58 protein-coding genes, 1 tRNA gene and 1 pseudogene (1 of these 60 running past the window's edge) are annotated in these 57671 nt (G+C 68.4%); 18 read left to right on the top strand and 42 right to left on the bottom strand.

Annotation, left to right across the window (positions count from 1 at the left end; all coding sequences use genetic code 11):
- The 6 genes from murJ to trxA form a co-directional block, all read left to right on the top strand.
- A partial coding sequence (murJ, locus tag JHN63_RS01615; protein WP_200676816.1) for a murein biosynthesis integral membrane protein MurJ occupies positions 1-1719 on the top strand: 1719 nt, incomplete at its 5' end.
- Positions 1720-1837: 118 nt separating this feature from the next.
- Complete coding sequence (locus tag JHN63_RS01620) at positions 1838-3550, top strand: protein kinase family protein (RefSeq protein ID WP_200676817.1); 1713 nt, start codon at positions 1838-1840, stop codon at positions 3548-3550.
- A gap of 1217 nt (positions 3551-4767) precedes the next feature.
- The gene (gene sigM / locus JHN63_RS01625; protein WP_200676818.1) at positions 4768-5487 is read left to right on the top strand and encodes an RNA polymerase sigma factor SigM; all 720 of its coding nucleotides are present in this window, start codon (positions 4768-4770) and stop codon (positions 5485-5487) included.
- On the top strand, positions 5484-6464 hold the full coding sequence (locus tag JHN63_RS01630) for an anti-sigma factor (RefSeq protein ID WP_200676819.1): 981 nt from the start codon (positions 5484-5486) through the stop codon (positions 6462-6464). Before sigM ends, JHN63_RS01630 begins: the two co-directional genes overlap by 4 nt.
- Positions 6465-6635: 171 nt before the next feature.
- Entirely contained in the window at positions 6636-7604 is a 969-nt protein-coding gene (gene trxB, locus JHN63_RS01635; protein WP_200676820.1) for a thioredoxin-disulfide reductase, read from the top strand.
- Positions 7605-7648: 44 nt separating this feature from the next.
- Positions 7649-7984 carry a thioredoxin gene (gene trxA, locus JHN63_RS01640; protein WP_200676821.1) on the top strand — a complete coding sequence of 112 codons (336 nt, stop codon included), beginning with the start codon at positions 7649-7651 and terminating at the stop codon, positions 7982-7984.
- 78 nt (positions 7985-8062) lie between these two features.
- Here trxA and JHN63_RS01645 read toward each other — a convergent pair whose 3' ends face one another.
- The 9 genes from JHN63_RS01645 to rpmH form a co-directional block, all read right to left on the bottom strand.
- A complete protein-coding gene (locus JHN63_RS01645; protein WP_200676822.1) occupies positions 8063-8680 on the bottom strand; it encodes a GNAT family N-acetyltransferase in 618 nt (205 codons plus the stop codon).
- Between the two features lie 330 nt (positions 8681-9010).
- Entirely contained in the window at positions 9011-10099 is a 1089-nt protein-coding gene (locus JHN63_RS01650) for a ParB/RepB/Spo0J family partition protein (protein WP_200676823.1), read from the bottom strand.
- Entirely contained in the window at positions 10096-11169 is a 1074-nt protein-coding gene (locus JHN63_RS01655) for a ParA family protein (protein ID WP_200676927.1), read from the bottom strand. Before JHN63_RS01655 ends, JHN63_RS01650 begins: the two co-directional genes overlap by 4 nt.
- Positions 11170-11509: 340 nt before the next feature.
- Positions 11510-12226 carry a 16S rRNA (guanine(527)-N(7))-methyltransferase RsmG gene (gene rsmG / locus JHN63_RS01660; RefSeq protein WP_200676824.1) on the bottom strand — a complete coding sequence of 239 codons (717 nt, stop codon included), beginning with the start codon at positions 12224-12226 and terminating at the stop codon, positions 11510-11512.
- Between the two features lie 135 nt (positions 12227-12361).
- On the bottom strand, positions 12362-12874 hold the full coding sequence (locus tag JHN63_RS01665; RefSeq protein WP_019055151.1) for a R3H domain-containing nucleic acid-binding protein: 513 nt from the start codon (positions 12872-12874) through the stop codon (positions 12362-12364).
- A 15-nt stretch (positions 12875-12889) separates the two neighbouring features.
- Positions 12890-14185: a membrane protein insertase YidC gene (gene yidC, locus JHN63_RS01670; RefSeq protein WP_200676825.1), complete on the bottom strand. Its 1296-nt coding sequence runs from the start codon at positions 14183-14185 to the stop codon at positions 12890-12892.
- A gap of 3 nt (positions 14186-14188) precedes the next feature.
- Positions 14189-14542, bottom strand: coding sequence for a membrane protein insertion efficiency factor YidD (gene yidD / locus JHN63_RS01675; protein WP_200676826.1), 354 nt, complete (start codon positions 14540-14542; stop codon positions 14189-14191).
- Complete coding sequence (gene rnpA / locus JHN63_RS01680) at positions 14539-14910, bottom strand: ribonuclease P protein component (protein ID WP_200676827.1); 372 nt, start codon at positions 14908-14910, stop codon at positions 14539-14541. The genes yidD and rnpA overlap by 4 nt, the downstream gene beginning before the upstream one ends.
- Positions 14911-14931: 21 nt before the next feature.
- Positions 14932-15069: a 50S ribosomal protein L34 gene (gene rpmH, locus JHN63_RS01685; RefSeq protein ID WP_006381191.1), complete on the bottom strand. Its 138-nt coding sequence runs from the start codon at positions 15067-15069 to the stop codon at positions 14932-14934.
- Between the two features lie 399 nt (positions 15070-15468).
- Between rpmH and dnaA the strand changes: the two genes are divergently transcribed.
- Positions 15469-17406 carry a chromosomal replication initiator protein DnaA gene (dnaA, locus tag JHN63_RS01690; protein WP_200676828.1) on the top strand — a complete coding sequence of 646 codons (1938 nt, stop codon included), beginning with the start codon at positions 15469-15471 and terminating at the stop codon, positions 17404-17406.
- Positions 17407-18013: 607 nt separating this feature from the next.
- Here dnaA and JHN63_RS54185 read toward each other — a convergent pair.
- From JHN63_RS54185 to istA, 3 genes and pseudogenes are all read right to left on the bottom strand, one after another.
- On the bottom strand, positions 18014-18199 hold the full coding sequence (locus JHN63_RS54185) for an ATP-binding protein (RefSeq protein ID WP_307781788.1): 186 nt from the start codon (positions 18197-18199) through the stop codon (positions 18014-18016).
- A gap of 67 nt (positions 18200-18266) precedes the next feature.
- A pseudogene (locus JHN63_RS01695) lies at positions 18267-18833 on the bottom strand (ATP-binding protein); the annotation flags it as partial.
- The gene (gene istA, locus JHN63_RS01700; protein ID WP_200676829.1) at positions 18833-20113 is read right to left on the bottom strand and encodes an IS21 family transposase; all 1281 of its coding nucleotides are present in this window, start codon (positions 20111-20113) and stop codon (positions 18833-18835) included. The gene istA and the pseudogene JHN63_RS01695, both read right to left, overlap by 1 nt.
- A gap of 1123 nt (positions 20114-21236) precedes the next feature.
- Here istA and dnaN point away from each other — a divergent pair.
- The 8 genes from dnaN (at position 21237) to JHN63_RS01740 (ending at position 31203) form a co-directional block, all read left to right on the top strand.
- Entirely contained in the window at positions 21237-22367 is a 1131-nt protein-coding gene (gene dnaN / locus JHN63_RS01705) for a DNA polymerase III subunit beta (RefSeq protein ID WP_200676830.1), read from the top strand.
- A 150-nt stretch (positions 22368-22517) separates the two neighbouring features.
- Positions 22518-23393 carry a phosphogluconate dehydrogenase (NAD(+)-dependent, decarboxylating) gene (gene gnd, locus JHN63_RS01710; protein ID WP_200676831.1) on the top strand — a complete coding sequence of 292 codons (876 nt, stop codon included), beginning with the start codon at positions 22518-22520 and terminating at the stop codon, positions 23391-23393.
- Positions 23394-23454: 61 nt separating this feature from the next.
- On the top strand, positions 23455-24576 hold the full coding sequence (gene recF, locus JHN63_RS01715) for a DNA replication/repair protein RecF (RefSeq protein ID WP_200676832.1): 1122 nt from the start codon (positions 23455-23457) through the stop codon (positions 24574-24576).
- On the top strand, positions 24573-25124 hold the full coding sequence (locus JHN63_RS01720) for a DUF721 domain-containing protein (RefSeq protein WP_200676833.1): 552 nt from the start codon (positions 24573-24575) through the stop codon (positions 25122-25124). Before recF ends, JHN63_RS01720 begins: the two co-directional genes overlap by 4 nt.
- A gap of 352 nt (positions 25125-25476) precedes the next feature.
- Positions 25477-27537 (top strand): DNA topoisomerase (ATP-hydrolyzing) subunit B, encoded by a 2061-nt coding sequence (gene gyrB / locus JHN63_RS01725; protein WP_200676834.1) that lies wholly within the window; start codon positions 25477-25479, stop codon positions 27535-27537.
- 42 nt (positions 27538-27579) lie between these two features.
- Positions 27580-30171 (top strand): DNA gyrase subunit A, encoded by a 2592-nt coding sequence (gyrA, locus tag JHN63_RS01730; RefSeq protein ID WP_200676835.1) that lies wholly within the window; start codon positions 27580-27582, stop codon positions 30169-30171.
- Positions 30172-30189: 18 nt separating this feature from the next.
- Positions 30190-31002, top strand: a complete 813-nt coding sequence (locus JHN63_RS01735) for a DUF3566 domain-containing protein (RefSeq protein ID WP_200676836.1) — start codon at positions 30190-30192, stop codon at positions 31000-31002.
- Between the two features lie 124 nt (positions 31003-31126).
- Positions 31127-31203 (top strand) — tRNA-Ile (locus JHN63_RS01740).
- A 266-nt stretch (positions 31204-31469) separates the two neighbouring features.
- Here JHN63_RS01740 and JHN63_RS01745 read toward each other — a convergent pair.
- The gene (locus tag JHN63_RS01745) at positions 31470-31694 is read right to left on the bottom strand and encodes a hypothetical protein (protein ID WP_200676837.1); all 225 of its coding nucleotides are present in this window, start codon (positions 31692-31694) and stop codon (positions 31470-31472) included.
- A gap of 140 nt (positions 31695-31834) precedes the next feature.
- Here JHN63_RS01745 and JHN63_RS01750 point away from each other — a divergent pair, with 140 nt between their 5' ends.
- Positions 31835-32815, top strand: a complete 981-nt coding sequence (locus tag JHN63_RS01750) for a hypothetical protein (RefSeq protein WP_200676838.1) — start codon at positions 31835-31837, stop codon at positions 32813-32815.
- Between the two features lie 380 nt (positions 32816-33195).
- Here the strand turns inward: JHN63_RS01750 and JHN63_RS01755 are convergent, their stop codons facing one another.
- The 5 genes from JHN63_RS01755 to JHN63_RS01775 are packed head-to-tail and all read right to left on the bottom strand — an operon-like array spanning position 33196 to position 35234.
- Positions 33196-33384: a hypothetical protein gene (locus JHN63_RS01755; protein ID WP_200676839.1), complete on the bottom strand. Its 189-nt coding sequence runs from the start codon at positions 33382-33384 to the stop codon at positions 33196-33198.
- Positions 33381-33848 (bottom strand): hypothetical protein, encoded by a 468-nt coding sequence (locus JHN63_RS01760; RefSeq protein WP_200676840.1) that lies wholly within the window; start codon positions 33846-33848, stop codon positions 33381-33383. Before JHN63_RS01760 ends, JHN63_RS01755 begins: the two co-directional genes overlap by 4 nt.
- Entirely contained in the window at positions 33845-34627 is a 783-nt protein-coding gene (locus JHN63_RS01765; RefSeq protein ID WP_200676841.1) for a hypothetical protein, read from the bottom strand. The genes JHN63_RS01760 and JHN63_RS01765 overlap by 4 nt, the downstream gene beginning before the upstream one ends.
- Positions 34624-35019 (bottom strand): DUF6415 family natural product biosynthesis protein, encoded by a 396-nt coding sequence (locus JHN63_RS01770; protein WP_200676842.1) that lies wholly within the window; start codon positions 35017-35019, stop codon positions 34624-34626. Before JHN63_RS01770 ends, JHN63_RS01765 begins: the two co-directional genes overlap by 4 nt.
- Complete coding sequence (locus JHN63_RS01775; protein WP_200676843.1) at positions 35016-35234, bottom strand: hypothetical protein; 219 nt, start codon at positions 35232-35234, stop codon at positions 35016-35018. Before JHN63_RS01775 ends, JHN63_RS01770 begins: the two co-directional genes overlap by 4 nt.
- A gap of 171 nt (positions 35235-35405) precedes the next feature.
- Here JHN63_RS01775 and JHN63_RS01780 point away from each other — a divergent pair, with 171 nt between their 5' ends.
- Together JHN63_RS01780 and JHN63_RS01785 are read left to right on the top strand one after the other, a co-directional pair.
- On the top strand, positions 35406-36155 hold the full coding sequence (locus JHN63_RS01780; protein WP_200676844.1) for a DUF6879 family protein: 750 nt from the start codon (positions 35406-35408) through the stop codon (positions 36153-36155).
- 10 nt (positions 36156-36165) lie between these two features.
- Positions 36166-37020, top strand: coding sequence for a helix-turn-helix transcriptional regulator (locus JHN63_RS01785; protein ID WP_200676845.1), 855 nt, complete (start codon positions 36166-36168; stop codon positions 37018-37020).
- A 51-nt stretch (positions 37021-37071) separates the two neighbouring features.
- On the opposite strand, the gene JHN63_RS01790 is transcribed toward JHN63_RS01785, so the two are convergent.
- The 24 genes from JHN63_RS01790 to JHN63_RS01905 all read right to left on the bottom strand — a co-directional run.
- Complete coding sequence (locus tag JHN63_RS01790) at positions 37072-37386, bottom strand: hypothetical protein (RefSeq protein WP_200676846.1); 315 nt, start codon at positions 37384-37386, stop codon at positions 37072-37074.
- A gap of 195 nt (positions 37387-37581) precedes the next feature.
- Positions 37582-37929 carry a hypothetical protein gene (locus JHN63_RS01795; protein WP_200676847.1) on the bottom strand — a complete coding sequence of 116 codons (348 nt, stop codon included), beginning with the start codon at positions 37927-37929 and terminating at the stop codon, positions 37582-37584.
- 27 nt (positions 37930-37956) lie between these two features.
- Positions 37957-38265, bottom strand: a complete 309-nt coding sequence (locus tag JHN63_RS01800) for a hypothetical protein (protein ID WP_200676848.1) — start codon at positions 38263-38265, stop codon at positions 37957-37959.
- A 20-nt stretch (positions 38266-38285) separates the two neighbouring features.
- Positions 38286-39104 (bottom strand): hypothetical protein, encoded by an 819-nt coding sequence (locus JHN63_RS01805; protein WP_200676849.1) that lies wholly within the window; start codon positions 39102-39104, stop codon positions 38286-38288.
- Positions 39105-39214: 110 nt separating this feature from the next.
- Positions 39215-39487, bottom strand: a complete 273-nt coding sequence (locus tag JHN63_RS01810) for a hypothetical protein (RefSeq protein ID WP_200676850.1) — start codon at positions 39485-39487, stop codon at positions 39215-39217.
- A 70-nt stretch (positions 39488-39557) separates the two neighbouring features.
- Complete coding sequence (locus JHN63_RS01815; RefSeq protein ID WP_200676851.1) at positions 39558-40874, bottom strand: CHAP domain-containing protein; 1317 nt, start codon at positions 40872-40874, stop codon at positions 39558-39560.
- 14 nt (positions 40875-40888) lie between these two features.
- Positions 40889-42325, bottom strand: a complete 1437-nt coding sequence (locus JHN63_RS01820) for a hypothetical protein (protein WP_200676852.1) — start codon at positions 42323-42325, stop codon at positions 40889-40891.
- Positions 42325-43263 (bottom strand): hypothetical protein, encoded by a 939-nt coding sequence (locus tag JHN63_RS01825; RefSeq protein ID WP_200676853.1) that lies wholly within the window; start codon positions 43261-43263, stop codon positions 42325-42327. The genes JHN63_RS01820 and JHN63_RS01825 overlap by 1 nt, the downstream gene beginning before the upstream one ends.
- Positions 43264-43273: 10 nt before the next feature.
- Positions 43274-44428, bottom strand: coding sequence for a siphovirus ReqiPepy6 Gp37-like family protein (locus JHN63_RS01830; protein ID WP_200676854.1), 1155 nt, complete (start codon positions 44426-44428; stop codon positions 43274-43276).
- Positions 44429-44431: 3 nt separating this feature from the next.
- Entirely contained in the window at positions 44432-45430 is a 999-nt protein-coding gene (locus tag JHN63_RS01835; protein ID WP_200676855.1) for a phage tail family protein, read from the bottom strand.
- Positions 45431-49888 carry a hypothetical protein gene (locus tag JHN63_RS01840; protein ID WP_200676856.1) on the bottom strand — a complete coding sequence of 1486 codons (4458 nt, stop codon included), beginning with the start codon at positions 49886-49888 and terminating at the stop codon, positions 45431-45433.
- 13 nt (positions 49889-49901) lie between these two features.
- The gene (locus JHN63_RS01845; RefSeq protein WP_200676857.1) at positions 49902-50237 is read right to left on the bottom strand and encodes a hypothetical protein; all 336 of its coding nucleotides are present in this window, start codon (positions 50235-50237) and stop codon (positions 49902-49904) included.
- Between the two features lie 80 nt (positions 50238-50317).
- Entirely contained in the window at positions 50318-50656 is a 339-nt protein-coding gene (locus JHN63_RS01850) for a hypothetical protein (RefSeq protein ID WP_200676858.1), read from the bottom strand.
- Between the two features lie 96 nt (positions 50657-50752).
- Entirely contained in the window at positions 50753-51319 is a 567-nt protein-coding gene (locus tag JHN63_RS01855) for a hypothetical protein (RefSeq protein WP_200676859.1), read from the bottom strand.
- Between the two features lie 65 nt (positions 51320-51384).
- Positions 51385-51813: a hypothetical protein gene (locus JHN63_RS01860; RefSeq protein ID WP_200676860.1), complete on the bottom strand. Its 429-nt coding sequence runs from the start codon at positions 51811-51813 to the stop codon at positions 51385-51387.
- A gap of 226 nt (positions 51814-52039) precedes the next feature.
- Entirely contained in the window at positions 52040-52429 is a 390-nt protein-coding gene (locus tag JHN63_RS01865; protein ID WP_200676861.1) for a hypothetical protein, read from the bottom strand.
- Positions 52430-52454: 25 nt separating this feature from the next.
- On the bottom strand, positions 52455-52796 hold the full coding sequence (locus JHN63_RS01870) for a hypothetical protein (RefSeq protein ID WP_200676862.1): 342 nt from the start codon (positions 52794-52796) through the stop codon (positions 52455-52457).
- On the bottom strand, positions 52793-53422 hold the full coding sequence (locus tag JHN63_RS01875) for a hypothetical protein (RefSeq protein ID WP_200676863.1): 630 nt from the start codon (positions 53420-53422) through the stop codon (positions 52793-52795). The genes JHN63_RS01870 and JHN63_RS01875 overlap by 4 nt, the downstream gene beginning before the upstream one ends.
- 16 nt (positions 53423-53438) lie before the next feature.
- Positions 53439-53822, bottom strand: coding sequence for a hypothetical protein (locus JHN63_RS01880; RefSeq protein WP_200676864.1), 384 nt, complete (start codon positions 53820-53822; stop codon positions 53439-53441).
- Between the two features lie 57 nt (positions 53823-53879).
- The gene (locus JHN63_RS01885) at positions 53880-55199 is read right to left on the bottom strand and encodes a hypothetical protein (RefSeq protein WP_200676865.1); all 1320 of its coding nucleotides are present in this window, start codon (positions 55197-55199) and stop codon (positions 53880-53882) included.
- 5 nt (positions 55200-55204) lie between these two features.
- Positions 55205-55393: a ribosomal-processing cysteine protease Prp gene (locus JHN63_RS01890; RefSeq protein WP_200676866.1), complete on the bottom strand. Its 189-nt coding sequence runs from the start codon at positions 55391-55393 to the stop codon at positions 55205-55207.
- Positions 55390-56133, bottom strand: coding sequence for a hypothetical protein (locus JHN63_RS01895; RefSeq protein WP_200676867.1), 744 nt, complete (start codon positions 56131-56133; stop codon positions 55390-55392). The genes JHN63_RS01890 and JHN63_RS01895 overlap by 4 nt, the downstream gene beginning before the upstream one ends.
- 66 nt (positions 56134-56199) lie before the next feature.
- Positions 56200-57213, bottom strand: coding sequence for a hypothetical protein (locus tag JHN63_RS01900; protein WP_307781784.1), 1014 nt, complete (start codon positions 57211-57213; stop codon positions 56200-56202).
- On the bottom strand, positions 57197-57671 hold the end of the coding sequence (locus JHN63_RS01905; protein ID WP_200676868.1) for a phage portal protein. 1028 nt of this gene lie beyond the right edge of the window; the window shows 475 of its 1503 coding nt (coding positions 1029-1503); its start codon lies off the right edge, out of view — the gene reads right to left on this strand; the stop codon is at positions 57197-57199. The genes JHN63_RS01900 and JHN63_RS01905 overlap by 17 nt, the downstream gene beginning before the upstream one ends.

The following is a 57671-nucleotide window of genomic DNA, read 5'->3' on the forward strand; positions in this document are numbered from 1 at the left end:
GCGCCGCCCTCGGGCCCGGCGCCGATGTCCGACGCCACGATGCAGCTCACTCCCACGTCGCCGGCGCCCGCGGCCGCTCCCAAGAAGGGCGGGAAGGCCACCGGCCTGCTGAAGTCGAGTGCCGTGATGGCGGCGGGCACGATGGTCTCCCGCCTGACCGGCTTCGTCCGCTCCGCGCTGATCGTCTCGGCGCTGGGTGTCGGCATGCTCGGCGACACCTTCCAGGTCGCCTACCAGCTGCCGACGATGATCTACATCCTGACCGTGGGCGGTGGTCTCAACTCCGTCTTCGTCCCGCAGCTCGTGCGTGCCATGAAGGAGGACGACGACGGCGGTGAGGCGTTCGCCAACCGGCTGCTGACCCTCGTCATGGTCGCGTTGGGGGCCCTCACCGCGCTCGCGGTCTTCGCGGCACCCCTCCTGATCCGTCTGCTGTCCGACTCGGTGGCCAACGACCCGGCGGCCAACGAGGTGGGCGTCACCTTCGTCCGCTACTTCCTGCCCTCGATCTTCTTCATGGGCGTCCACGTCGTGATGGGCCAGATCCTGAACGCGCGGGGCAAGTTCGGCGCGATGATGTGGACCCCGGTCCTCAACAACGTCGTCATCATCGTGACCCTCGGCATGTTCATCTGGGTGTACGGCACCTCCGCGAACTCCGGCATGAAGGTCACGAACATCCCGCCGGAGGGCCAGCGGCTGCTCGGCATCGGCGTGCTGCTCGGCCTGGTCGTCCAGTCGCTCGCGATGATCCCGTATCTGCGGGAGACCGGGTTCCGGCTGCGGTTGCGCTTCGACTGGCGCGGACACGGCCTCGGCAAGGCCGCGACGCTCGCCAAGTGGACCGTCCTCTTCGTCCTCGCCAACCAGGCCGGCGCGATCGTCGTGTCCCAACTGTCCACCGCCGCGGGCAAGTCCTCGCCCGTCGACGGCACGGGCTTCGCCGCCTACGCCAACGCGCAGCTCATCTGGGGCCTGCCACAGGCGATCATCACCGTCTCCCTGATGGCCGCGCTGCTGCCGCGCATCTCGCGCTCGGCGGCGGAGGGCGACGGAGGGGCCGTCCGCGACGACATCTCCCAGGGGCTGCGCACGACCGCCGTGGCGATCGTCCCGATCGCCTTCGGCCTGCTCTCGCTCGGCATCCCGATGTGCACGCTGATCTTCGGCTCCTCGGGGACCAGCGAGGCCACCAACATGGGCTTCATGCTGATGGCCTTCGCCCTCGGCCTGATCCCGTACTCGGTGCAGTACGTCGTCCTGCGCGCCTTCTACGCGTACGAGGACACCCGAACTCCCTTCTACAACACGGTCATCGTGGCTGCCGTCAACGCCGGCGCCTCAGTGGCCTGCTACTTCGTCCTCCCGGCCCGCTGGGCCGTGGTGGGCATGGCCGCCTCGTACGGTCTCGCCTACGCGATCGGTGTCGGCGTCGCCTGGAACCGGCTGCGGAAGCGGCTGAACGGCGATCTGGACGGCGCGCGTGTGCTGCGGACGTACGCTCGGCTCTGTATCGCCTCCGTGCCGGCCGCACTGCTCAGTGGTGCCGCTTGCTACGGGATCGGACATACGCTCGGCCAGGGGGTCGTCGGCTCGTTCGCCGCCCTGCTGGTGGGCGGTGCCGTACTGCTCGGAATCTTCTACGTCGCGGCCCGCCGCATGCGCATCGAGGAACTCAACTCCCTCGTGGGCATGGTGCGCGGGCGCTTGGGGCGTTGAGGCGGGGGCACACGCACAACCATCGTCCGCCGCTGTGTGTCGTGCATAGCGGCAGACTGTGGGCACAATTGGTTTCGGCGTCGAACAGCGTGCAACGGATGGGGAGGCAGGAGCGACGGTGGCGGAACGGAGCACGGCTGCCGTCGACGTGGCAGACAACAGCGGCGACAAGCCGCTGACCGCCAAGGCGGACCAGTCCACGGCCGACGGGGTGGCCCAGAACCCGGAGCGGGACACGGAGAGCGACAAGGCACAGGGGAGTGGCGGGATCGAGGAAACCGAGAAGGCCTCGCCTCCCGAACTGCACAGCGGTCACAAGCTCGCCAGACGCTATCGCCTCGAAGAGTGCGTCACCCGTCTGGACGGCTTCAGCAGTTGGCGCGCGGTGGACGAGAAACTCCGCCGTGCCGTCGGCGTCCACATCCTGCCCGCGGACCATGCGCGGGCCCGCTCGGTGCTGGCCGCGGCCCGCTCCTCGGCGCTGCTGGGTGACCCCCGCTTCGTCCAGGTCCTGGACGCCGTGGAGGAGAACGACCTCGTCTACGTCGTGCACGAATGGCTGCCCGACGCCACGGAACTGACGGCGCTTCTGGCCCCCGGCCCGCTGGAGGTGCACGACGCCTACCAGATGGTCAGTCAGATCGCCTCGGCCATGGCCGCCGCGCACCGCGAGGGCCTCGCCCATCTGCGCCTGAACCCGAACGCCGTGCTGCGCACCTCGTCCGGCCAGTGGCGCATCCGTGGCCTGGCCGTCAACGCCGCGCTGCGCGGCATCAGTTCGGACACCCCGCAGCGTACGGACACGGAGGCGATCGGCGCCCTGCTGTACGCGGCGCTCACCCAGCGCTGGCCGTACGAGAGCGACGCCTACGGCCTGTCAGGGCTGCCCAAGGGCGTCGGACTCATCGCTCCCGACCAGGTGCGCGCGGGTGTCCACCGAGGTCTGTCGGAGCTCGCCATGCGCGCGCTCGCCAACGACGGCGCCACGGCCTCCCGGCACGAATCGGCGTGCACCACCCCGGAGGAGCTGGTGAAGGCGATCGGCGAGATGCCCCGCATCCGCCCGCCGGAGCCCACGTTCACCGCGCCGCCCGAGTACCAGCGCACGACGTACCAACAGGGCACGTACGGCCGCCCGTCATCGCATCCCGGTGCCGGCCAGGCCGTGCCGACCCCGCCACCCCCGCTGCAGAGCCGCACCGGCAAGGCCCTCAAGTGGGCCGTGTCCGCGCTGCTGATCGCCGCGCTGGGCCTGGGGAGTTGGCAGCTCGCGGACGCGCTCATGGACCAGGGCAACAGCGACAACAGCAGCCCCACCGAGGGCACTCACGAGGGCACCGACAAGAAGCAGCCCGCCAAGAGCGTTCCGCTCAAGATCGATGGCGCAACCGAATTCGCGCCGAGCGGGTCAGGCATAAAGGAAGACGAAGTCTCGCTTGCCATCGACGGGAAAACGAGCACTTCCTGGATCACCCCGCAGTACAAGGGTTATCCGAATTTCGGCAACCTGCCGAATCGGAAAGACGGCAGCGGCATCATCGTGGACCTCGGGAGCGTCAAGACGGTAAAGGGCTTCGATATCACCATGTATCGAAGTGGACAGACCGTCGAAGTACTCGCGGCACCCAGTGGAGGATCATCCCCCTCGGATCTGTCCGACTTCTCCCAGCGCCTCACGCCGTTGACGACGTCGAGCAAAGAGATAAAGGGATCACTGAAGACTCCCTTGCGCACACGATACGTACTTATCCACATCACCGAACTACCCACGGACGGCTCCACAGAACTATTCCGAGGCGGCATTTCGGAGATTAGCTTCACCGGGTCCTGAGTCACGACAGGACCTGCCGGGAACGTCGGTCGACGGATTTTTTGTACGTGAGAATCTCCGTAAGCTATACGCTTCTCCTCGGCGGTCGGCTTCGCACTCTGCCATCTGGGATCGTTGTTCACCTCCCACATGTCTTTGTAGTCATGCCCAAATCCTTTCATGCATATGCTCCAATCGCCCATGGCTCTCCGGACCTCAGCGTCTCGGCTGGCCACGACGAAGGAATTCTCGTGATAGGAGAGCAGATACTGAAGAGCCGGCTTGAACCCGTCCTTGCCGAATATGTGAGAGCGCGCTCTGTCGGCGCAGCCCCCCGTTCCATCTTTGAGGGTTTTTCCAGTCTTGGCGGATCTTCCGGTATAGGCCTCGGTCTCAGCAGGTGACTGTTTGGCTTCGTCTCCTGCGTTGCCCGCTTCAGAATCATCCGGAGACTCCGGGGGGGGTGATATCCCCACTTCCGCGCCGTAGAAGTGTCGATAATTCCGTATCTTCCCCCGTTCATGGCCTGCGACGAATCGATGGGGCTTTCCTCATAGGGCCACTCGTAGCCGAGGCCCGTCATACAGTCCGCGGCGAGACGCGCCACAGCCGAGTCGTTTATGTACCGACAGTAGGGGTGGCGGTGTCTTCTTCATCGGCCTGCTTCGCATGATATGAGCAAGCCGCCAAGGACAGGGCAGGCAAGGGACACCCAGGCCCAGGCGATTGATTTTCTGGTCACATGAAGTGGTGCGAATTCATGTTGTCATTCGCACTGCGCCAATTTGTCAGAACGATGCGCGCGAAACTACCGATCTGACCACCTGCGGCAACACTGAAGCAGGGGCCGTAGTAGTTCGAGTTGTACTGGAAGAGACAGACCCTGTCGTCCGCGTTGAGGGACGTACAAGAAGTGGAAGCCTGCGCGGTAGGCGCGAGACCCAACCCTCCCGCGATCGCAGCCCCAGAACCACCAGTGCGGTCCTCTTGCGCATACATACTGGTTTCTTTGTGACACTGCGCCGACCTGTTTCCATGTTCATGATAAGTCGGATGCCGCCCCCTTAGTAATCTTTTACCGGCGACCCCATCGGAATATAATTTCTCGCATATCACCCCAAAACGGTACACATAAATCGTCCACCCCTTTCCTCGAGGGGCGTCACTGAATTCACTCGTTTACATTCGCCCAAAACTCTTATACGGTATATTCGCCGAGCGGAAGGAGGTGAGGGTGTTTGCCACTCAGCCTCGACGGTGTTCCCGATGACGAACTCCTGGCCCGACATGTCGCCGGTGACCCGGACGCCTTCGGTGAGCTCGTACGCCGACACCGGGACCGGCTTTGGGCCGTGGCCCTGCGCACGCTGGGAGACCGCGAGGAGGCCGCTGACGCGGTCCAGGACGCCCTCGTCTCCGCCTACCGGGCCGCCCACACCTTTCGCGGCCAGTCGGCCGTCACGACCTGGCTCCACCGGATCACGGTGAACGCCTGCCTGGACCGTGCCCGCAAGGCCGCCTCCAGGAAAACGTCTCCGGTCGACGACACCGAGCGCCTGGAACAACTCCTGGAACCGCACGAGTCGGCCGCGGCTCCCGCTGAGCGCAACGACCTGCACCGCCAACTGCTGGAAGCCCTGGGCACCCTTCCGCCCGACCAGCGTGCCGCTCTCGTTCTGGTGGACATGCAGGGTTACCCCGTCGCAGAAGCCGCCCGGATCCTTGATGTACCGACCGGCACGGTGAAGAGCCGCTGCGCCCGCGGAAGAGCAAGACTGCTGCCGATGCTCACCCATCTACGGCCGGAAAGAGCCGGTGACGGCAAGGAACCCGGCGCAGGACGGAACCGGGCGCAGGGGACATCCGTCCCACCGGCAGCGGGACCGCACGACACGGGTCCCAAGGATGCAGGGCCGAGCGATTCAGCTGCTGTGAAGGGCGGAGGTGGGCGAGCGTGACATCCACGACAGATACGGCCGGGCACCCGGACGTCGCAGAGATCTCCGACCTCACCGAGGGTCTCCTCCCGCCGTCCAGGACAGCGGAGGTACGACGGCATCTGGACGAGTGCGAACTCTGCGCGGACGTCCACGACTCACTCGACGAGATCCGGAGTCTGCTGGGCACCATGCCCGGGCCGCCGCGCATGCCCGCCGAGGTCGCCAGCCGGATCGACGCGGCCCTCGCCGCGGAGGCACTGCTGGGTGCCACCACTCCGGAGTCCTTGGCCGCACCGACATTGGTGACCGCGTCCCGAGCCACGACGGGCGAGAACAGCGGGGACGGGGAGCACGCCGTGGGCGATGTTTCACGTGAAACATCGCCCACGGCAGCCCGCCCCTCGGGACACGCACATGCGGCGACCGGTCCCGGACGTAGGGATCGCAAGGAACGCAGGGAGCGGAACCGCGGCGGACGTCGCGGAAGGATCGTCCTGGGAGCCGTATTCACCGCGGCCGTTCTGGGGGCCGGCTCCCTGTTCATCCAGTCGCTGGGCGACCACAACTCGTCCGACGCAGCTCACGGGAACCCGACCAGTGCTGCGGACACCTTCTCCAAGGGGAAGTTGGAGAGCCAGGTCTCGGATCTTCTCTCCTCCAAGACGGCCACAAGCCAGGGCATCAGGAGTGGGGGACCCTGGAACGCCGCGTCCGAACCCGACGGAGCGGAGTCTTCCATCAAGACTCCCAAGACCCTGATCGAGCCCTCCGGCTCCATCCCGGACTGCATCCGGCAAGGCGTGGACCGTGGCAACACGGATGTCCTCGGATTCAAGAAGGGCACCTACAACGGGGCCGCCGCCTATCTCGTGGTGCTGCCCGATGCCTCCGACAACAGCCGGGTCACGGCCTACGTCGTCGACGCGACCTGCGTGAGCCGACAGACGTCGACCCCTGGCAAGGTCCTTCTGACGCAGTCGTTCGCGCATTCCTGACTCCGGACTCCTTCCCTGCATCCCTCGTGGCGTCTTCCCACTGCGTGCCGTCTTCGTGTGCCCGGACACAGCGGGAATGCGGGCCCCGTAGGATCCGTTGGGTGGGGTGGAGGCTCTGAGAGGAGCTCCCACCGGTCGTACTGACGCAGTCCAGAGACGAGGAACCAAGCCGTGAGCGACGTCCGAAACGTGATCATCATCGGCTCCGGGCCCGCCGGCTACACGGCGGCGCTCTACACCGCGCGCGCGTCGCTGAAGCCGCTGGTGTTCGAAGGTGCCGTCACCGCCGGTGGCGCGCTGATGAACACCACCGAGGTCGAGAACTTCCCGGGCTTCCAGGACGGCATCATGGGCCCCGAGCTCATGGACAACATGCGTGCCCAGGCCGAGCGCTTCGGCGCCGAGCTGATCCCGGACGACGTGGTCTCCGTCGACCTGACCGGTGAGATCAAGACCGTCACGGACACCTCGGGCACCGTACACAAGGCGAAGGCCGTCATCGTCACCACCGGCTCGCAGCACCGCAAGCTGGGTCTGCCGAACGAGGACGCGCTCTCCGGCCGGGGAGTCTCCTGGTGCGCCACCTGTGACGGGTTCTTCTTCAAGGACCAGGACATCGCCGTCATCGGTGGTGGCGACACGGCGATGGAGGAGGCGACCTTCCTCTCCCGCTTCGCCAAGTCCGTGACGATCGTCCACCGCCGGGACAGCCTGCGTGCCTCCAAGGCGATGCAGGAGCGCGCCTTCGCCGACCCGAAGATCAAGTTCGTCTGGGACAGCGAGGTCGCCGAGATCGAAGGCGACCCGAAGCTCGCCGGGCTCAAGCTGCGCAACCTGAAGACCGGGGAACTCTCCGACCTCGCGGTAACGGGCCTGTTCATCGCGATCGGCCACGACCCCCGCACGGAGCTCTTCAAGGGCCAGCTGGACCTGGACGGCGAGGGCTACCTGAAGGTCGAGGCTCCCTCGACCCGCACCAACCTCACCGGTGTCTTCGGCGCCGGTGACGTCGTCGACCACACCTACCGCCAGGCCATCACCGCTGCCGGTACCGGCTGCTCCGCCGCTCTGGATGCCGAGCGTTTCCTCGCCGCCCTGGCGGACGAGGAGAAGGCAGAGCCCGCGAAGACCACCGTCTGACCCCCATCTCCACCCCACCGCACGATCAAGTTAAGGAGCCCGCCGTGGCCGGCACTCTGAAGAATGTGACCGACGCTTCCTTCGACGAGGACGTCCTCAAGAGCGACAAGCCCGTCCTGGTGGACTTCTGGGCTTCCTGGTGCGGCCCGTGCCGTCAGATCGCTCCGTCCCTCGAAGCCATCGCCGCCGAGCACGGCGACCAGATCGAGATCGTCAAGCTCAACATCGACGAGAACCCGGCCACGGCCGCCAGGTACGGCGTCATGTCCATCCCGACGCTGAACGTCTACCAGGGTGGCGAGGTCGCCAAGACCATCGTCGGCGCCAAGCCGAAGGCCGCGATCCTTCGCGACCTCGACGAGTTCATCGCCGCCAAGTGATGTTTCACGTGAAACCGTGAAACCCGTGTTTCACGTGAAACATGAAGGGGCCGACTCTCCGGAGTCGGCCCCTTCGCGTTAGAGCGGTCGAAGCGCTGGTTCCTTCTGTACGGCTCCCAGTAACCGGTCGAGCGCCATCTCCACGTCTTCCTTCCAGGAGAGCGTCGTGCGCAGCTCCAGCCGCAGCCGTGGATAGGCAGGATGCTGGCGAACCGTCTTGAAGCCCACGGCAAGTAGATGATCGGCAGGCAGCACGCAGGCGGCCTCTTTCCCGTGGGCATCGCCGAAGGCCTCGATCGCCTTGAAGCCCCGCCGCAGCAGATCCTTGGCGACCGTCTGCACCATGACCCGTCCCAGTCCCTGCCCCTGGTATCCCGGCATGATGAACGACGTCATCAGCTGCACCGCGTCCGGTGACACGGGGCTCGTGGAAAACGCCGTCGAGCGGGGGACATAAGCAGGGGGCGCGTAGAGGACGAAGCCCACCGGCACGTCATCGACGTAGACGACCCGCCCGCAAGAGCCCCAGTCCAGGAGGACGGCGGAGATCCAGGCTTCCTTCTCCGAGGCTGCGGTGCCCGCCTTCAGCGCGGCTTGCCCGCTGACGGGGTCCAACTCCCAGAAGACGCACGACCTACAGCGTTTGGGAATGTCCGGGAGATTGTCCAGCGTGAGCGGTACGAGCCGACGCCCCATGAAGGCTGATCCTCGCTTCCTTCGCCCGCAGCGTCGCGGGCGGCTGTCAGAGCGCTGCGTTCCCTGAGCAGACTGCCGACGAACCCGCCGACCGCCCCCAGGCCCAGACCCGCGCTCACCAGTCCGGTGCGGCTCACCGTTCGCATGGCCCCTGCCTCCCCTAAGAGGTGCTGCCAGGTGGATGCGCCATACCCGAACGCATCGTATCCATGATGAGATTCCCTCGATACCGCCAGAAAGCAAAGAGCGGGCCGCGTTCCGGTACACACCGGACACGGCCCGCTCTGCTGGTCGGACGAACAGAAACAACCATGCCGAAAGCGAGACGGCTCAGGCCTCGTCCTCCGAGTCGTCGTCCACCAGGCTCCTCTGCAGGACCGGTCCCTCGCCCGGAGCCAAGGAACCGAGGATCCGCTCAAGGTCCTCCATCGAGGCGAACTCGACAGTGATCTTGCCCTTCTTCTGGCCCAGGTCGACCTTCACCCGGGTCTCGAAGCGATCAGAGAGCCGTGTGGCGAGATCGGACAGTGCCGGGGAGACCAAGGCGCCGGCCCGAGGGCCCTTGGAGCGCTGAGCCGTCTGGGGCCGCGAGTCCATGAGGTGCACGATCTCCTCGACGGCGCGCACCGAGAGCCCCTCGGCCACGATCCGGTGAGCCAGCCGGTCCTGCTCCTCCGAGTCGTCGACGGCGAGCAGCGCCCGGGCATGACCGGCGGAGAGGACTCCGGCGGCGACACGGCGCTGGACCGACGGCGAGAGCTTCAGCAGACGCAGGGTGTTGGAGACCTGCGGACGCGAACGGCCGATGCGGTCCGCCAACTGGTCGTGCGTGCAGTTGAAGTCCTTGAGCAACTGGTCGTAGGCAGCCGCCTCTTCGAGCGGGTTCAGCTGGGCGCGGTGCAGGTTCTCCAGGAGTGCGTCCAGGAGAAGCTTCTCGTCGTCCGTGGCCCGCACGATCGCGGGGATCGCCTCCAGGCCCGCCTCACGGCAGGCCCGCCAGCGCCGCTCGCCCATGATGAGCTCGTAGCTCGTCGGAGCGATCTGCCGTACGACGACGGGCTGGAGGAGGCCGACCTCCTTGATGGAGGTGACGAGTTCCTGCAGTGCGTCCTCGTCGAACACCTCACGCGGCTGACGTGAGTTCGGTGTGATGTCGTCGAGGGGCAGCTCGGCGAAGTAGGCACCGACGGGCGGCGCCGGCATCTGCGGGACACCGTACGACGTGTCCTCTGTCTCGTAGGAGACCGGCGGCAGCGTGGTGACCTTCGCCGCGGCCACCCCTCGGTCGCCGGTGATGACCGGAACAGCCGTGGGAGACGCGGAACCCACCGCGGCCGGAGCCACCGTCTTCTCCCCGGTCGGGGCTGCGGGGATCAGTGCGCCGAGCCCACGGCCCAAACCCCTCCGTCGCTCGCTCACTGGACACCCTCCACCATGCTCTGGTCGCTCTGAGCGCCGATGTGCGCATGCGGTGCGTCGTAGCTGACGCCCACACCCTTCAGCGCGATTTCCCTTGCCGCCTCAAAGTAGGAGAGGGCACCGCTCGATCCGGGATCGTAGGTCAGTACCGTCTGCCCGTAGCTCGGTGCCTCGGAGATACGGACCGAGCGGGGAATGCTCGTCCGCAGCACCTCGTCGCCGAAGTGGCTGCGCACCTCGTCGGCGACCTGGGACGCGAGGCGTGTCCGGCCGTCGTACATGGTGAGCAGGATGGTCGACACATGCAGGTTGGGGTTGAGGTGCCCCCGTACCAGGTCGACGTTGCGAAGCAACTGTCCGAGGCCTTCCAGCGCGTAGTACTCGCACTGGATCGGGATGAGGACCTCCGCGCCGGCGACCAACGCGTTGACCGTCAGCAGGCCGAGCGAGGGTGGACAGTCGATGAGGATGTAGTCCAGCGGCTGCTCGTAGGCCTGAATCGCCCGCTGCAGTCTGCTCTCACGGGCCACCAGGGACACCAGCTCGATCTCCGCACCGGCGAGATCGATCGTGGCAGGGGCACAGAAGAGGCCCTCGACATCGGGAACCGGCTGCACGACCTCGGAGAGAGGCCGGCTGTCGACCAACACGTCGTAGATGGAAGGGACTTCCGCGTGGTGATCGATCCCCAGTGCCGTGGAGGCGTTGCCCTGTGGGTCGAGGTCGACCACCAGAACACGGGCACCGTGCAGTGCCAGCGAAGCGGCAAGATTGACGGTCGTCGTCGTCTTGCCCACCCCACCCTTCTGGTTGGCAACGACCATGATGCGGGTCTGCTCAGGACGTGGCAGGCCCTCGCCGGCACGACCTAGCGCTTCTACCGCCAGTTGGGCAGCACGACCGATGGGAGTGTCGTCCATAGGGGGCGGTGTTTCACGTGAAACGTCCTCCCCCATCGACTCGGTACGGGGACCGGGGACCGGATCGGTCATCGGTCCCGCGATGTTGGCGTCGGACCGCAAGGATTCACTCTCCTCGACTTCAGGCTCGCAATGAACAGAGCCTCCCATGTCTTCAGGGTCGTGAACCAGTGAGGCCTGTTGTTCTGTGGAGAATTCCACCTCTGTGGACAACTCCGTGACCTCTCCGAGTGATCCGAGAGGCTTCCTATCGCGGGGTTCGGCCGCGCGGCTGCGGCTGATGATGCCGTGGAGCAGTGAGCGACGTTTCACGTGAAACACGATGCACAGCAGCCGAGGCCCGAACTGTCGCGACACTCCGGCATGGATAGGTTTGGCAGCTTGTGTGGAGTAAGTTTCGTCGTCAGGACGGATCAGCGACGCACTTCACACGCTGAGACCAAGCTGCCTCGCACGCTGAGACCGACCCGCCTCAGACGCTGAGACACCCTCAACGGCGCCGCCGCGTACGCCCCGTACGAGCCGCCTTGGCCCGCTTCGCCGCGAAGCGAACCCCGCCGGGGCTCTCTCCGACCTCGACACGAACCACCGTGGACAGCGGGTCGACGATGCCTTCACCGACTTGCAGGATGGACGTCTCCACGGCTCCGAGCTTGCTCAGTACGGTCGCCGCACTCTTGAGTTCCTCCTCGGCCGTGTCCCCCTTGAGGGCGAGCATCTCGCCGTAGGGACGCAGCAACGGGATGCCCCAGGTGGCCAGTCGCTCCAGCGGAGCCACGGCCCGGGCCGTCACCACATGGACCGGCTGCAGGGTGCCCATGACCTCCTCGGCCCGTCCCCGCACCACGGTGACGTGGTCGAGGCCCAGGAGTTCGACGACCTCGGTGAGGAAGTTCGTACGGCGGAGCAGTGGTTCGAGCAGGGTGATCTTGATGTCCTCGCGGACCAGGGCCAGGGGAATGCCCGGGAGGCCGGCGCCGGAGCCGACGTCGCAGACCGTCACTCCGTCCGGCACGACCTCCGAGAGGACCGCACAGTTCAGCAGGTGCCGTTCCCACAGACGAGGCACCTCACGTGGGCCGATCAGGCCGCGCTGCACACCCGCGTCGGCGAGCAGCTCGGCGTATCGGACCGCATCCTCGAAGCGATCGCCGAACACCTCGCGCGCCTGCTCGGGCGCGGGGGGAAGCTCCGCTGCCTCCGTCACGGGGGACCGTCCTTCCGTACCGCAAGAGCGCATTGGGCGCTGACCACCAGGACCACCAGAACTACAGGACTATCAGGCTGACAAAGTTCGGCCCCGTCTGCTCAACAGACGGGGCCGGTGGAACGTCGGGACCGATCAGGCGGGAAGTACGACGACGAAGCGCTGCGGCTCCTCGCCCTCCGACTCGCTGCGCAGTCCCGCGGCCTTGACCGCGTCGTGCACGACCTTGCGCTCGAACGGGGTCATCGGGTTCAGCTTCACCGGCTCGCCGGTGTTCTTCACGTCGGCCGCGGCCTTGGCGCCCAGCTCGGAGAGCTCGGTGCGCTTCTTGGCACGGTAGCCCGCGATGTCCAGCATCAGGCGGCTGCGGTCCCCGGTCTCCCGGTGCACGGCCAGCCGGGTGAGCTCCTGGAGTGCTTCCAGCACCTCACCGTCACGGCCGACGAGCTTCTGGAGATCGCGGCCGCTGCTGTCGCTGATGATCGAGACAGCGGCGCGGTCGGCCTCGACATCCATGTCGATGTCGCCGTCGAGATCGGCGATGTCCAGCAGACCCTCGAGGTAGTCCGCCGCGATCTCGCCCTCCTGCTCCAGGCGGGACAGGGTGTCTGCACCCTCGGCAGCGGCGGAGGTGGTGCCTTCCGTCACGGGATGGACTCCTTCTTACTTCTTGGACGGGGACTTGGGCCGCTGCGGACCCTTGCGCTGTCCGGACTGGGCCTTGCTGCGGGTGCCGCCGGCGGGCTTCGGGGCGGGCTTCTTCGCGGCGGTGGCGGGCTTGGCGTCCTCGGGTTCGTCCGACTTGCTCAGCGAGGTCTTCGGCTCGTCGGCGTCGTCGGCCGCGCCCTCGGCACTGTCATCGGCCGCCTTGGCGGCGGACTGGCGCTGGGCCTTGGTCTGCCGCTTGGGCTGCTGACGCCTGGGGGCGGCCGTGGTCGGCGTACCGTCCTCGGACTCCACAGCCGTGCTCTCGCCCTTCACCACAGTGCCGTCGGCCTGGGCCACGAGGCCCACCTTGGTGAGGCTGTTGATGAACTTGCGCTCGAACTCGTTGCGGTCGCGGCCCTTGGAGACGATCGCCTTGACGATGGCCTTCTCACCCCGGCTGCGGGTCTTCTCGTGGTGCGTGACGTGCTTGGTCAGGCGCTCCAGGTAGGCGGCCTGGGCCTTGGAACCCGGCGTCGGGTTGTTGCGGATGACGTACATCTGCTGGCCCATGGTCCACACGTTGGTGGTCAGCCAGTAGACGAGGACACCGACGGGGAAGTTGATGCCGAAGATGGCGAACATGACGGGGAAGACGTACATCAGCATCTTCTGCTGCTGCATGAACGGCGTCTTCACCGTGGTGTCGACGTTCTTCGTCATCAGCTGGCGCTGCGTGTAGAACTGCGACGCCGACATCATCACGATCATGATCGCGGTGACGACCCGGACGTCGGTCAGCGTGGCGCCGAGCGCCTCGACCTTGCTGCTGCCGTCCGTGAACTTGGCGGCGAGCGGGGCACCGAAGATGTGCGCCTTACGCGCGCTGGCGAGCAGCGAGTCGTTGATGACGCCGATCGTCGAGCCCGTCGCGATGCCGTTGAGCACGTGGTACAGGGCGAAGAAGAACGGGGACTGCGCCAGGATGGGAAGGCACGAGGAGAGCGGGTTGGTACCCGACTCCTTGTACAGCTTCATCATCTCTTCGGACTGACGCTGCTTGTCGTTCTTGTAGCGTTCCTGGATCTTCTTCATCTCGGGCTGCAGGGTCTGCATGGCCCGGGTCGCCTTGATCTGCTTCACGAAGAGCGGGATCAGACAGATGCGGATCAGGATCACCAGGGACACGATGGACAGGCCCCAGGCCCAGCCCGTGTCGGGACCGAAAACCTTCCCGTACACCGAGTGGAACTGGACGATGACCCAAGAAACGGGTGTCGTGATGAAGCTGAAAAGACTGGCAATCGTGTCCACTAATCATGCTCCTTGGGCATGGGACGGTGTCTCTGCGGCCGGGCTCGAAGGACTCAGCCCTTCAGTGGCCGTTTCGGCGGCGGAGGTCCCGCCCTTGTCTGCGGGCCGTGCGCCCCGCAGCATCTCGTGCCACCTAGGACGCTTGCGCGGCGGGACATGGTCCACGCCGCCGAGCGACCACGGATTGCACCGCAGGATGCGCCAGGCCGTGAGCGCTGTGCCCTTGATCGCGCCGTGCCGGTCTATGGCCGTATAGCCGTAGTGGGAGCACGACGGGTAGTACTTGCAGACCGGCCCTAGCAAGGGACTGATCGTCCACTGGTACAGCTTGATCAGCGCCAGCAGTGGGTACTTCATCGCGCGCCCCCTCCCAGCAGCCGCTGAACGGCGGCATCCAGGTCTTGGGCCAGCTGTGCATGGTCGGCGTCGCCCGCTCCGGGCAGCGCTCGTACGACTACCAGGCTACCGGGGGGAAACAGGGCGACTCGCTCGCGCATCAGATGGCGAAGTCTGCGCTTCACCTTGTTGCGCACCACGGCGCCGCCGACAGCCTTGCTGACGACGAAACCCGCACGCGTCGGGGGAGCGCTCTCCCCTGGCGCGTGCGGGTCCGTGGCACCGCTACGAAAGTGGACGACGAGAAGCGGGCGGCCGGCCCGGCGACCCCGTCGTACCGCGGTCGCGAACTCTTCGCGCCGCCTCAGCCGATGCTCGGTAGGCAGCACGACGTCATGACCTGATCGGGATCAGGCGGACAGGCTGGCGCGACCCTTGCCACGACGGTTCGCGAGAATCGCGCGACCGGCACGGGTACGCATCCGCAGGCGGAAGCCGTGGGTCTTGGCACGACGACGGTTGTTCGGCTGGAAGGTGCGCTTGCTCACGAGGGGGCTCCAGAAATAAATCGGTGGTGGCGGGTGCCGTCCTGGCTGTCACCGTGCGCCCACGAGTAGCTCGCAGTTACGCCCGAGTGCACCGCTTCCCGATCACCTCGAAGCGATCTGTGCCCATCGGAGGCAGGCGGCAGCAGCCATCGACAACTCGACCTGGTCACGGTACGCGGGGCTACGCCATCCGGTCAAACCAGCGGTCACGAGGAGACACTATCCACAGGCTGGGGACAACAACTTGAACCGCACCCGTCGCCCTGACTACCGTGGCTGGACTCCGATTCGTTCCTTTGTCCCCCGCCCCAACACCTTTTTCCCGAGCGCCCCACCCGATGTACATCCCGTCCCGTCCGCGAACCACACGTTCGTGGGACCCGTGAGAGAGCGTGCCCTGTGGCTGACGTACCTGCCGATCTTGCCGCAGTGTGGCCACGAGTGCTGGAGCAACTTCTCGGTGAGGGGCGTGGGCAGGGTGTCGAGACCAAGGACGAGCACTGGATCCGGCGCTGCCAGCCCCTGGCACTCGTCGCCGACACAGCCTTGCTCGCCGTACCGAACGAATTTGCGAAAGGCGTCCTCGAAGGCCGCCTCGCCCCGATCGTCAGCGAGACGCTGAGCCGCGAGTGCGGCCGGCCGATCCGTATCGCGATCACCGTCGACGACTCCGCCGGCGAGCCCCCCGGCCCGCCGGCACCCCCTGCCCAGCCCCAGCGCCGCTACGAGGAACCCGAGCAGAGCCGCGACCCGTACGAGGGCGGCTACGGCCGGCACCGCGCCGAGCCGCTCCCCGGCGGCCCGGGCGACCAACTGCCCACCGCCCGCCCCGCCTACCCGTCGGAGTACCAGCGCCCCGAGCCGGGCGCCTGGCCGCGGCCGGCGCAGGACGACTACGGCTGGCAGCAGCAGCGACTCGGCTTCCCGGAGCGCGATCCGTACGCCTCGCCGTCGCAGGACCAGTACGGGCCGCCGTCCCAGGATCAGTACGGCGCACCGGCGAAGGACAAGTACGGCCCGCCCCAGGACTCGTATCCGTCGCAGCAGGACCAGTACGCGCCGCCGGCGCAGGACTACCGCCCGCAGTCGATGGAACGTCCGTCGTACGAGCAGCAGCGCGCCGAGTACGAACAGTCGCGGGCCGAGTACGAGCAGTCCCGCGCGGAGTACAACCAGCGCGACGCGCGCCGCGATCTGTCCGACTCGCGCTCGTCCTCGAACTCCGGTCATGTGCACCGCGGCGGTCCGGGGTCGCCGGGACCGCTGGGCTCCAAGCCCGCGCCCGCGGCCGGTCCGGGTGAGCCGACCGCGCGCCTGAACCCGAAGTACCTCTTCGACACGTTCGTCATCGGCGCCTCCAACCGCTTCGCGCACGCGGCCGCGGTCGCCGTCGCCGAGGCGCCCGCGAAGGCATACAACCCCCTTTTCATCTATGGGGAGTCGGGGCTCGGCAAGACGCACCTGCTGCACGCGATCGGGCACTACGCGCGGAGCCTGTACCCCGGCACGCGCGTGCGGTACGTCAGCTCGGAGGAGTTCACCAACGAGTTCATCAACTCGATCCGCGACGGCAAGGGCGACAGCTTCCGCAAGCGGTACCGCGAGATGGACATCCTTCTGGTCGACGACATCCAGTTCCTCGCGGACAAGGAGTCGACGCAGGAGGAGTTCTTCCACACGTTCAACACGCTCCACAACGCGAACAAGCAGATCGTGCTCTCCAGCGACCGGCCGCCCAAGCAGCTGGTCACGCTGGAGGACCGGCTGCGGAACCGTTTCGAGTGGGGCCTGATCACCGACGTCCAGCCGCCCGAGCTGGAGACCCGTATCGCCATCCTTCGTAAGAAGGCGGTGCAGGAGCAGCTCAACGCCCCGCCCGAGGTCCTGGAGTTCATCGCCTCCCGCATCTCGCGCAACATCCGCGAGCTGGAGGGGGCGCTGATCCGGGTGACGGCGTTCGCGTCGCTCAACCGGCAGCCGGTGGACCTCGGTCTCACCGAGATCGTCCTGAAGGACCTGATCCCGGGCGGCGAGGACTCGACCCCGGAGATCACCGCGACGGCGATCATGGGAGCGACCGCCGACTACTTCGGCATCACGGTCGAGGACCTGTGCGGCAGTTCACGCGGCCGCCAGCTGGTCACGGCCCGGCAGATCGCCATGTACGTGTGCCGCGAACTGACCGACCTCTCCCTGCCGAAGATCGGCGCACAGTTCGGCGGCCGCGACCACACCACGGTCATGCACGCCGACCGCAAGATCCGCGCACTGATGGCCGAGCGCCGCTCGATCTACAACCAGGTCACCGAACTGACCAACCGCATCAAGAACGGCTAGCAGCAGCGGAGTTACGACGCCGAGAGCACAGCACAGAGTCGGCAGCAGCAGGGTTACGACACCGAAGGGCGCCCCGGGATTTCTCCAGGGGCGCCCTTCGGCTTGGCGGGGCCGACCGACCGGGACGGCGCTCGGAGGGGGACGGGAAGTTCTTCGGCGGGCGCCGGGGAGGGTGTCCCGGAGCGGGCCCCGGAGAGTGTCCCGGGAGGAGTTCCAGAAGTCGTCCGGAACCGAGCCGCAGCGGATTCCCCGGCGGCGACCCGCCGAGAGGTGCAGCCGGTAAGCCTTCTCGGCTTCGCAGGTCGCGGCCGGGTTCAGCCAGGCACCCCGAGGCCGGGCTCCCCGAGGCCAGGCAGCAACAACCCGCACCGCCCGTGACTGGCTCGCGCGGCGGGGCGGACGGCGGCGGAGCTTCAGCCGGGCCGGGGCCGGCCACAGTTCCTCCGGATCGGCGCGATCCGGGTGGCTGCACCACATGGTGGGGCGCCACCGATCTCCAGCCAGTCCGGCACCGCTCAGAGCCGAGACAGTGCCGTGTCGGCGGCGGCTGAATCTTGACCCGGTGTGGGCGGTCGAGTTCTGACCCACCGGGTCTGGTTGCCGGTGTTCAGTCGGTGTCGTGTGTGGCGGTGGGGACGCGTCCGAGTTGGCGTCCGCGCATGCGGTAGGAGTCGCCTTTGAGGGAGTGGACCTCGGCGTGGTGGACGAGGCGGTCGATCATGGCGGCGGCCACGGTCTCGTCGCCGAATACCTCGCCCCAGCGTCCGAAGGGTCTGTTGCTCGTGACGATCACACTCGCTCTCTCGTAATCTGTTCGAGACCAGCTGGAAGAACAGGTTCGCGGCCTCGGATTCGAAGGGGATGTAGCCGACCTCGTCGACCACGATCAGCGGATAGCGGGACAGTTTGGTGAGCTCGGCCTGGAGGTGTCCGCCATGGTGGGCGGCGGCCAGGCGGTCGACCCATTCGGCGGCGGTGGCGAACGCGACCCGGTGGCCGGCCTGGCAGGCGCGGACCGCGAGTCCGATCGCCAGGTGTGTCTTCCCCGTCCCCGGAGGTCCCAGAAAAACGGCGTTCTCCTTGCCGGTGATGAAGTCCAACGTGCCCAGATGCGCGAGCTGTTGGCGCGTTATGCCGCGCAGATGGGTGACGTCGAGTTCCTCGATCGTCTTGATCGCGGGGAAGCGGGCGGTGCGGATGCGGGCCTCGCCGCCGTGGGACTCACGGGCGGAGACCTCCCGCTGGAGGCAGGCGACGAGGAACTCGGTGTGTGTCCAGGTCTCCTTCAAGGCGCGTCCGGCCAGGCGTTCGGCGGCGTCCAGCAGGGCCGGGGCCTTCATCGCCCGGGCCAGGAAGGACAGGTCGGCGGCGGTCTGACGGCCGGTCCTGGGCCCCGCCGCGGCGGTGGTCCTGGTGGTGGCGGGCATCAGGAGACCTCCGGATCATCGGCCTGGCCGCCGCCCTCGATGAGGGTGAACATGCGGTCGTAGGAGTCGAGTTGGCGTTGTTCGACCTCGACGAGATCACGTGCGGTGGCGGCGTTGTGCCGACGGGCGGCCTGGGCCCGGGAGGCTTGGTGGTGGCGGTAGTCGCCGCGCAGAACGGCGGCGGCGCGGGCATGGACCGGGTCGGTGATGGTCTGCTGCTTGGCCCAGCACCGTGGATGGCGGGCGACTTCCGCCCCGCCGGGCGTGAGGGTGACGATGACTTCGTCGGTGTCGGTGCGGACCTGGACTTTCTTGCCGATGGCGAGGGGGTGCACGGAGTAGTCGCAGGTGTCGACGCGGATGTAGTGGTCGCGGCCGATGCGGGTGGCGAAGCGCCACCAGCGTGGCGGATCGACCGGCGGCAGGGCGAGCATCTGGGCCCGGTCGGCTTCCCACCGGTCGACGGGGCGGGCGCCCAGGGTGCGGTGCTGGCGCCGGTTGGCGATGGCCAGCCAGGCGGTCAACTGGGTGTTGAAGTCGTCGGGCCCGGTGAAGGTGCGGCCCGGCAGGAAGCTGGTCTCCAGGTAACCGTTCGCCCGCTCCACCAGCCCTTTCGCTTCTGGATCGCGGGGTCTGCAGAGGTAGATCCGGGTGGCAAGCAGGCCCGCGAACGCGGCGAAGTCGCCCGTCGCCTTGCCGCGGCCGATGCCGGCCTCGTTGTCCCAGACCAGCATCCGCGGGACCGCCCTCCAGCCGGCCAGCAGCTTCCAGTGGCCGTCGATCAAGTCGCCGGTGGTGCGGGTGGGCAGCATCCGTGCCGTGATGATCCGCGAGTAGCCGGACACCATCACGAGCACCGGCGGACGGCCGGACTGGCCGTATCCGAGCGGGATGTCGACGGGCGGGAACCACAGGTCGCACTGGGCCAGCTCGCCGGGCTGATAGGTGGTGCGTGAGACCGGATCGACGGGCAGATAGGCGGGCCGCAGCTCGCGTACGCGTTCTTTGAGGACGGTCATGCCACGGTCCCAGCCGATCCGTTCGGCGATCACGGTCGCGGGCATCGTCGGGGTCTGCTTCAACAGTTCCCGGATCTGCGGCTCGACCGCGTCGACCGCCGAGCCTTTGGCCGGCCGGGAGTAGACCGGCGGACGGTTCGTGGCCAGGGCCCGCTTCACGGTGTTCTTCGAGATGCCCAGCTGCCGGGCGATCGCCCTGATCGGCATCTGCTCGGCCCGGTGCAGCCTGCGGATCTCTGCCCAGTCCTCCACGGAAATCACCCTCTTCTCCTGACCTTCGATCAAGATCAGGTTGGTCAGAAGACCACGAAGTGGGTCAGTTTTGATCCGCCGTCAGAGGGTCACGATTCACCCGTCGCCGACATGCCGCACTCCAAGTCTCTCCGGATCGTCTGCGCAAGAGCTTTGAAGGGGCTCGGAGACGATCCAAAGCCGCTTTGAAGCAGTCCGAGGCACGTCCAGGACCCCTCCGACGCCGATCCCGGGGCCTCCGCAGCCCTTCCGCAGCCCCGACAGAACCGGTTCTGAACCGGTTCGGAGCCCCTCCGCAGCCGCTTCGGAGGACGTCCGCCGCTCTCGCGCACCCACACCTCCGCCACCCGCTGTTCGAATACCCGCCGGGTTACGGCCGCCCTCCACAGATTTGGGGACTTTCTTCCGTCCACATCCTGGGGACTGTGAAGTTGTCCAGAACGTGTCCACAGGCCCCGCGGGTGAGGGACCATCAGACCAGGTCAGGTGCTTGTGGATTCGTGGACAAAAGATCTCCACAGGCTGTGGACAAATCCGTGATCCACAGGCTGGGGACGAAGTTGTCCACCGACAACCCACAGGCTGGGGGCAGTTGTCCCCAGCGATCTCCAGCTTCTCCACACCGCTGTCCACTGTTCGGCAACGCAACGCGCCACCTCACCGTGTCGAGTGAAAGGCGTCACACGAAGGTGCCGGGTTGGGCTGTGGGAAAGGTGGGTAAAGCTGGGGACGGCGCTGGGGAGAAGTGGCCCTGGGCTGTGCATGGGGTGTGCAGAACTTTCCGTTCTCCACAGAAACCCGAGGTTGTCCACTGCCGTCACCCACAGGACCGGTGGACAAAATTCCCGCTCTGAGCTGGGAAAACGGGGTTATCCACGGTATCCACAGCCCCTACTACTACTAGCAACTAGAGAGAGCTGGAAATCCGGTTCGAAGCGGGGCCTGTGCACAACTCGCTCTTCGCCGCCCGGCAGCCCCTCGTCACGACTTGACCCCGATAGGCACCTACTGTCAGTGCCGTGCGTCAGACTGTTCCCCGGATGTCCTTCCCCTCACAGGGACCGACGACACCGAGACAGACGACGAAGCCAGGCAGGCCGAGAAGCGCCGGCAACAGCAGGAGGCGGCAACAGTGAAGATCCGGGTGGAACGCGACGTACTCGCGGAGGCAGTGGCCTGGGCGGCACGCAGCCTCCCGGCCCGTCCGCCGGCGCCGGTCCTCGCCGGCCTCCTGCTGAAGTCGGAGGAGGGGCAGCTGAGCCTGTCCAGCTTCGACTACGAGGTCTCCGCGCGGGTGTCGGTCGACGCGGAGGTCGAGGAGGAGGGCACGGTCCTCGTCTCCGGCCGACTGCTCGCCGACATCTGCCGCGCTCTCCCCAACCGACCGGTGGAGATTTCCACAGACGGTGTACGGGCGACGGTGGTCTGCGGGTCCTCCCGCTTCACCCTCCACACACTCCCTGTGGAGGAGTACCCGGCGCTGCCGCAGATGCCGGGCGCGACCGGCACCGTCCCCGGTGAGGTGTTCGCCTCGGCCGCCGCCCAGGTGGCCATCGCCGCCGGGCGCGACGACACGCTGCCGGTCCTCACCGGTGTGCGCATCGAGATCGAGGGCGACACGGTGACGCTGGCGTCCACCGACCGCTACCGCTTCGCGGTCCGCGAGTTCCTGTGGAAGCCGGAGGACCCGGAGGCGTCCGCGGTCGCCCTGGTGCCCGCCAAGACGCTCCTGGACACCGCCAAGGCCCTCACGAGCGGCGACAGTGTGATCCTGGCGCTGTCCGGCTCGGGCGCGGGAGAAGGCCTCATCGGCTTCGAGGGTGCCGGGCGTCGGACGACGACCCGTCTCCTGGAGGGCGACCTCCCGAAGTACCGCTCGCTGTTCCCGACGGAGTTCAACTCCATCGCCGTGATCGAGACCGCCCCCTTCGTGGAGGCCGTCAAGCGCGTGGCCCTGGTCGCCGAGCGCAACACCCCGGTGCGGCTGAGCTTCGAGCAGGGCGTGCTCATCCTGGAGGCCGGTTCCAGCGACGACGCACAGGCTGTGGAGCGCGTCGACGCGCAGCTCGAGGGCGACGACGTGTCGATCGCCTTCAACCCGACATTCCTGCTGGACGGCCTGAGCGCGATCGACTCCCCGGTGGCCCAGCTGTCCTTCACGACCTCCACCAAGCCCGCGCTGCTCAGCGGCAAGCCCGCCCTGGACGCCGAGGCGGACGAGGCCTACAAGTACCTGATCATGCCGGTCCGCCTGAGCGGCTGATCCGTACCCGACGAGAACACCGCAGGTCGGGGCATACGGTTCGGTACTTCTGAGCGCGTATGCCCACAGGTGTGCATGACCGTCCGGGTTTAGGCTCGGACACAGGTACGCAAGTGCCTTCATGCCACGTCGCACCCTAAGGAACAACTGATGGAGCTCGGTCTCGTCGGCCTCGGCAAGATGGGCGGCAACATGCGCGAGCGCATCCGCCGCGCAGGCCACACCGTCATCGGATACGACCGCAACCCGGACCTCGCCGATGTCCACAGCCTGGGAGAGCTTGTGGGCAAGCTCAAGGGCCCGCGGGTCGTGTGGGTGATGGTCCCGGCCGGCGCCCCGACCCAGGCGACCGTCGACGAGCTGGCCGAACTCCTGGAGCCCGGCGACGTCGTCGTGGACGGCGGCAACTCCCGCTGGACGGACGACGAGAAGCACGCCGAGGAGCTGGGCGCCAAGGGCATCGGCTTCGTCGACGCGGGTGTCTCCGGTGGCGTGTGGGGCCTGAAGAACGGCTACGCGCTGATGGTCGGCGGCGACGCCGAGAACATCGCCAAGGTGCAGCCCGTCTTCGACGCGCTCAAGCCCGAGGGCGAGTTCGGCTTCGTGCACGCCGGCAAGGTGGGCGCGGGCCACTTCTCGAAGATGGTCCACAACGGCATCGAGTACGCCATGATGCAGGCGTACGCCGAGGGCTGGGAGCTGCTGGAGAAGGTCCACTCCGTCACGGACGTGCGCGAGGTGTTCCGCTCCTGGCAGGAGGGCACCGTCATCCGTTCCTGGCTGCTCGACCTCGCGGTCAACGCCCTTGACGGCGACGAGCACTTGGACAAGCTCAAGGGCTTCGCGGAGGACTCCGGCGAGGGCCGCTGGACCGTCGAGGCGGCCATCGACAACGCGGTGCCGCTGCCCGCGATCACGGCCTCCCTCTTCGCGCGGTTCGCCTCGCGTCAGGAGGACTCGCCGCAGATGAAGATGATCGCGGCGCTGCGCAACCAGTTCGGCGGCCACGCGGTCGAGACCAAGTAATCCACAGATCCACAGGCCCCGGCCGGTGGATCCACAAGCTGGGGGAGGTCGGCGAACGACCATGCACGTCACGCATCTGTCGCTGGCCGACTTCCGCTCGTACGCCGGGGTCGACGTCCCGCTCGACCCCGGCGTCACCGCGTTCGTGGGCCCGAACGGGCAGGGCAAGACCAACCTCGTCGAGGCCATCGGCTATCTCGCCACCCTGGGCAGTCACCGCGTCTCCTCCGACGCTCCGCTGGTCCGTGTGGGCGCCGACCGCGCGATCATCCGGGCGCAGGTCAGACAGGGCGAGCGGCAGCAACTGGTCGAGCTGGAGCTGAACCCGGGCCGCGCCAACCGCGCCCGCATCAACCGGTCCTCGCAGGTCAGGCCCCGCGACGTGCTGGGCATCGTACGGACCGTGTTGTTCGCGCCCGAGGATCTCGCCCTGGTGAAGGGGGATCCCGGGGAGCGGCGGCGTTTTCTCGACGAGCTGATCACCGCGCGGTCGCCGCGCATGGCCGGCGTGCGGTCCGACTACGAGCGGGTGCTCAAGCAGCGCAACACCCTGCTGAAGTCGGCCGCGTTGGCCCGGCGGCACGGCGGACGCTCGATGGACCTGTCCACGCTCGACGTGTGGGATCAGCATCTCGCGCGCGTGGGGGCCGAGTTGCTCGCCCAGCGGCTCGATCTGATCGCCGCGGTGCAGCCCCTCGCCGACAAGGCGTACGAGCAACTGGCGCCCGGCGGCGGCCCGTTGGCCCTGGAGTACAAGCCGTCGGCGCCCGGTGAGGCGCACACGCGCGAGGACCTCTACGAGCAGCTGATGGCGGCGATCGCGGAGGCCCGCAAGCAGGAGATCGAGCGGGGCGTCACCCTAGTAGGACCCCATCGGGACGATTTGATTCTCAAACTCGGTCAGCTGCCCGCCAAGGGATACGCCTCGCACGGGGAGTCCTGGTCGTACGCGCTGGCGTTGCGGCTCGCGTCGTACGACCTGCTCAGGGGCGAGGGCAATGAGCCGGTGCTCGTGCTCGACGACGTGTTCGCCGAGTTGGACACGCGCCGTCGGGAGCGGCTGGCCGAGCTGGTGGCGCCCGGCGAGCAGGTGCTGGTGACGGCCGCGGTCGACGACGACGTACCGCACGTCCTGGCGGGGACGCGGTACAGCGTGGCGGAGGGGGCGGTGGAGCGCGTATGAGCACGGACAGGCCCGCGGCGGCCGGGGAACCCGCGCCCAAGAAGAGTGCCGAGCCCTCCGGCGTCGACCTCGCGCGCGTGGCGTTGCGCGCCGCGAAGGAACAGGCACGCGCGCGTGGGGACGCGGCGCAGCAGAAGAAGCAGGTGCGGCGCGGGGGCCTGCGCTCCGGGGCGCGCGCCGACGGCCGTGACCCGATGGCGCTCGGCGCCGCGATCAACCGGCTGCTGAACGAGCGCGGCTGGGAGACGCCGGCCGCGGTGGGCGGGGTGATGGGCCGCTGGCCGCAGATCGTCGGCGAGGACCTGGCCAACCACTGCGTACCGGAGAAGTACGACGAGGACGAGCGGGTGCTGGTCGTGCAGTGCGACTCCACGGCCTGGGCGACCCAGCTGCGGCACCTCACACCCACGCTGGTGGCCAGGCTCAACGAGGATCTGGGGCACGGCACCGTACGGATGATCAAGGTGCTCAACCCCGGTGGCCCGCCCCGTCGCTACGGTCCGCTGCGCGCTCCCGGGAGCACGGGTCCCGGCGACACCTATGGGTGACTGACATCACAGCGCGGGCCTCGGAGGGTGAACGGACGCGGTTGCGAACAGCGACCTGACCCTTGAGTAGCAAAGGGTTGACACCCGGAAGCGCTGAGTGCCTCCGTGAGCCTCTTTGAGCCCCGTTCCGCATATGGGGAGTCGGGAGAGACCGGTTGAGGGCGGCACATGAGGACTCAGGTACCGGCAAACCCCCATCCATGTCGGCGCTACCGGTAGACTGGAAGCAATCCCGCCCCACTGTGGGACACACACCGAGCAACGCTGACTAAGGCTTACCAACGCAACACGCCGCAGCCGCACCGGCCACCCGCCGGGAGCCTGGCTTGTGCTGTGCCAGAAAGGGCGCTTCGTGGCCGATTCCGGCAACCCCAACGAGAACATCCCGTCCACCGACGCCGGCGCCAACGGCGGGGCTCACACCTCGAACGGCGAGGTCACCGCCTCGTACGACGCCAGCGCCATCACCGTCCTCGAGGGTCTGGACGCGGTCCGCAAGCGACCCGGTATGTACATCGGCTCGACCGGCGAGCGCGGCCTGCACCACCTCGTGCAGGAGGTCGTCGACAACTCCGTCGACGAGGCGCTGGCCGGCCACGCGGACACGATCGACGTCACGATCCTTCACGACGGCGGCGTGCGCGTCATCGACAACGGCCGAGGCATCCCGGTGGGCATCGTCCCGTCCGAGGGCAAGCCCGCCGTCGAGGTCGTGCTCACGGTGCTGCACGCGGGCGGCAAGTTCGGGGGCGGCGGTTACGCGGTCTCCGGCGGTCTGCACGGCGTGGGCGTCTCCGTGGTGAACGCGCTGTCCAGCAGGGTCGCCGTCGAGGTCAGGACCGACGGTTACCGCTGGACGCAGGACTACAAGCTGGGCGTTCCGACCGCCCCGCTCGCGCAGCACGAGGCCACGGACGAGACCGGTACCACGGTCACCTTCTGGGCCGACCCGGACATCTTCGAGACCACCGAGTACTCCTTCGAGACGCTGTCGCGGCGCTTCCAGGAGATGGCGTTCCTCAACAAGGGTTTGACGATCAAACTCACTGACGAGCGCGAGCTGGCGAAGGCCACGGCCGGTGCCGACGAGGCGGGTGCGGACGAGAAGGACGACGTCAAGACCGTCACGTACCACTACGAGGGCGGCATCGTCGACTACGTGACGTACCTCAACTCCCGCAAGGGAGACGTGGTGCACCCCACCGTCATCGACCTGGAAGCGGAGGACAAGGAGAAGAGCCTGTCCCTCGAGGTCGCGATGCAGTGGAACAGCGGTTACACCGAGGGTGTGTACTCCTTCGCCAACATCATCCACACGCATGAGGGCGGCACGCACGAAGAGGGCTTCCGGGCCGCGCTGACGTCACTGATCAACAAGTACGCGCGCGACAAGAAGCTGCTCCGCGAGAAGGACGACAACCTCACGGGCGACGACATCCGCGAGGGTCTGACCGCGATCATCTCGGTGAAGCTGGCCGAGCCGCAGTTCGAGGGCCAGACGAAGACCAAGCTCGGCAACACCGAGGCGAAGACCTTCGTACAGAAGGCGGTCTACGAGCACCTGAACGACTGGCTGGACCGCAACCCGAACGAGGCCTCGGACATCATCCGCAAGGGCATCCAGGCGGCCACCGCGCGCGTGGCGGCCCGCAAGGCCCGCGACCTCACCCGGCGCAAGGGCCTGCTGGAGACCGCGTCCCTGCCGGGCAAGCTGTCCGACTGCCAGTCGAACGACCCCACCAAGTGCGAGATCTTCATCGTCGAGGGTGACTCCGCCGGCGGCTCGGCCAAGTCCGGCCGGAACCCGCAGTACCAGGCGATCCTCCCGATCCGAGGAAAGATCCTCAACGTCGAGAAGGCCAGGATCGACAAGATCCTGCAGAACCAGGAGATCCAGGCACTGATCTCCGCCTTCGGCACCGGGGTCCACGAGGACTTCGACATCGCCAGGCTGCGCTATCACAAGATCATCCTGATGGCGGACGCCGACGTCGACGGTCAGCACATCAGCACCCTGCTGCTGACCTTCCTGTTCCGCTTCATGCGGCCGCTGGTCGAGGCCGGGCACGTGTTCCTGTCCCGTCCCCCGCTCTACAAGATCAAGTGGGGCCGCGACGACTTCGAGTACGCGTACTCGGACCGCGAGCGCGACGCCCTGATCGAGCTGGGCCGGCAGAACGGCAAGCGCATCAAGGAAGACTCGATCCAGCGCTTCAAGGGTCTCGGCGAGATGAACGCCGAGGAGCTGCGCATCACCACGATGGACCAGGAGCACCGCGTCCTCGGCCAGGTCACCCTGGACGACGCCGCGCAGGCCGACGACCTGTTCTCGGTCCTCATGGGCGAGGACGTCGAGGCGCGCCGCCAGTTCATCCAGCGCAACGCCAAGGACGTCCGCTTCCTCGACATCTGAGTCGGTCTCAGCTGACCGCATCAGGAAGGATCCCCACCAGCAATGACCGACGAGAACACTTCCGGTACGCCTGAAGAGGGCGTCATCGCGCAGCGCGTCGAGCCCGTCGGGCTCGAGACGGAGATGCAGCGCTCGTACCTCGACTACGCGATGTCCGTCATCGTGTCGCGCGCCCTGCCCGACGTCCGGGACGGCCTCAAGCCCGTCCACCGCCGCGTGCTGTACGCCATGTACGACGGCGGCTACCGGCCCGAGAAGGGCTTCTACAAGTGCGCCCGTGTCGTCGGCGACGTCATGGGCAACTACCACCCGCACGGCGACTCCTCGATCTACGACGCGCTGGTCCGCCTCGCGCAGCCGTGGTCGATGCGGATGCCGCTGGTGGACTCGAACGGCAACTTCGGCTCCCCGGGCAACGACCCCGCCGCCGCCATGCGCTACACCGAGTGCAAGCTGGCGCCGCTGTCCATGGAGATGGTCCGTGACATCGACGAGGAGACCGTCGACTTCACGGACAACTACGACGGCCGCTCCCAGGAGCCGACCGTCCTGCCGGCCCGCTTCCCGAACCTGCTGATCAACGGCTCGGCGGGCATCGCGGTCGGCATGGCCACCAACATCCCGCCGCACAACCTCCGTGAGGTCGCGGCGGGCGCCCAGTGGTGCCTGGAGAACCCCGAGGCCTCCCACGAGGAGCTGTTGGACGCGCTGATCGAGCGCATCAAGGGCCCCGACTTCCCGACCGGCGCGCTCGTCGTCGGCCGCAAGGGCATCGAGGAGGCGTACCGCACCGGCCGTGGCTCGATCACCATGCGCGCGGTCGTCGAGGTCGAGGAGATCCAGAACCGCCAGTGCCTGGTGGTCACCGAACTCCCCTACCAGACCAACCCCGACAACCTCGCGCAGAAGATCGCCGACCTGGTGAAGGACGGCAAGGTCGGCGGCATCGCGGACGTCCGCGACGAGACGTCGTCCCGTACCGGCCAGCGCCTCGTCATCGTCCTGAAGAGGGACGCGGTCGCCAAGGTCGTACTGAACAACCTCTACAAGCACACGGATCTGCAGTCGAACTTCAGCGCCAACATGCTGGCCCTGGTCGACGGTGTGCCGAGGACCCTCTCCCTGGACGCGTTCATCCGGCACTGGGTGGCGCACCAGATCGAGGTCATCGTCCGCCGGACGAAGTTCCGGCTGCGCAAGGCCGAGGAGCGGGCGCACATCCTGCGTGGCCTCCTGAAGGCCCTGGACGCCATCGACGAGGTCATCGCGCTGATCCGGCGCAGCGACACCGTGGACATCGCGCGTACGGGCCTGATGGGCCTCCTGGAGATCGACGAGATCCAGGCGAACGCCATCCTGGAGATGCAGCTCCGCCGACTGGCCGCCCTGGAGCGCCAGAAGATCATCCAGGAGCACGACGAACTCCAGGCGAAGATCACCGAGTACAACGCGATCCTGGCCTCGCCGGTCCGTCAGCGCGGCATCGTCAGCGAGGAACTCGCCGCGATCGTCGAGAAGTTCGGCGACGACCGCAAGACGATGCTGGTGCCCTTCGACGGCGACATGTCCATCGAGGACCTCATCGCCGAAGAGGACATCGTCGTCACCATCTCGCGCGGCGGCTACGTCAAGCGCACCAAGGCGGACGACTACCGCTCCCAGAAGCGCGGCGGCAAGGGCGTACGCGGCACGAAGCTCAAGGAAGACGACATCGTCGACCACTTCTTCGTGTCGACCACCCACCACTGGCTGCTGTTCTTCACCAACAAGGGCCGCGTCTACCGCGCGAAGGCGTACGAACTCCCGGACGCCGGCCGGGACGCGCGCGGGCAGCACGTCGCGAACCTGCTCGCCTTCCAGCCGGACGAGGCGATCGCGGAGATCCTCGCGATCCGCGACTACGAAGCGGCGCCCTACCTGGTCCTCGCCACCAAGGGAGGCTTGGTGAAGAAGACGCCTCTGAAGGATTACGATTCGCCCCGTTCCGGCGGTGTCATCGCGATCAATCTCCGTGAGACGGAGGACGGTTCCGACGACGAACTGATCGGCGCCGAACTCGTCTCGTCCGAGGACGATCTGCTGCTGATCAGCAAGAAGGCACAGTCGATCAGGTTCACGGCGACGGACGACGCACTGCGCCCCATGGGGCGTGCCACCTCCGGTGTCAAGGGCATGAGTTTCCGCGAGGGCGACCAGCTTCTCTCGATGAATGTTGTTCGACCCGGTACGTTCGTGTTCACTGCCACAGACGGCGGGTACGCGAAGCGCACCGCCGTCGACGAGTACCGCGTCCAAGGTCGCGGTGGCCTGGGTATCAAGGCCGCCAAGATCGTCGAGGACCGCGGTTCTCTCGTCGGCGCGCTGGTGGTCGAGGAGACCGACGAGATCCTCGCCATCACGCTGTCCGGCGGTGTGATTCGTACGCGAGTCAACGAGGTCAGGGAGACGGGCCGTGACACCATGGGCGTCCAACTGATCAACCTGGGCAAGCGCGATGCCGTCGTCGGCATCGCTCGTAACGCCGAGGCGGGATCCGAGGCGGAGGAAGTCGTCGGCGACGAAGCCGTCGACGAGACCACCGAGGGTGTCGCGACCACCGGCACGGACGAGGGTGACGCACCCTCGGTCGAGTAGCACGAGGAGAGAGTCATCGTGAGCGGAGCCACGGGCGCCGGATCGACCGGTACGGACACGGACGGCGGCGGCCGTGGCTCCGCCGCGAACGCGACAGATCCGCACACGACCCAACTGCGTGCGATCGACGTCAAGAAGGCCGACGCGCACTCGCCCGACACGCATGGATCCCAGGGGGGAACTGTGACGGACACCCGAGGCCCGGGGACCCAGCAGCAGTCTGCCGGGGCGGGGCAGGGCGCGCCCGGCGCCAAGGCTCCGGCCCAGGGCCAGCAGGCGCCCCAGCCGGCCGCACCGCCGACGGCGCCCCCGCTCCAGGGTTCTCCGCTGCCGGGTGAGCGTCAGCAGCAGCAGGCGGCGGGGCCGTACCACCCGCCGCAGGCCTATCCCACGCAGGCGCCCGCCGCCGCCCAGAGCGGTGCCGTACGGCGTCCGCGCACCGGCGCGCGGACCGCGCCGCGCACCCGTAAGGCGCGGCTGCGGGTGGCCAAGGCCGACCCGTGGTCGGTGATGAAGGTCAGCTTCCTGCTCTCCATCGCGCTGGGCATCTGCACGGTCGTGGCGTCCGCGGTGCTGTGGATGGTCATGGACGCGATGGGGGTCTTCTCGACGGTCGGCGGCACGATCTCGGAGGCGACCGGCTCGAACGAGTCGAACGGCTTCGACCTCCAGTCCTTCCTGTCCCTCCCGCACGTCCTGACGTTCTCCGGGATCATCGCGGTCATCGACGTCGTCCTGGCCACGGCCCTCGCGACGCTCGCCGCGTTCATCTACAACCTCTCCGCGGGCTTCGTCGGCGGCATCGAGCTGACGCTCGCCGAGGACGAGTGAGAAGTCGGGTGTACGGGAGTTGAAACCTCCCCCGGCGGTCCTGTGACTATCGATTTTGGGACTGCCCATGTCGTGCGCTAATCTTCAGGAGTCAGCGCGCGGGACACACTCCGCAGAGCGCGGCGGGGCTATAGCTCAGTTGGTTAGAGCGCATCCCTGATAAGGATGAGGCCACAGGTTCAAATCCTGTTAGCCCCACCAAGGCATGATGCCTGGTCAGACGGCCGGTAGATCTCGAAGATCTACCGGCCGTCTACATTTTTGGATCTTGGTATCCCGCTACTCTCCCGTAACTTGCTGCTTGAGGACCGGACAGCAGGAACCTGCAACGGCCTACTGATGCCAAACGGGGCATGTGGCCTCTAATGTCTTCGACAAGACGCCCCCTGCCGATTCACGCGGCAGGGGGCGTCTGCTTCCGGCTGAGGCCTCCCGAGCACTCGGCCGGAGTCTGAGCGGCTGGGCGGTCAGCCCCAGCCGATGTCTCCGAGGGTCACGTCTGTGGACGTCGCCGTCTCTGTGACGGTCGGTTCGCTCGACGACTCGTCGGTTGTAGACGTTGCGATGGCTCCCCAACCGATGTCCTGGCCCTGGACCGTGTGCGCGGACCCGAACGCGCCCGCCGCTGCCGGAGCGGCGACGGCCGTCAGGGCCAGCAGGGCTGAGGCGACCACAAGGCGGACTCGGGTCATTCGACACACCTCTGTTCGAACATGGTTACGGTTGTTCGTTCTGGACCGTCAGACTTACATGGGCACTCCATGTGGTCCAAGCGGCAGGCCGTGCGGAAAACTGCATATGCGGAATTCCACACGCGTAACAGGGGGCGAACGTGAAGGACTTGGACACTTCGGACGATGAACTGCCGCTCACAGAAAGGGACTTCACCGCCTATGGACGAATCGCCGAGGGGCAACCCCTCCCGTCTGGCTACATCCCCGACAGGCTCCTTGCCCTTCACCTGATCGACCCCGACCCCTACGCCCCCGGCGGATACATCCCGAACGACCCCACAGCGGCCGTCCACGGCCTCACGGCGGGCGTTCTCGGGGAACTGGAGCAGTTGGTACGCCGCGTCTCTCAGATCCCCGCCCTGGAGCGCCTCGCAGAGCACTTCGACCCCCACCGCTTCTACGGCGGCCCCGGCTCCGAATTCCTCGCCACCGCGGCGAAGATGAACGCACGCCTTGGTGACATCGGTGGAGGTGCCAGGAGTGAACTCTGTTCCGTCCAGCCCGGCGAGCCTGCCGACCGCGACCCCGCCATCCTCCGCCTCGGCGTCGAGCGCACCCGCTCCGCTCTGCGGAGAGGCGTCCAGGTCCGATCGATCTACCACCGCAGCGCTCACGAGCACGACCAGACCCGGGACTACGTCGCCCAGATGATCGCAGATGGCGCCGAAGTGCGGGCCTCAGCCCTCCCGGGGCCACGCCTGGTGATCATTGACCGGCAGCACGCGTTCGTCGACAACCACGTCATAGAGCGAGCCGAGAACAACTCCGGCTGGCACCTGTTCGACAGAGCCGCAGTGGCCTGGGCCCGTGCCGCGTTCGACCTTTTTTGGGACCACGCCACCAGATGGCGGGACCTCACCCTCGCCGCCAACGACGACCCGCTCACCGAGCGACAGTGGCGAATCCTCCGCGACCTCGATGCCGGCTACTCCCAACAGCAGGTCGGCCCCCGCATCGGGCTCAGCCGACGTGCCGTCGACAAGGAACTCGCCGCCATCCGCGACACCCTCTCCTTCGCCACCACGTACCAGGTGATGGCCTGGTACGGGCGATTCCACACCGACAACGGCATGGGCTGAGGAGCTTTCGTGCGCATGCTTTTCTACGAGCTGTAGATGGGCCTGCACTGTGAGTACAGTGCAGGCAGGGGAGGCGGACTTGTAGATTCCGGCCGTCTGACGCATAGCCCCAGACAGGCCCGGTCGGGTTGCTCGGGAGGTTCCCGGCCGGAGGGGCGTCCCCCGCCGCGTGATTCGGCGGGGGACGTCTACAACGCAGTAAACCGCCCCGCCCTCCACTACGGAGGACGGGGCGGTCGCGCTCAGCCTTTCGGCGAGCACTTGCGGAGCCAGCGGACGCATATCACGCGGCTCCGCCATCCAGGGCCGCCCCCGACGGGGGATCGGGGGCGGCCGTAGGATCCGGTCCCTGGACGTCGGTGTGGCCAGGGACCGGAGGTTCACCAGCGGAGGCCGACGGCGTCCGTGGCCGACTTGCGAACGTACGGATTGGCGTGGCCGGGGGCGTGGCCGCTGCTCTGGGTACACATCACACCGCTGGGATGCTTGGCCGCGCACAGACCGGCTGCCCTATAGCCCGAGCCGTTGGCCTTGGCCATGAGTTCCTTCGCGGTATCGGTCTGCGTCATGACCGGCCTCCGATTGTGTGGCGGGCGAGGCATGGGACGTGCGCGTATCCGGGGTGCGGGCTGGAGTCCCCCTCCCAGATGACGGCGACGACCAGGTCCCGGTCGGCGACCACCTCGTTGCAGGGGAAGCAGCGCAGAGGCTCCCCGAGTAGGGTCGCGGCCTCCTGGTGCCGACGGCGCCGGCCGCGGGCGACGAAGCACCTCGCGCCGTGCTTGCAGGGCGTGCACCGCGCGACGTGGTCGTGCCAGTCGCACCACGTGATCATCGCCGCGAGGCGTGCCAGGTAGCAGCGGCAGCACGCCCGCCAGGGCGCCTCTGTAAGCAGACACACAGCGCCGTCACCGGGAGGCTGGGCGCACCAGATGCAGTGGTCGCCGACGGTAGCTGCACCCGAGATCCGGCCCATCTGACCGATGGCGAGCGTGTGCCCCCGCCACATCTCCTCGGCCAGGGCGACGGTCACTCCGGCACCTCGCGGAGATAGGCGATCACGTACGGCACCTGATCGATCGCCGGGTCCCAGGGGCGCCTGTGGTCCAGGAGGCCGTAGCCGGCGATGCGTAGGACGCGGCGCACCCGGGCGATGGCGGTGTGCCAGTCGTCCGCGGTGGCGGTCTGACCGCCGGTCCAGATGACCATCCAGGCGCCGGTGGCGTACGGAGGCCAGTGGTGAGTTTCCAGGGTGCGGCTGCCGTAGCTGGTCAGGTGGCTGTCCTCCAGCGTTCTGTGGAGGCGCCAGATCGGATCGCGGTTGGGCGGCGTGTACTCGGGGTGCACCTTCAGGTGGTCCCAACCGTCGGCGGGGCTGGGTGCCAGGGACGCGCCGACCGGCAGCCGTGCGGCGATCAGCGGCTGGTAGCGGTCGGCGCCCGGTGTCCGGCGCGGGCCGGGCGTCCGGACCGCGTAGCCGAGCGATTCGAGGCCCGCCGTGACCACCGCCAGCCGGGTCTGCCAGTGCTCGTCTTGCTCAGACAGGGGGATGTCGCGGTCGGGGTACCAGTCGACCTCGACGCACAGGTCGGCGGTGGCCGGCCAGAACGCCTGATGGAGGCCGACGGCTCGGCACCAGCCGTGTCCCAGCGGGATCTGCCGGGACACGATCGGCGATCGGCCCTGTGTGCCGGTCTGCACCCAGTACTGGCCGAGCCCGAGTTCGTCGAGCTGCTGGTTGACGAGGGCGGCGCCGGTGCGGATCGGATCTGCCGGGTCGTACACGACGGTCGTAGACGAGGCACTGGTCATCGCGGCACCAAACGGTCGTAGTGGCCACACAACGTCCGCACCGAGCGGGCCATCCGGGATGCGATGGACCCACGGATGGCGTCGGTGTCGCCCGGCCCCAGACGCAGGTGTATCCGTGCCTGACCGACACACAGCAGGGCTGTTACACGGTCGGGGTGACCCGAGGGGAGCCGCTCGGCCTGGGCCTGGACGGCGGGGATGAGCGTCTCGATGTGCCCCCGGTACGTGCTGGTGAGCGCCTCCAGTTCGGCGCCCGTGAAACGCCTCTCGGGCGCGTCCCGGGATTCAGGGTCACCGGGGTGCGCCTTGGGGATGTCCGAGGCGAGCACGAGCTCGATGCTCGTGAGCATGGCCCTGATGTCTGGGGGCAAGGTGAGCGCCGCGGTGGTCATACTGCTGCTCCTCGCTGGAGTGCGTCGGCCAGCCGCATGGCTACGTCGGGGCGGATGCGGCCGAGTTCGACCAGCCGGACCCGGGCCGACGCTTGCGGGTCAACGGCGAGCGAGGGCAGGACGATGCCGGCCTCGTCGAGCGCAGCCCGCAGCGCTTGCATCGCCGTGAACGGATCGACGCCGGGCGCGTCGTGCAACTCGGATGCGGAGGTCATGAACAGGACCGTAGGAAGGCGCCGTTGACACCAGCCAGACAATGTTCTCGAATGTTCTCGTAACCGGTTGAGATGTTCCCGCATGGTCGCCTGCAGGAGCAGGAACGCCGTAGAACAGGGCCACCCGGTTGGCCATGCTGAGTGCGACCAGCCCCACCCAAGGGAGGCACCGTGGCACGACAGATGGTCTTCAACGGCACGGACAGCAAGAACGGCAGCTGCCCAGCCGTCCACACCGACACCGACACCGGCGACATCATCGTGCAAGGGACACCGCTCACCGACCCCGACGACCTCGCCCGTCTCAAGCACTTCGGGCCCGGCGATGCGGCTGTCGTCGTCCCGCGCGAGTTGCTCGTCAACCACGGCCCGAAGGAGATGACCCGCGTGCCGAAGCTGATCGGGCCTGAGGAGTTCGGCCGCCTCTTCGAGACCTTCGAGCACACGGCCTGGCGCCTCGAGACGCGCCGCGGCTACGCGTCTGACCGCGAGGACGAGACGTACGCGGAGTTCATGGAGACCGGCGCCATCACCCTCGACTACGACGACGACTGGTCGCGCAACATCCGCCGCCAGGTCCTCGCCGGGAAGACGGTCGGCCGCGTCCGCATCGTCGACGAGCCGCCGACCCAGGGTCAGCTCTTCCTCCTGGCCGACTCGCCCCGCGGCACCGCGGCCGGTGAGGACATTCGCTGCCTCCCCCGCAGCGAGGCCGAAACCCGACTCCTCGGAAACGAAGACTTCTGGATCTTCGACAGCCGCCTCGTCGCACGGCTCAACTTCGACGACCACGACGTCTTCCATGACGTCGAGATCATCACCGAGCCCGCCGAGGTTCTGCGCTACTGCCAGCTACGCGACGTCGCAACCCACGACGCCACGTTCTGCGGCGAGTTCGCCGCACAACTGCGCACGACCTGACGAGCCGCCGGTGAGCACGGACTACCAGCAGGCCCGCGAGGCCCTCGGAGCGAGGCTCCGAGAACTACGCCTCTCGGGCGCGGGTGGCCGGCTCACCGGCACGCAGCTCGCCGAGCGCCTCGGCTGGCCACACTCGAAGATCTACAAACTGGAGGGCGGCCGACAGACCGCGACCTCCGACGACCTACGCGCCTGGGCCAACGCGGTTGGTCAACCCGACGTCTACGGCGAACTGCACGCCAGACTCCAGGGATTCGAGTCCCACATCAGATCTTGGCGCCGACAACTCGCCGCCGGCCACCGCCCCGTGCAAGACATCTGGAACATCGAGGTCGACCGGTCCACGACCATCTACGCCTGGGAAGAATCAGTGATCCCCGGCATGCTCCAGACCGCAGACTACGCTCGGGCGATCTTCCTCCGATACGCCGACCTGTACGGCACGGTGCGCGACACCGAGGAGGCCGTCCGTAGCCGCGTACTGCGCCAACAGTGGCTTCACCAGGGCAGCCACACCTTCCACGCACTGATCTGGGAGGCCGCTCTCCACGCTCTGATCTGCGCCCCCTCGGTCCTCGCCGCTCAACTCGACCGCCTTGCGGGCATGGTCGGGATGGACACCGTGGAACTGGGGATCATCCCCCTCGGGGCGTCGCTCAAGATCCCCACCGCGAACGGCTTCTGGATCCTGGACGACCGCCTGGTCGTAGCAGAGGACTGGCACGCAGAGATCTGGCTAGACGACGCCGACAGTGTGACCACCTACCAGAAGGTGTGGAACACCCTCTGGGACTCCGCGATCTACGGGGCCGACGCCCAGAACCTGATCAGCAAGGTCCAGCGGTCCGTGAACCCCCGAGCATGACGAAAGCCCCCTCCCACCCGAAGGTGAGAGGGGCTTTGACTCCATGTTGGGTCAGGCGTTCTTCCGTCGGCGGGGGTACGCCCGTCGTACGGATACGGTCGCCTGGACCAGGAGCCCGGCGATGCCAAGCAGGAGCAGAGACCGTACGACGCGCAGCACGCTGGCCAGTGTGCCGTCGAGGTCGATGAACGTGATCACCACGGTGTACAGCCCCAGCAGGCCGATCGTCGCCACGGCGATCACGAAATACCGCCCCACGGCGTGGGCTTCCCAGCGCGCCCGCCTGGTGTACTCCGCCAGGAACGCCACGCTGCACAGTGCGACCAGGCCGGATACGACCGCGTTGAGGAGCTCGGCCACCATCATCTGCCGTCACCTCCCAGGACAATTTCGCGGACCAGCTGACCGAAATGATTCCGTTGGCGTCGTATCCGCCACGTGTCGGCCTCGGCCCGGACCTCGCGGGACTGTGCCCGTACCCGAGCGCGCGCCACCTCGGCCCGGTCCAGGGCCGCGTTGGCCGCGCGTTGTCCCTCGGTTACGGGACGTACGTCCTCGTCGTCACGTAGGTGACGCAGGCGCCTGATCCACGTCGGCACTTGAGGTCACCTCCCGCGCGGCTCGGGGCAGGGTGGCGAAGAAGTAGCCGGCGGTGCGGCTCAGTTCGAGCAGTTCGCCGGCCTGGTCCTGGGACTCGCGGCGTGCCTCCTCGCTGACAGTGTGGGCTTCGCGCCACGTGTCACGCTCGGAACGCAGATCCTCCAGCTGCCGATCCTTGTCGGTTCGGAGGTCCTCGAGCTGGCGGCGCGGGACGAGTTGGCCGCGCAGGACCAGCAGGACGATGATCCCGACGAGGGCCGCGGCCCCGAGATCGGCGGGAGCGAAACCCAACAGGTCTTCCAACGGCAACGACCCTCCCCTCTATCGGCTACGGATTCAGGACGCGGTGTTCGTGTACGTGCCGGTGACCGGCGGGAGCGCCTCGACCTTCGGGTAGGCCGGCGGCCGTGCCCAGCCGAGCAGGAACCCGGCCACGGTCTGCAGGGCGGTGCCGCGCAGTCGGGTGCCGATGTACTCGAGGAGTCTGAACACCAGGTAGTAGGCGAGGACCGCGATGACGGTCACCGTGCTGGTGACCTTCTCCGAGTCGATGGTGACGCCGGCGCGGACGGCGAAGGTGAGCAGCCATCCGGCGATGAGCGGGACCAGGGTCCGCATGACGGACGGGAAGAGCGAGGCGGGCATGAACGGTTCCTTTCGGGAGGTCACTTCTTGCGGAGGCCGGTGGCGACCTGCCAGGCGTACTGCCAGGTCGTGGGGCCGGTGAGACCGTCGGCGGGACCGAGGTCGGCGACGTAGTGCTGCTGGAGCGCCCGCACCTTCTGCAGGTCCAGGGCCGTCATCGTCCGGCTGGGGCCGACCTTGTACGCCGGACCCCAGCCGCCGCGCTGGAGCCACGTCTGCAGGAGCAGGGCGTGATCGTTTGTGGCGCCGAGCGTGAAGAACTGGCGCCCGGGAAACGCCGGCGCGGTGAGCTGGGACGACCAGCGCCAGGACGCGACTGCCTTGCCGCCGCGCGGGTCGGCCGGGTCGGCGGTGGGAGGGCACTGGCCATCCGGGTAGCGCGGGGCGAAATAGCCGACGACCCGCGCGGAACGGCGCGGCGTCGCGTGACTCCAGACACCGTTGCCCTGGCCGAGGTCCTCGGACCCGGCCTTGATCGAGTTGCCGCCCTTCGTGTACACGGTGTCCTTGTCGAAGCCGACAACGATCTCCGTGTGGCCGCTGCTGCTGAAATTCACCAGGGCGCCCACCGACGGGTACTCGCTCCACTGGCCCTTCTGCTTGGCCCAGGCGGTGAATCCGGCGACCGACGCCGTCTTGGGGACGATCGAGGACAGGCCGATGTCGCTGTACATGTCCCATCCGAAGATCGCGCACCAGGCCACACCGTCCCATCCGTACTGCTTGCCGAAGACGGTGTGGTTGTCCCAGCCGACGACGCTGCTCCAGCCCTCGTAGATGCGCTCGGGTACGGCCATGACGTGGTCGACGAGCCGACGCCAGTCAGGTGCTGTGCTCACGGGTTCCTCCAGAAATGACGAAGGCCCCGGCCAAGGGCACGGGGCTGCGGGATTTGGACGAGCCAGATCCCCGGCTGCAGCCGGAGAGCTGGTCGCGGGGAGGGGCAGGCTCAGACCCGTTCGGGCCAGTGCCAGGTGCCGCCGGTCGGAGGCTGTTCCTCGACCGCCACGTGCTCGCAGCCGCCGGCGGCGAGCGGGTGGAAGAACTGGCCGGTGGGGTTGAGGACGGCCAGGCCGACGCGGTCGGGATCGGCGGGGTCGACTTCGGTGACGATCGCGGCCCGGCAGGCAGGCGGGAACGCCTGGCTGCCGTCCTCGCGGACAGGGGTGCCGTGGCTGACGTAGTGGACGACCCGTCCAACGGACGGCGGTTGCGCGTTCATGAGCCCTCCTGGGCATGAGGAAAGCCCTGGCCGATTGGCGCAGGGCTGGCGAGTGGTGGGACCGGGCGCGCTACGCGGCCGCAGTCCAGATGTTGTTCGCGTCCGGAGTCGCGGACGTCATGGCGTAGCTGGTCGGGAGGGCCGTCTGCCCTGACGCCGACCGGCAGAAGCGATAACTCCCCGAGGCCAGATGCGCGTTGCCGGGGGTGAAGGACGCGCCCAGCGACGAGCCCGCGGCGAACACCGGGCTCGTCGTCCCGTTGACCAACAGGGCGATGTAGTACGAACCGGCCGCTGCCGCGTATGAGCTGGTCAGCGCCATCGCCTTGTCGCCCGCGCTGTTCCAGACGGTGGACTGGTCGGCGGTGATCCCCACACGGGTGCCGCTCGATGTGTACAGGCCGGCGAGGCACTGGCCCGAAGTGAGGCCGCTGCCCGCTGTGCCGACGACCGTGCACAGGCTCGTGATCGTCGCCGCGTTCCGCAGGATGACCTTCGTGAAGTAGATGTACCCGGCGGACAACGAGGAGCCCGAGGGCGTGCAGGCGGCAGGGTCCATCGTCCACGCGAGCAGTCCCTGATCGGCTGGCCGCCACATCCCCGGGTTGACCGAGGAGATGATCCGGCCCGCGCCGTCGATCTCGAAGACGGAGACGCCGTCCGCGTTCCGGATGCGGGCGATCGACACGGCGGACGAGGACGCCCCGATGACGTCCAGGCCGATCGTGTTCACGTCGTTCTGCGTGACGGAGACACGGCCGAAGGTTCCGGTCCCGTTGACCGTCAGGGTCTCGGCGACGAGGTTGCCGACCATGAACGCGGCCCGATGCAGATCCGCCGGGCCGACGCCGGAGCTGGCGGTGGCGTACGTGTAGCCGCCCACTCCGGCGAGGGCGGGGTCACCGGTGACGACGCCCTCCGCGTAGGCCGGCAAGCCGTACCCGTAGATGACGCTGTCCGATCGCCTGCGTTTCCGCAGGTAGACGCCGTCCCCCTCCAGCGACCCGTTGTCGTTCGTATTGGCCTCGATGGTCCAGATGAACGTGGCGTCGTAGGCGTAGACGATGCCGGTGTGCTCGGATCCGCCGGACCCGTAGAAGACCTGGGCGCCGAGGGCGGGGAAGTACGACCAGCGGCTGGCACTGGTGAACCAGGTGACGCCCGCGCTGCAGTCCACCCCGCGCGGGAAGATCGACGGCACGCCGGCGCGCATCGCCACCCAGCTGGTGTACGTCATGCACCAGGACTGGCCCTGGTAGCCGGACAGGCCCGGTACCTCAAGCGCGTAGCGGACCACGTTGGTCCAGCCGCCTTCGGCGTAGCCCTCCCGGTAGGTGACCTGCGAGCGGGCTACCGCGATCACCTGGGCAACCTGCGAGTTCGCCATCTGCCCTGCCCTCCTTAGCTCTTGAGCAGCGCGCTGAGCACGGCCGCGGTGTAGGCGTGGCCGGCGTCGGACATCTGGATGGCATCGGTGCCCGCGGCGCCAGGGCTGGCGGAGTTGCCCCAGTAGCCGAGGCTCGACCAGTAGTTCCAGGAGTTCCGGCCGAGGCTCCAGAGGTTGACGAGGGCGGCTTCGTGGGCGATGGCCAGGGAGTGCGCGCGGTCGACGTAGTCCTGGTACCGCCAGGTCAGGGCATCGGAGGTGCCGATGTGCGGGAGGACCAGGACGACGTCGGTGGCGCCGGTGAGGCTGCCGCCGTCGCGGATGTTCGCGAGGTGTTGGCGGACGCTGGCGGCCCACGTGTCGGCGTCGACCCCGTTGATGACGTCCTCGGGACTGACCACGTACAGGACGAGGTCTGCCGGGAGATTGGGGCCGCCGTTCCAGCCGGTCCGCAGGGCGGTGTTGTAGTCCACCGCGATCGCGTTCTTGCGGCCGAGGTTGTGGAGAACGACCCCGGTGTCGTTGGTGCCGGAGACCCCGAGGACGGACAGGTACTGACCGGTCGTACCGGCGTGCCGGATCTTGACGGTGTGGGTGCCGGCGGACAGGCCGGTGATCGTGCGGGTCAGCACGGCGAGCCCGGTCGTGGCCGTGTCGGTCACGGTGGTTTCGCTGCCGCCGTCCACGCTGTACGCCCACGAGGAGCGGCCGCCGTCCGAGCCGAGCGTGTAGATGACCGCGCTGGTCCCGCGCACCGTGAACGTCACATAGTTCCCGTTGGTGCTGCTGTAGGTGTAGCCCCAGCCGGGCCCGGCCGCGTAGCCGCCCGTTGACCAGGTCCCCGACTGGACGACCAGGGATCCGGTCGCCGTCCAGGCCGTGATCGCAGCCGAGTCCTGGCCCGCGATCCCGTTCGCTGAGAACATCGCGGATCGGTAGCCGCTGCCGCCGTCGCCGTACGCCGTCTGCAGACTCGCGGCGAGGAGTGCCGGCCAGTTCTTCGTGACGAGGTCACTGGCGTAGAAACCGACCGTCGCCGATCCGCCGACCACGGCGATGGTCGCCCTGCTGCCGGAGCCTGCCGCAGCCCGGGCCGCACGCCAGAAGCCGCCCCACCCCGGCCGTACGTAGAGCCCCGTGGACTCCAGCGCAGTGGTCGAGGACGGCGCGAACGCCTCCCGCGCAACCATCCACGCCCGGGTGCTGCCGCCGCCCGCCTCGGCCCACATCCCGACGATCCCGTCGGGACCGAAGAACGACGGCACTGCCCCGTACGTGTCGGACGTGATGGACGTGACCGCGTCGCCGGCTGCGGTCGTCAGGTCGGTGTACTGGACGCCGTCGTGGGCCGCGGACCAGAACGTGATCGTCGCGTTCTGGCCGACCGCCCACACACCGTCGGACGGAGTCACGACGAAGTCGCCGGTACCCGCTCCGAATTGGTATCGCATCAGATCACCCAGCTCACGCCGGACTCGGGCAGGACGAAGTCGAACCGCGCCAAGTCGGGGTGGTTGGTCAGCCAGACCTGCCCGGCCCGGTCGGTGCTGGCGGCCGAGTAGATGATCATCCGGGCGACCTCCACCCCTGAGCAGTAGGCCAGGGCGTACTGGTCCCTCGTCTTGTGCCTGTAGTCGGAGGGGATCAGCACGGGCAGCCGGGACTCGTCGGCGCCGGCGAGGGCCGACGTGCGCTGGAACGACCCGAGACGCAGATGGGCGGCGCCGTTGCGCTCCTCCAGTACGGTCTCCGTGGCGATCGTCCAGGCGGACAGCGCCGCGTTGCACGAGATGATCCCGGAGTAGCTGTAGACGGTTTTCCACAGTGTTCCGGTCCACAGCAGCAGCTTCTGATTGTCGACCTGGAAGGCGAGCTCGCCGGGGGCTGTGGGATCGGGCAGGGAGGTCGATGTGCACGGTCGTACTCGGGTCCCGACGTAGAGCTCTTGGCGCGCCACAGTCACGGTCGTGGCGGAGCCGGTCACGGTCACCGTCGCGAGCGGGATCTCGTAGACCCCCGTGCTGCCCAGGTCCTTGGTGAGGGCGGGCTGATCCGCTCCGGGGGTGCCGGGCTTGACCACGGCCATGACGGTCCAGGTGGAGCGGTCCAGGCGGAGAACCACCCGGTCGAGCCGTGTGGAGACGCTCGCGTTCGCGGTGACGGTGAGGTTGACGGTGGAGGTGCCCGAGTACCAGAGGTGTCCGCGTACGGAGGCGTAGACACCGGAGCGGACGTTGACGGTCAGTCCGGTCCCGGCGGTGACGACCTGGTCGTCGGCGGGGCTGCCGTACACGCCGTCGTCGGAGAACCTCGCGGCGAGCAGTTCGAACTCCACGTCGGTGACGGCCCGCGAGTTGTGGGCTGGTGAGGGCCAGGAGTCCTGTGCCATGAGCCGCTCCTTAGCGTGTCTCGAGCCGGCCGAGCCGGCGGTTGAGCGTGCGGACCAGGCGCACGATGCGGGGGTCGCTGGTCACGTCCTGGGACCCGATGACCGAGGACACTTGCTCGCCATCGCTGGGGGTGGCCTGCAGATGGATCGTGCGGACGACGTCGGTGAGTTGCAGGCCGTGAGGGAGGGCGACGGCCACCTGGTCTCCCAGGCCGTAGTCCCGGCCGGCCCTGAGGTCGGCGGTGTCGACGGTGATCGTGGCGAGCTGCACGGGAGCAGCGCCGTCGGTGAGCTCGCTGGTGCCGGAGGCGGTGAGTTCGCCGCCGGTGTCGTTGTCGGCGCCTCCGTCGACGTACTTCTCCACCCGCCACCAAGCGGCGGCCGCGCCTGTGTCGACGACTTCGACGTATGTGCGGACGGTGCTGCCGGTGGTCTCGTTCCCGGCCACCAGGGCGTGGGTGACGGTCGGTGCGGACTGCGAGTAGGCGACGGAGCGCAGGTTGCCCAGGCCGGTGGAGAAGCGCGCGGTCGCGCTCTTGTCGGTGGGCGTGTAGCAGCCGAACTTGATCTGGCTGCCGTCCTGCCGGGTGCGGAAGCCGATGCTGCCGCCGGCGGACGCGACCGCCCGGCACACGTCCAGTACGGCCTCGAACCGGGTCGACACCGCGGTGTTGGTCCCGGCCCCGGCGACGGTGTCCAGGACGAGGTTCGGGATGCGGCGTGCGGTGATGGCCCCCGGCCCGCAGTTCTCGTTGATCAGCGTGCGAATGATCGTCTCGGCGTTGGTTGCGGTGAACGACCGGTAGGTGCTGCCGTGCTGCCCGGTCCAGGTGAGGGCGGGTTCGGGCCAGGTGACGTTCCCGGCGATGACGGCGAGGTCGTCGCTGAAGTTCACGTCGACTACGCCCACGCCCGGGTCGTCGAGGGACCACCGGTAGTTGGTCGGTTCCTCCATCGGCCCGGCCGTCCAGATCACACCGTCGCGGATCACCACGATGCGGTGCCCGGGCACCAGTTGCGCCATGACCTCTGGGTACGCGGGCAGCGTCACCGTGCCGGACGCCGGCGCATTGAAGTTGACGGTGACGTCGAGGTTCGTCCAGCCGGTGAGGGGGTCGCCCTGGAGGGCCATGTTCTTGTCGGTGATCAGCAGGGTGATGGCCATGGGTCAGGCCGTCTCGTAGCGGGGGTTGAAGGTGAGGTCCACGGCGGAGGCCGGGCCGGATCCGGCGAGCGTGAAGGCGACCGGGTTGTCTCCGGGTGCGAGCCCCCACAGCGATGCTGTCGGCCAGTTCAGTCCGCCGATCCAGTTGTCGCCGTTCTGGAAGCGGACGCTGGGCGGGTCGGTGCTGATGGTGACCTGCTCGCCGGCGAGGAGGGCGCCGTGGCCGATCGCGCTCGCGGACGGGTTGAGCGTGAACGACTCTCCGGTCCCGGCGTGGGTGAACGTGACCGAACTGGCCGGGCCGGTGATCACCCACGTCGGCCACACCGTGGTATCGCCCGGGTTGGTGACGACGGTGTCGCCGAGAACCTGGCTGGAGGACACCGACGGGAACGGGGTGAAGAACGACCCCAGCGACCCGGTGGCGCGGTGCACCATCTGCGGTACGGGGTCCGTCCAGTACGGGTCCTCGCACCAGAGGGAGAGGACCGCGCTGTCGGCGTCGCGGTAGTAGCCCCGCTTGCCCTGCCCCTCGAACCCGTCCTGGTAGTAGACCTCGATCGTCCTGCGGGTGCCGTCCGGGCGGGCGATCTCCAGGACGCCCGGCGTACGGCTGCCGTCCGCGTTCAGCCGCAACGTGCGGGTGAACGCGGTGGCCAGAGCCCTCCAGCGCTGCAGGAACTCGAGGTGGCTCACGCCCTGCACGAACAGCGGCCACACGATCGTGCGCGGCTGCGCCTGGGCGTGCCGCAGCCGGGCGCCCCCGCGCGGGTGGGGGTCGCTGGTCAGGTCGTAGGGCACCGCCCCCAGACCGGACACGCCATCGGCCAGCGTCCACCAGCCCGAGTCCCGGTCGGTGAGCGGCCACACCATCCCCGAGGGGTCGGTGTACTGGACGGTGGCGTATCCGATCTCCGGCAGGGGAACGATGGTGCCGCCGCCCGGATCCCCGGGCCCGCCTGTGTCCGGAGGGGCGACGTAGGGAGCTGTGATCAGGGGCATCTAGCGCGGCCTCCCCACTCGTGCCCGGGCCTCCTGGACGCGCTGGACGCGCTCGAGGTCGGCCACGGTGAAGTCGGCCGTGCGGGCGTTGATGACGTACTGGTTGGAGCCGCCCTGGGCGGCCGCCATGCCGGCGTTGGCCGCGCCCTCGAAGGCCCTGAACTGGGCCGGGGTGAAGACGGCTTCGGGGGTCTTGAGCCCGTTGTAGGCCCAGCCCGGTTCCATCCAGCCGCCCGAGTCGTGCTTGCCGGGCTGGAAGCCGTACCAGTCGCTGAACAGGCGGTCCTTGTAGCCGCGGGCGCCCCTGCCGATGACCACGCCGTCGCCGCCGCGGCTCTCGATGTTGACCCCGCCGATCGTCCCCGCAGTGTGGCCAACTCCCTTGTTGGTCACGCCGATCCGGTAGGCGGAGTTGCCGTGCAGGACCCACCCGGGCGGTGCCGTCGTCCCGTGGAAAGCACCGGTAGCCCACCGGCGGTGAGGCTTCTCACCACGGACCACGGACTCGACAGCGGACACCAGCCCGCTGCAGTCCCACGACGGATTCCCGTTGCCGCCCCACTGATACGGCAGACCGTTCTGCGTGCGCGCCCACTTCAGACCGGCCTGGATCCTCGGCCCGCCGACACCGCCGGCGCCCTTCGAATCGGCCACCTTGGAGTAGCCGGTCAAGGCACCAACGATCTTGTCGGGAACCTTGCGGATCATCTGCCCCAGCGCGGTGTCCATACCGGGGAAGTCCTTCAGGAGCGGGTCGACCAGCTTCTTCACGCCCGCGCGCGCAGACGCCTCCAGCGTGTCGCCCAGCCAGCTCGCCGACTTCTTGACCGCGTTCCAGGCCTTCGACCCAGCACCCAGGAGGGAGGATCCCGCAGACTTGATCCACCCGAAAACCCCGCCATCCGCGAACGCCTGGTGCGGGTAGATCCCACCGCGCGCGTACGTCAGGGAGCGGTCCACAGCGGTGGTGCGGGGGTTGCCGCCGAGGACCGGCGCGAGGGCCTTGCGGACGCCCGCCGCTCCGGAGGACCGGGCGACGCGGTTGAAATAGTTCACGAACCCGGAGCCAGCGCCGCGCGTGAACTCCGGCCTCATGATCGACTCGCCGCCGCTGAGGTCGAGCATGCCGCCGGTGGGGCTGATGAAACGGTGGACGTCCGTGCCCGGGGTGTAGCCGGGCAGGATGCCGCCGGACGCGAAGCCCTTGGGATGGAACTCGGGGAGCTTGGGCGACCCGAACGCCGTGGCGATCTTGTTCCAGAGCGCCACGATCCCCGCGTTGTACACGGTGTTGATCACGAAGGCGACGGGAGTTTTCGAGATCGTCTTGAGCTTGTCCCACTGCGTCTTGCTCGCGGTGACGGCTGCTTTGAATCCGTCACCGACCAGGCCCAGAGCCGTGGTGAGCGCGCTCAGGACCGGCTTGATGCCCTTGTCGTAGCCGTACTTGATCGTGGTGACGAGGTCACCCATGACCGGCTTGACGATCTTGTCGCGCAGCCAGGTGAACACTGGCCCCAGCGCGGCTACGGCCGCCTTGAACGCCATCAGGACGGGATTGATCGTCAGGGCCCAGGCGGTTTTGATCTCCCACTTGATGACCGCCCACACCGGCGTGATGACCTTGTCGGAGAGCCAGGTGAACACGGGCCCGAGACGGACCGTCACCCAGCTGACGACATCGGCGAACACGTTGACGAGGCCGGCCACCCAGCCGATCACCGTGGACAGAGCGCTCGCCAGTCCACCGACGAGGAACGCGGCCAGCGAGACGATGGGCGGCAGGAGGCGGGCCAGCACCCCGACGGCGAGCTGGACGACCAGGCCGATGAGCTGCGCGACGATCGGCAGCAGCGGAGCCAGCGCGATCACCAGGTCCAGGCCGGCCCCCACCAGCTGCACCACCGCGGGCATCAACTGGACGAGAACCCCGGCCGCCATCTGCACGACCATCCCGACGAGCTGACCGATCACCGGCAGCAGCGGAGAGACGGCCATGACCAGTGTCAGGAACGCGCTCGACAGCGGCGGCAGGATCTTCGCCAGGGCCCCGGCAAGCAGCCCGGCAACCTGGCCCAGCACCTTGACGATGACGCCGACGACCGGGATGAACTGCGCGGCGAGCGTGCCGACAAGCCGGCCGAGCAGTGGCAGGAGCAGGGAACCGGCCTCGGCGATGGTGCCGAACGCGCCGGCGACGATCGGCAGGACCGGAGCGAGCGCGCCGAAGACGGTCTGCACCAGCTGCATGCCGACCGGGATCAGCGGCTGCACCGCGCCCATCAGTTGGGTCAGGGCCGCCACGAAGACGTTCGCGACCAGGCCCGCGACCTCGCCGAGGACGCCGGCGAACTGCTGCCACAGCGGCGCCATCATCTGGAACACCGCGGCGATGACCGTACCGACCTGGGTGAGGGCGGGGGTGAGGGCCACGACGACCTGCGTCAGCGGGCCGACGAGGACACCGACCACGGCGGTGATAACGCCCACGATCGGTGTCAGCGCCGGCGCGAGCGCGGTGATCACGGAGGTGATCAGGTTCGCGATCGGCTGGAGCAGCGGGGTAACGGAACTGACGAGCTGGACCAGCGCGGCCCCGACCGTCACCAGCACGGGGCCGAGTGCCTGGACGATCGGCAGCAGCGCGACGCCGAGCGTCCCGACGAGCTGCAGCAGCACTGGTCCCAGCAGGACAGCCAGTTGTGCGAGGGGCTGGATGATCGCCGTGACCAGGGGGACGGCAGCCTGGACCACGGTCCCGATGACGGGGACGATCGCGGTGACGATCTGCGCCACCGAGGCGAAGAGGGTGCGCAGTTGGGCCTGCATCGCGGGTGCGGCGAGGAGCTGGTTGAGCTCGCCGAACACCGCGCCCATCACGCCGACGATCTGGCCGCCGGCGTCGCTGGCGGCCTTCACGATCGACAGGACCGTCCCCAGGACGTTGCCGAGCAGGGTGCCGAACTGGGCCAGGATCCCGAACGCGGTGTTGATCGCGGTCTCGAGGCCGCCCGACTGGAACGATGCGGCGATCCCGTCGGTGAACTGCGTGATGGTGCCGGCGAACCGGGTGAGGAGCGCGTTGAAAGCCGGCTGTGCCGCGAGGGTGAGCTGCCCGAACGCCGTGAGGATCTGCGCCGGGGTCTTCTCGAAGATCTTCAGGTTGTCGGTGGCGCCCTGGAGGATCTTGTCCAGGGCACCGGACTTGGCCATCTCGGTGACGGCGCCGGCCGCGTTCTTGGCGATCGCGTTCCACACCCCGGCTGTCGCCGTCAGTTGCCGTGCGAGGACGGGGATCGTGGCCCGGCCCAGTTGTGTGACGGTGGAGTCGAGGCCCTCGAACAGGGCGTTCTGGACGCCGAGTTTCATCGACGTCCAGGCCGGGCCGAGCCCCATCACCGCCGAGACGAAGGACCTGGCGTTGGGTGCGAGCTTGGCCATGGCCTGGTCGAGTGCAGAGGTCTGCGCGGCGGCCGCGGCCTGGGCATCCGCTACGGCGGACGCGGCATCAGCCACGGCCTGCTGGGCATCGGCGATCTGCCGCTGGCCGTCGACACGCGCCTCGTCGACACCGGCCTGCGCCTGGGCGAGAGCCCGCTCCTTGTCGGCGACGGTCTCGTTGGCGTCTGAGATCTTCTTCTTCGCCGCGAGGACCTGGTCGCTGCCCTCGACCCCGGCCTTGTCCGCCTTCTTGGTGTCCTCGGCGAGCCGCTTCGTCTGCGTCTGCTGCTCTTTGAGGGCGAGCTGGGCCCGCTCGTAGCGGATCTCCAGCTCTTCGAGATCCTTCGGGTCCGTCCCCGGTTTGGCCTGCGCGGCCTTGAGGTCCTCCTCGGCCTGCGCCAGCTGCAGGGCAGCTTCCTTCTCGTCCAGTCGCGACTGCGCGAGCTGGGTGTTCATGTCCTCCAGCGCCCGCGCCGCTTCCTGGCGCGCCCCGTTGAGGTCGCGCTGGGCATCGCGGGCGTCGCGCTGGGCGTCGGTCAGGTCCCGTTCGGCGTCGGCGACCTGCTGCTGGGCGGTCTTGACCCGCTTGGCTGCCTCAACCTGGGCATCCGCCAGCGACCGCTGCGCGTTGGCCAGCCCGCGCTGCGCCGTCTCCACCGCCTTGGTGGCGGAAGCGGCTGCGCTGGCGTCCGCCGTGCTGTCGGCGAACGCGGCCTTCATCGCGTCGCCGACGCCGGACAGACCGATCTTCAGGGCTCCCGCTGCGGCGCCAGCGGTGACCAGAGCCGGGGCCAGCGCGGAGGCACCGGCCGCCGTGGACGCGAGGTTCGCGCCGATGGCGACGCCAGCCAGCGCTCCGATGCCCTTGAGACCGATGCCGAACGCCTTGGTGAAGGCGCTCGCCCCGCTACGGCCGGCACCGGAGGCGCGTGAGTTGACGGAGCGGTCCCAGTCACCCTCGAACTCGGGGCGGATCGACACGTATCCGCGACCGACGAGCACGCCTCCGGCAGCCACCACCCACCTCCTGTCAGGGGTTGGTGGCGCGGCCTCCGAAGACCTTCGCCAGTTCGGCGGCACCACTGCCGTGGCGGCCGCCGAAACGGATCACTGTCGGGTTGCGCCGCTTGACGATTCCCGGCCTGGGGATCGGCTCAGGCGGCTTCAACCTGCGGGTCTTCTTCGGATCGCCGTGCAGCTTGACCATCGTGAAAGTGGTCTCGCGCTGGGCGTCGACGATGGACGCCAGCAGCTGCCGGTCCGGGGTCCAGAAGTCCTCGTCGGGCTTCGACTTGCGTACGGCCCGCGCGGTGGCCGAGTCCCACGGCAGATACCTGAGGAACACCCTCAGTTCCCGCCAGCTCATCTCGCCCCGGTACAGCTCCAGCAGGGACCGGCCCGGCCAGTACCGGGCGATGTCCCACTCGACTGCCTCCCCGTGCTCCGTCAGGAAGCGGCGGAGGCCGGCGATTCCCCCGGGGCCATCCCGCCCCGCTTCTGCCAGTCGAGGGCGATGACCTCAAGGTCGCCGAGCTGGAACCCGGCCGCGTACATCTCTTTGACCTTCTCCTCGCCGAGGACCTCTTCCAGCACGGCGAAGGTGTCGTTGAGGTTGCCGACCTTCTCCTGCAGCTGCCAGGCCAGCGCGCGCATGGGCGGCAGGGTGAAGGTGACGCCGAGTGCCTCGTAGTTCGTCGGGGTGGGCAGCGCGTCGCGCTTCTGCTGGATGAGCGCGTCCAGAGAGACGGTCTCGGTTCCGGGGTTCTTCTTGCTGGTCGTGCTCACGGTGCTCTCCTCGCGGCGGGTGGTAGCGGGTTGTGCCCCCTGGCAGACGCGACCCGCATCGCACGCCTGCCAGGGGAGTCAGAGGGGATCCGCCGGTCAGGCGGCCAGGGCCCAGGACGGGTCGTTGGACAGCCACGTCGCGATCTCCGGCGCCGAGGAGGCGTAGGCGGAGACGGTCATCTCCAGGCCGACGGCGGCGGAGCGGCCGAGCGTGATGGTGCCCCGGTCGGTGATCTCACCGCGTGGGATGACCAGCCGGTTGACGATCGAGCCGTCGACCCACTCCAGGCCGAACGCGAACTCCTGCGGGCCGGGCGCGGCGGGGATGTCGAGCCGGTACACGGTGTCCGCAACGACCTCGCTGATCGTCGCCCCCGGGAAGAACGCGGTGACGGTCCTGGCCTTGAGCTCGATGGCCGTGAACCCGAGCGTCATGTCGACGCTGGTGAGGATCCGGCGCACCGGGCTGAGGGACTGCCACGCGTTGATGTCCTCGACGTCGGTGGAGTACTCCATCGAGACGCCGTCGTCGGACATGTAGCCCAGGTCGACCCAGGCCGCGTCCCACGGCGCGGTCAGGTCCGCCGGCGCGGTGGTGCCCTTGGGCGCCATGAAGATCGAGCCGTTGAGTGCGGCCCTTACGTTGTCTGCATCGTTCGACACGGATGCCTCCAGGCATGCGAGGGACCCGCCCGACCGGTGGCCGACGGGTACGGGAAGGGCGCGGGTTACAGGGCAGGCAGGGCGCGCAGACGCATCTGCATCACCAGCACGTACCGGGGAATCGGGGTGGTCTCCGCATCGGGCTGATACGGGAGCCACGGCAGCGAGATGTCGGCGACGGAGTAGATCTGAGCGCCGTTGACGGTGGTGCCCTCGGCTGCCCGCAGGTATGCGCGGGCCAGCTGGGCGAGGTCGTGCGCCTGGCCTTTCTCGGCGGCCAGGACGTCGATGTCGAGGGTGATGTCCTCGGTGACGAACCGCTGGACGGTGGCGCCGCCGCCGCGGGTCACGGACACCACGCCCGTCGTCACCGCGGCGGCCAGGTCCTCCGGCCACTCGGTACCGACGGTGACGCCGGCCTCCAGCGCGGCCCGCAGCACGGTGACCGCGACGAGCTCGGCGTCCGGGAAGACAACGACGGGCTGCGGGCTCACTGCCGGCGCCGAGTCGTCTTCGGTGTATCAACGAGCTCCGGTGCCCCGGCCGCCTCCGGCTCGGCCGGCGCTTCCGGCTCGGGTGAGTGCCCGGCATCGGCGGAGGCCGCCGTGCCGTGAGCGACGCGGCCGTCGCGCACCAGCTGCCTGAGCTCGTCGTCCGTAACATCGAGTTCGGCGCCGGGCGCGCGGCCGGCGTGCCAGTGAGCAAGCACAATCCGTGGCATCAGCTGGTACTCCTTAGGGAATCAAGCCCGCGGCCCAATGGCCGGTACTTCGGTGAGTAGCCGCCCTGCGGCCGGGCACGGGCCGACTGGAAGCGGCCTCGGCTGTCGCGGCTCCTGGTCTGATGGGGCCCAGTGCCGAACTCCACCTGCAGACTCCAGGGCGCGCCGGCCCCGAACTCGCCCCGCCAGCCGTTGTTCTGCAGATGCGCCGACGAGTAGATCTGGTCCTTGTACTCGCCGTGCCTGCTCACACCGGGCTTCCAGGTCGGCCCCGCGTACGTGGGCGCGAAGCCGCGGGTGAAGGCCGCACCCCGCTGGGCCGTGTCGAGCAGCAGAGTGTGCATCCCCTCGCTTCTGGCGATCTCGGTGAAGAGACGGGGATTGGGCACGAATCGGAAGGTCCCACTCGGCACGTCAGGTCACCTCTTTGAGCTGGGCCTCGATGTGGCGGACGCCCGCAGGGACGGGCCAGCGCCCGACCTTGCCGGTGACTTCGAGCGTCATGCCGTCGACCTCCAGGCGGTCGGTCTCCCGGAGGTCGGGCATCGTGCCGGGCGATGAGACGAGCAGGTAGCCGGTGACAGTGATCTGCTTGTCGTCGGTGTCCTCGCTGCTGCCCCCGGCCGGCTGGACGTTGATCTCGTCGATCGGGATCCGATCGGCCGTATCGCCGTAGTCCCGCTTCTTGTTGCCGTACCGGTCGCCGCTGACGGACGGCCGGACGATGACGCCGGACTGCTCGTAGAGGGCGCTCACGACTGCGTCACCGACCAGGACGTCGATCGCATGTAGGCCTTCAGCAGCGCCTCGTGGTCGGAGGTCAGGGACCCGGTGCCGAAGGTCTCCACCGTGTGGGTCACGGAGGTGGCGCCGGCGGACTCCGACCGCAGCCGGTTCGGGTTGGCGAGGGTTGCTGCGGCCAGGTCCAGGCAGATACCCACGAGGTCGTCGGGGATCTCCAGGAAGCCGTGCGAGTACGTCACCATCACCAGGTCGGCCCAGATCCCGATGCGCTGGCGGTGGGGCCAGCCCAGCAGGCGGGAAGCGGGCCACGTCTCGCCACGGTGGAGTTCGGAGCCCTTGCGTACGAAGTCCCGTCCCTCCACCGCAGGGATCTCCAGGCCGGTGCCGTCGACGATTTCCACCACCGTCAAGGGGTTGTCGTCATCGACGACCAACGGCCGTTGAGGCAGAGTCAGCACACGCTGGCCGCCGTTGAGGGTGACGGTGTCTGCGGCGACGAAGCTGAGGATCTGCTTCGTACGGTTGCGGATCGCGCCGGAGGCGATCCGGAGCGCGAGCTGCGCCTCGGCGTCCGAGGCTGGCTTCTGTCCCGGGTACGCCATCAGGTCATCAACGGTCGCGAGATAGGGCAGAGGCACAACGCCCCCTCTCTTGCTACGCGCTGGCCGCCGCCGTCTTCTCGAGCTGCACGATCAGCGTGGAACGCGGCTGCGGCTTGGCCTTCTCCAGCTCCAGCACCTGGGCGGCTCGAGCCGGGTCGGCGCCGACCCAGTCGAGGACGTCCTTCACCGGTGCGTCGATGTTCAGCTCGACCGGCGGGGGCGGCGGCGTAGCGAGCTGCTGCTCCTGGCCGTCGTCGGCGACGTCCAGGCCGAGCTCCTCGGCGAGGGCGCGGGCGTCCTCGTCGTCCGGGCGTACGGCGGCCCGGGTGTTGAGGAGGAACACGGCCACGTCGGAGTCGACGGCCTCGCCCTCGGACACGTCGATGGGGACGTGGTTGTAGAAGAACCTGAATGCCTCTTTGGCGACGACGCGCACCCGAGACCTCCCTTCTGTCGGCCGGCCGGGGCCGCGCGGCCCCGGCCGGGGAGACGGTCAGTTCTCGGAGTGCTCCAGAACGACGGCCCGCTTGTACAGGGCCGGGTCGCCGCTGGCGGACAGAGAGTCGGACGGCGCGGCGTAGTCGCCGGTCCAAGCCCACGAGGTGGACACGACCTGCATCAGGCGGTCCTGCGGCGGACGGATGATCCGCGCGACCTGCACGCCGGGGGCCACCTCGATCATCTGGATCTCGCCGACGTCGCCGACGCCGGTCTCCTCCAGGAGCGCGGCCTGGTCCTCGAACGGTGCGGCGACCAGGCAGCCGGCGCCGACCACGATCGGCCGGTGCACGTTGACGCTCAGGCCGTCGGTGCCAGTGGCCAGCGTGGGCGCCTCCAGGTTCCGGACCCAGTCGAGGCCTCCGAAGGTGCCCAGGCTCAGCGTGCGGTAGACGTCGGAGTCGCCGCGGCCCTGGTAGAGCTGCTTGAACTCGGAGTCGGCGAAGAGCTGGCCCTCGGTGTCGGCGTCGATGTGCGCGACGTAGTTGCCGTTGACGGTCGGGACGCTCATCTTCCGCAGCCGGATGACTGCGGCGCGGAACATCGCGAACGTGGCGAGGTTGCCGGAGGCGAGATTGTAGGCGGTGGCCTGGGTACCCGGGCGGATGGTGACCGGCGCGTTGGCCGCCAGCACGGAGTCACCGACGGCGTCGACCCGCGCGGTGCCCAGCGTCAGCGTCTTCGTGCCGACGTTGACGCCGGTGACGGTGTTGCCCGTACCGCCGATGGTGACGGTGAGCGGGTTGGAGGCGGACACATCGGTCGGTACGCCGTTGACGAGGACCTTAGCGAACCCGTTCACCGAGGACACGATCATCGACGTGTCGGAGCTGCCGGCGGTGGTGCACCAGGTCCTGCCGCCGGCGTAGCCCGCGTACAGCTTGTCCCGCGCGAGCCGGTTCAGGGACTGGCCCGCGTGGGTGCCCAGGTTCTGCACGTCGGCCATGTACTTCGACGCGAGGGTCATCTTCGACCCGAGCATGTTGGTGTCGACGGACTTGCCGTACTGGTCCATCGTGACGGTCCACTGCTCCAGGCTGTACGACCCGGTGGACGGGTCGGAGCCGGTGATCGGAGTGGTGTCCGGGGCGATCAGGCCCTTACGGGTCATGATCTTGGTGTCGCCGAGTCCGCCCTGCCACGGCTCCGGGTCGGCGATGGCCGGGAAGATGAACTCCGGCGTCAGCGCGTTCTGGAAGACGCGGTCGAGCATGCCGTTCTGCATCGCCGCGCGGATCGCGGCCGGAAGCGTCGACCGCACATCGTGGCGGGCGAGCCTGAACCACGGCTTCTTGGCAGCCGTCTGTACGGTCATCGTCTCTACTCCTGTGTGATCTCTACGGACACGAGGTCCGGGTACTGCTGGGCGTACTGCTCCAGGCCCAGCAGCGCGGTTTGGGTGATTGCCGTGATGGCTGCGCAGACCCGGCCGTCTTCGACGTGACCCTCGTGGCCGTCGACCTCGATGCAGGTGCGGCCAATGCCCAGGCGGGCGCGGACGTGGATCACGTGCGGGGACGGAACCCCGGGGCGATCTTGGCGAGCTCGGCCCTGAACTCCTCGTCGCTCGCCGTACGGAAGTCCGTGGCCGGACTGCCGGGCCGTGGACCCTGGCCCGGGTCCGGCTTCGGCCGCTGCTTGGCCGGGTCCGCCGGCGGGTCGGTCTGCGGGTCCGCCGGCGAGGCGGATGCCTTGCGCAGGTGGGGCTTGCGCGCCAGGAGCGCGGCGAGGTCGGTACGGATCTGCTCCGTGTCGATGTCGCCGCTGTCGTCGGCGTACGTCGACAGGTCCAGGAACGCGATCGCGTCCTCGGAGTCCGCGAAGTCGGCGGCTGCCGCGCGTACTTCGGCGGTGACCGCGCGCGTCGTCGCAGCCTCGGCCCGGGCCGTGGCCCGCTGGGCCTCGCCCTGGGCCTTCTCAAGGTCGTTCTTCTGCGCGTCCTCGAACTCCTGAACCTTGCGCTCAGCAGCGTCGGCGCGCTTCTTCTCGTCCGCCGCGGCCTTCTTGGCCGCGTTGCGCTCGGTCTTCATCGTGTCGAGCGCGCGCTTGCCAGGGTCGCCGAGCTGTCCGGTGCCGTCCGGATCGGCGGGGTCGGGGTCAGCCGGGTTGGGGTCGGCCGGGTCACCCGGCGGGTTGGGCGGCGTCGGGTCCGCCGGCGGGTTGACCGGGGCGGGGTCGTCGTGCCGGGTCAGCTGGAACCAGTCCGCGCCGTGAGCGGCGGACAGCCAGCGGTTACGGGTTGCGTGCATGGTGAGGTGTCTCCCGTTGCGGGATCGGTGACCTTGGCATTGCGCCTGGTCAGGCGGGTGAAGTGGCTACGCGATGTAGCCGTAGCGGCGCAGTAGCCGCAGTTCCTCGTCGCGGTTGCCACCCGCGAGTCGGAAGATCTCTGAGGGCATCAGCCGGGGGTTTCGCGAGCGGAAGTACCGCGTCGTCGTCGCGTGGCCGTAGCGCTGGCCGGCGAAGCGAGCGAACTGATCGCCCTCCCGGGCCCTGCTGCGGCCGTACACGCTGCGCCGTGTGGCGCCCTCGTGGGTGATCTGCACGTCTTGGCCGTGGTGGCTGGCCGTGTCCATGCCCCTGCGGGCGTTGACGACCTGGCCGACGTCGGCGCCAGCCGCGATGGCCCGCGCCCCGTCCGCGGTGAAGACGCGCCGCCGCTGCTCGGAGGTCATCCGGGCGACGAGCTGGGCGGGGGTGGGGACGTCCGGCCACTGGTCCTCGCGCAGGGGCAGCGTCTGGCAGTCGCAGTTCGGATGCCGCAGGAACCCTTCGGAGTGCCGGTACATCTGGCCGGACAGGACGATGCACCGCGCGCACGCGGGCAGGTGGACCACACGGACGTACGCCACGCAGGACCGGTTGGCGGCCATGCCCACCTGGTCCGCCGAGCGCGCGGTGTCGGCGATCGCCGTGGAGGCGTACATCGCCATGTCCGTGAGGCCGCCGAGCATGGCCTCCTCGGGGGTGAGCCCTGCGGCCAGGCGCCGCCGTACGCCGATCGCCGGCAGGAACAGCAACGTCTCCAGCGAGCCGCCGCCCGGGGCGATCCCCGTGAACGCCGTGGCGATGAGGGCCGCTTCTGCTGCGGCGCTGCCGCCTTGCGCGACCATCTGGGCCGCGATGTAGGCCTGGGCGGCATCGGCGACGGTGAACTGCCCCGCCACGACGGCCGAGGCGATCCTCGCCCCGGCCTCGCCCAGCAGGTCGTCCTCGACCGACTGCGCGGACATGCCCCGCCACAGTTCCTGGATCTGCTCGATGATGGCCCGGATGGTCGAGGTGACCTGCTCGTACCGGGTCCGGGCGAGCTCAGGCGGCGTGGCCACTGGCCGACCCCGCAGGTACCGCTTCCGGCGGATCGCCCGGACCGGGGCTCGGCTGCGGGTCGTCCGGCGCCGGCTTCGCGCCGAACAGGGGGAGCACGTCCCCGCCGGCGATCCGGGCGACGGCATCGTTCGCGGCCTGCTCGTCCAGCTCTTCCATCCGCCCGATCTCGGCCTGCGAGAATCCGAGCCGCTCCCGGGTCGGCCGCAGCGGCACGATCTTCGCCGTGAACAGCTTCACCGCGGCGTCGGCGGACTGCGCCACCGTCGGGGTGGACGCGTCCCGCCAGATCGTCTCCAGCGCCCGCGCGTCATCGGACCACTCGCCGTCCCGTACCCGCAGCACTTTGCGCATGACCCGCTCCCAGGTGCCGCCCCATGCCCGCTGCTTGCGTTCGGCCCGCTTGACGAGCCGGGTCTCGCTGGATCGGATGGCGTCCGCGCTCGCCGGGTTGGCGGTG

Origin of the sequence: Streptomyces sp. MBT65 (assembly GCF_016612545.1) — a bacterium.
Classification (GTDB): Bacteria; Actinomycetota; Actinomycetes; order Streptomycetales; family Streptomycetaceae; genus Streptomyces.

What these genes read in the sequence shown, in the direction of transcription:
- JHN63_RS01645 (WP_200676822.1), bottom strand. Translation starts at nt 8,680, where the DNA reads ATGGGGCGTCGGCTCGTACCGCTCACGCTGGACAATCTCCCGGACATT.
- JHN63_RS01655 (WP_200676927.1), bottom strand. Translation starts at nt 11,169, where the DNA reads ATGGGAGGCTCTGTTCATTGCGAGCCTGAAGTCGAGGAGAGTGAATCC.
- yidD (WP_200676826.1), bottom strand. Translation starts at nt 14,542, where the DNA reads ATGAAGTACCCACTGCTGGCGCTGATCAAGCTGTACCAGTGGACGATC.
- gnd (WP_200676831.1), top strand. Translation starts at nt 22,518, where the DNA reads ATGGAGCTCGGTCTCGTCGGCCTCGGCAAGATGGGCGGCAACATGCGC.
- recF (WP_200676832.1), top strand. Translation starts at nt 23,455, where the DNA reads ATGCACGTCACGCATCTGTCGCTGGCCGACTTCCGCTCGTACGCCGGG.
- JHN63_RS01720 (WP_200676833.1), top strand. Translation starts at nt 24,573, where the DNA reads ATGAGCACGGACAGGCCCGCGGCGGCCGGGGAACCCGCGCCCAAGAAG.
- gyrA (WP_200676835.1), top strand. Translation starts at nt 27,580, where the DNA reads ATGACCGACGAGAACACTTCCGGTACGCCTGAAGAGGGCGTCATCGCG.
- JHN63_RS01745 (WP_200676837.1), bottom strand. Translation starts at nt 31,694, where the DNA reads ATGACCCGAGTCCGCCTTGTGGTCGCCTCAGCCCTGCTGGCCCTGACG.
- JHN63_RS01755 (WP_200676839.1), bottom strand. Translation starts at nt 33,384, where the DNA reads ATGACGCAGACCGATACCGCGAAGGAACTCATGGCCAAGGCCAACGGC.
- JHN63_RS01765 (WP_200676841.1), bottom strand. Translation starts at nt 34,627, where the DNA reads ATGACCAGTGCCTCGTCTACGACCGTCGTGTACGACCCGGCAGATCCG.
- JHN63_RS01770 (WP_200676842.1), bottom strand. Translation starts at nt 35,019, where the DNA reads ATGACCACCGCGGCGCTCACCTTGCCCCCAGACATCAGGGCCATGCTC.
- JHN63_RS01775 (WP_200676843.1), bottom strand. Translation starts at nt 35,234, where the DNA reads ATGACCTCCGCATCCGAGTTGCACGACGCGCCCGGCGTCGATCCGTTC.
- JHN63_RS01790 (WP_200676846.1), bottom strand. Translation starts at nt 37,386, where the DNA reads ATGATGGTGGCCGAGCTCCTCAACGCGGTCGTATCCGGCCTGGTCGCA.
- JHN63_RS01800 (WP_200676848.1), bottom strand. Translation starts at nt 38,265, where the DNA reads ATGCCCGCCTCGCTCTTCCCGTCCGTCATGCGGACCCTGGTCCCGCTC.
- JHN63_RS01810 (WP_200676850.1), bottom strand. Translation starts at nt 39,487, where the DNA reads ATGAACGCGCAACCGCCGTCCGTTGGACGGGTCGTCCACTACGTCAGC.
- JHN63_RS01815 (WP_200676851.1), bottom strand. Translation starts at nt 40,874, where the DNA reads ATGGCGAACTCGCAGGTTGCCCAGGTGATCGCGGTAGCCCGCTCGCAG.
- JHN63_RS01820 (WP_200676852.1), bottom strand. Translation starts at nt 42,325, where the DNA reads ATGCGATACCAATTCGGAGCGGGTACCGGCGACTTCGTCGTGACTCCG.
- JHN63_RS01825 (WP_200676853.1), bottom strand. Translation starts at nt 43,263, where the DNA reads ATGGCACAGGACTCCTGGCCCTCACCAGCCCACAACTCGCGGGCCGTC.
- JHN63_RS01830 (WP_200676854.1), bottom strand. Translation starts at nt 44,428, where the DNA reads ATGGCCATCACCCTGCTGATCACCGACAAGAACATGGCCCTCCAGGGC.
- JHN63_RS01835 (WP_200676855.1), bottom strand. Translation starts at nt 45,430, where the DNA reads ATGCCCCTGATCACAGCTCCCTACGTCGCCCCTCCGGACACAGGCGGG.
- JHN63_RS01845 (WP_200676857.1), bottom strand. Translation starts at nt 50,237, where the DNA reads ATGAGCTGGCGGGAACTGAGGGTGTTCCTCAGGTATCTGCCGTGGGAC.
- JHN63_RS01885 (WP_200676865.1), bottom strand. Translation starts at nt 55,199, where the DNA reads ATGACCGTACAGACGGCTGCCAAGAAGCCGTGGTTCAGGCTCGCCCGC.
- JHN63_RS01895 (WP_200676867.1), bottom strand. Translation starts at nt 56,133, where the DNA reads ATGCACGCAACCCGTAACCGCTGGCTGTCCGCCGCTCACGGCGCGGAC.